Origin of the sequence: Nostoc spongiaeforme FACHB-130 (assembly GCF_014698475.1) — a bacterium.
GTDB classification, from domain to species: Bacteria; Cyanobacteriota; Cyanobacteriia; order Cyanobacteriales; family Nostocaceae; genus Nostoc_B; species Nostoc_B spongiaeforme.
Genome location: NZ_JACJTB010000054.1, coordinates 1 through 43,900, shown reverse-complemented (window position 1 = coordinate 43,900; position 43,900 = coordinate 1). Strand labels below are relative to the sequence as shown.

The window sequence follows — 43,900 nt, the reverse complement described above, 5'->3', positions numbered from 1 at the left end:
CACACTGATACATCCCGAACTCAGAGGTGAAACGCTGCTGCGGCTACGATAGTTGGAGGGTTGCCTCCTGCCACAATTGCTCGGCGCCAGGTCTCTTTTTCCTAAAAAGCTCCTTAGTTCTAACATTGTACTGAGGAGCTTTTTAGTATTTATCTCTCTACTTTTAATATTTGCACACAAGAAATATTGAACACAACACGACAAAGATATATCGCGCAGTAATTCAACATCAAAGTTCAAGGGGCGACAATCGCCACCAAATTTTGTATTTCGTCAGAAAAATGCTAACGCGCTTAAAATTCCCTGCTTGAAACAGTAATTTTTCGATTGCCAACTCACTAGAATTTCTGGCTGATACTCTTGACAAAATCCTAATCTGAGCGAATGAAACAGCCCTGCTTAAAAAGCTATGCGTTATATTACCCACATCTTTCTTTACAATTCTAAAAAACTTGTTTTCTAAGCATCTTAGAGACTGAAACTGATTCATACATTTATAGCTTGTTTGTGACACATACTCATTTAATTAAGGCTTATTTTCAATTTGTTTCTTGAATTTGTAGGCGGATAGTGTGATCAGTTGTTCCACTCAGTTGCAGTTCCATAATTTCTGTACCGAGGGGTTCAATAGAACTGAGAAGAGAGCGCAGGTTTGGTGTACTCGCACCTGTGTCTACATACAATCTATCGGCTAAACTGCTGATGCGTTTCCAAGTCATGTATAACTTGCCAATCAGTTGTTCCATTTGGGAAGCTTGATTGACTAAATCAGCCGCAACGCTTAAACAGCCAACTCTATGGGCTTCTTCTAAGGCGGTTTCTATATCTACATCTTCTTTAGCCAGTGCTTGGACTTGTGCCGCCGATTTGAGATACTTGGCTAATTGACGGGCTTCTGTAGTTACTTGCTTGATGGTGTCTACGTCAGGGTTGGCAATAATTTCTTTTTGAATAAATTTTTGGTGCTGTTCTGGTAACTTTTCCATTTCTTTTACCAGTGGGGCAATGTAGCGTGGTGGTAAGGAATTATCTGCGGCTTTTACTTTGACTGGTTCAGGGATTAAATCGGAAGACATCGCCATCCATTCATCGGTGAGTTGGCGGACTTCGCGGCGGGTGATGCGATCTCCTTTTTGGGCGGCTTCACTCACCATCTGTTGCACTTCTGGGGCAGATTTTGCCGTTTCGACAAAGGCGCGTTTGCTAAAGTTATTGACTGCGGCTGGCTCTAGCCGACCTTCTTCTAAAAGTGTATCGGCACTATTGGCTAGTTGAATCCAAGAATAAGCTTGACTCTTGCTAATTTCTCTTTCTTTGAGCCATTTGAGAAAGCCCGTACCTCTAGCATCCCCACCTTTTTTCTCCCTGTCACGTACAGCCCTTAAAATTCGCCCCCGCCAAATTTCTGTTTGCAGATCAAAGCGATCGCATACTTGCCAAGCTATATCTAACTGCTGTAAAAAATCAGACTCAGGAATCTGTTCATCTTCTGGGTCTGGTAGTTCAAAACTAAGATCAGTGGGCTGTTGTAGGGCAGCAGCAAGGTCATTAATAGCGTCGGTATCTTGCACGGTGGATAACTGACTAAGAATATGCGTCGGCTTATTATGACACAATCTTTAGGGAGTGGGAAATAAGATACAGACTGGCTAGTGCGAACCTGGTTTGGCGAAACTCGAAAATGTTACTTAGCTAATTTGCGTTGACGTTGCGATCGCTACATGACATCTTTGATGAAACATAAAGAGCGATCGTCGGGATTAGATGTGATTGAGCGTCAACTAACAAACTCTTTGTGACGGATGCTGATTATTGCGTATATTCAGCAACGCAAATATAATTTCGTTAAATAAATATGCCAAGATTTTTCAAGTTAATCATCAATATATTATGTTTGGCAGCATTGCTAATTTTATGCCAAAAAGTTTGGGCGCAAGAATGGCAACCTGTACGTGGTGGCATTCCCTTTGGTATTAGTGGTATAGCTTTGTTAGGGCAACAAAATAATTCTTTAGAATTTTTGATTGTCCATGATAATAAACAAAAAAACCAAAGTCGCCTAGCAACTATTAAGATTCAGGGTAAAAATGCACCTGAGTATTTACCTTTAAATTGGCAAAATAATCTAGCATTACCAATAGATTTAGAAGCTTTAACCTCAATTCCCAAAAGCAGCAATTCTTTTATTGCTTTTGCTAGTTCGGGAAAAGCCTATCATTTAAAATTACAGCCTACTAATAAAACTATTTCTGTAATTAAAGAATTTAGTCTTTCAAATATTCCTCCAGAAAGTAATTTTGAAGCATTTGCACTGCAAGATATCGATAACAAATTAGTTGCTGTTTGGGCGCATCGTGGCGAAGCAGAACAACCAGCAATTATTTATTGGGGAACATTAGATTTACAAAAATATCAAATAACTACTCTTGGTGCTGCTAATTTTACAGTTCCCTTTCCTTTAGGAAATGTGCGGCATATTTCTGATTTAAAAATAGACTCTGCTGGAATTGTCTATGTCACTTCAGCTAGTGATGCAGGAGATGATGGCCCATTTCAATCAGCAGTATATGTTGCAGGTTACGTGGGATGGAGTGGTAATAAATTAGTTTGGCGGCAAAGTTCACAATTAGTTCCACTCCACCGCAGTGATTATCACAAAATTGAAGGTATGGAACTAGTACCCGGTATTGCAGGTGGATTAATTGTGGGTACTGATGATGAAAATTTTGGTTCCTATGTGTATATGGTAGGCGGAAGTAATTAAGGCAAACTTTGGCGGATGTAATGGTATAAGGGTGAAGGTCTTTTATACCCTTACACCCATTCACCCTTACACCCTCATTAACCTACACATTAAATAGGAATAACATCACATCTCCTTCTTGTACGATGTACTCTTTGCCTTCACTTCTAACTAAGCCTTTTTCTTTGGCACTTTTCATCGAACCACTTGCTACCAAATCATCATAAGCAACGGTTTCGGCGCGAATAAATCCGCGCTCAAAGTCAGAGTGAATCACACCTGCGGCTTGGGGTGCAGACATACCAGCATTAATTGTCCAAGCGCGGCTTTCTTTGGGGCCGCTAGTGAAATAAGTCCGCAAACCTAACAAGGTGTAAGTCGCGCGAATCAAAGATTTTAACCCGCCTTCTTTCACACCTAAAGATTCTAAGAAATCTGCTTTGTCTTCTTCAGCTAATTCCACTAATTCTGCTTCTACTTGAGCAGAAACAATGACGACTTGAGCATTTTCTTGTGAGGCAATTTGTCGAACTTTTTCCACAAATTCATTACCTGTGGCTAAGTCATCTTCTGAAACATTGGCAGCGTAAATAATCGGTTTACTGGTGAGCAGTCCTAGACCTTGAATAATGGCTGCTTCTTCTTCATTTAAACTGACTTGACGGACAGATTTACCTTCGTTTAAGGCTGCTACTAATTTTTCAAGAACTGTAATTTCAAACTGAGCATCTTTGCTGGTGCGGGCTTGTTTGCGGGTACGTTCAATGCGGCGTTCAATTTGGGCTAAGTCGGATAAACCGAGTTCTAAATTGATAATTTCAATATCTCGCGCTGGATCAACAGAACCAGCAACGTGGATAATATCATCATTCTCAAAACAACGTACCACATGAACGATCGCATCAACTTCTCGAATGTGGGATAAAAATTGGTTCCCCAACCCTTCACCTTGACTCGCACCTTTGACCAAACCAGCAATATCCACAAACTCAACACGGGCGGGGATAATTTGTGCTGAACCAGAAATTTGCGAAAGCACGTTTAACCGCTCATCCGGTACTGAGACAACGCCGACATTCGGTTCAATCGTGCAGAAGGGAAAGTTAGCAGCCTCCGCTTTCGCATTGGCTACTAAGGCATTAAACAAAGTAGATTTTCCGACGTTGGGAAGTCCGACAATTCCGGCTCTTAGCATTTTGGATTTTAGATTTTAGATTTTGGCTCAAACTACTAAGATAATTCAAACAGGTTCAGGTATGGTTTGGGGAATTGTCCCAGGAACAGTTTGCGGAATTGGTGCGGGTACAGTTTCTGGTACAGGCCCCGGTATTGGTTGGGGAATTGGCGCAGGTACGGGTTCTGGTACTGGTTGGGGGATTTTTGGTTCGGGTGTTGGTAGGGGGTTTGGTTGCGGTGTCGGAATTTGGGGGTCGGGAATCGAAATAGCTTGAATATCAATCATGGGTAGTTTTTAAATTACCTGACTTCCTCAAGCTAGATGATTAGCCTTGATGCTGACATCTTCCTAAAAAATGGAAAAAAATCTGAAGTATGAAGTCTAAAGTATGAAATAGAGCTTCAGATCCCCGACTTCTCAAAAAAGTCGGGGATCTTTTGTCTGCTATCTACCCTTGCAAAGCAAAGAAATTTTCAAACTTCTGCGGGATGATATTCTTGTTGTCTTTCGACAAAAGTTTGCACACGATGACGGTAGTTGCGGATGGTGTCGTCTACCCAATCGCGATCGCTACTATTAGCAAACAAATGTACTAATGGCTCGCTGGCATCGGGTAAAACTAACAGCCAATTGTCATCGAATGGTTGACCAATTTTCACGCCATCGATGAGTTCCAGGTTTTGGGCTGGGTGGGTTTCTACTAAGTAGCGCATCAATGCACCTTTAGCAGTCCAAGGACAGCGAATTGTTTGGGTTCTGTGAATGACGCGGGGTAATTCGGAACGTGCAGTAGCCAGCGATCGCTCTTGAATTGTTAACATTTCAATGATCTTGGCAATGCAGAACATGGAATCAAAGCCCGGATGCAGTTGCGGAAAAATAAAACCAGTGTCGCCACTACCACCCAGAACCACATTAGAATTTTTTTGGCAAGCTTCCATTAAGGCGGTTGGGTTAGCCTTCGTCCGAATCACTCTTCCATCGTGGCGACGGGCGACTTGTTCCACCGCACTAGAGGCGTGAACTGGCACAACTACTGTACCTCTGGGGTTAGATGTTAATATCATGTCCACCATTAAGGCGGTTAACATTTCCCCACGAATGGGAAAGCCTGATTCATCAACTAAAATTAGCTGTTCACCATTTGCCGAGACTTGCACACCAAAGTTAGCTTTCAGGGCTTCCACCACATGACCTAACTGGGTTAATAAGGCTTCGCGGTCAGCCGTGGTGACAGCATGTTTGTTTAAGCTGGCGTTGAGTACCACTGCATCTGCGCCGAATTTATCCAGCATTTGCGGTAAAACTGCCCCAGACACAGCATAAACATAGTCAATGACGATTTTGGCGCGACTGTTGGTGAGGGTAGAAACGTGGAGTAATTTTTCAAAGGCGGTGCAGTAACGGTCAATGACTTGGCTGGGATACGCCACATCGCCAACTTCATGAATCAACGCCCGACGCATATCTTCTTTAAAATATGCCCCTTCAATTTTCTTTTCTTGGGCTTTGGAAATGTTAATCCCTTTAGCATCCATAAATTCAATTAGGATGTAGTCGGGGCGGTCGGGATGCACCCTGACATGAATACCGCCAGCTACCGACATTGTAGGAATCACAGTCCGGGCGATGGGGATAGCGGTAGCATCAAGGTTTTGAATATCAACGCCTACAGACATTAACCCGGCAATCAGCGATCGCGTCACCATTCGAGAAATATTCCGTTGGTCTCTCGATACTGTAACTTTAGAACCGGGTTTTAAAATCGAACCATAAGCCGAACCTAAGCGCACTGCAAATTCTGGGGTAATGTCGATATTCGCCAAACCTTGTACACCACGTTGACCAAACAAGTTTCTTTGGGCAGTATTCCCCCAAATTAAGTTGATGTTTAAAATCGCACCAGACTCAATTTTCTTACTTGGCCAAACACGCACACTAGTACTAATTTGGGCTTCTTCTCCGACCGTAGATAACGAACCCACCACGGCAGCTTCTAATACATGAGCGCGACGGTCTACACGGCTACCACGGGAAATGACACAGGCACTTAATTGGGCTTCTTCACCCACAAACGCCCCATTCCACACAATTGGACGCTTCAGATTAGCATCAGCCCCAACTGTAACGTTATCACCAATGACTGTTCCCGCTTCAATTTGAACTCTCGCCCCAATCCGGCAATTATCGCCAATCATGGCGGGAGTTTCAATTTTAGCTGTCGCATCAATAAAAGTATTCTCTCCTACCCAAACGCCAGGGGAAACTTCTTCATAAGCAAATTCCAGTTTTACCTTCCTGTCTAAAGCATCATATTGTGCTTCCCGATAAGCATCTAAATGGCCGACATCGCACCAATAACCTTGGGCAATATAGCCATACATCGGCTCATTTTTGGCTAAAAGTAACGGAAATAAATCTTTAGAAAAGTCGGTTTCGGTATTAGCTGGTAAATAATCTAAAACTTCGGGTTCAAGAATGTATGTCCCGGTGTTGACTGTATCGGAAAAAATTTCGCTTGTAGATGGTTTTTCTAAAAATCGTTTAATTTTACCTTCTTCATCGGTAATTACTACCCCAAATTCAATGGGGTTAGGAACCCTAGTTAAAATCAAAGTCGCTTTTGATTGTTTTTGTTTATGAAATTCAATTGCTGCTGTTAAATCAAAATCAGTGATGCTATCGCCACTAATTACTAAAAAAGTTTCATCTAGGAGTTCGGCAATATTTTTCACACAGCCTGCTGTCCCCAAAGGCTGATCCTCTTCCACAGCGTAGGTCATTTGTACGCCAAAATCGCTACCATCTTGAAAGTAGTCGCGCAAAACATCGGGTAAATAATGTAATGTGGCAATTACTTCGGTGATTTGATGTCTTTTGAGCAGATTGATAATATGTTCGGCAATGGGACGATTAAGAATCGGCACCATTGGTTTAGGTAAATCGCAAGTTAAAGGACGAAGCCTTGTCCCCGAACCGCCTGCCATCAGTACTGCACGCATAAGTCCTCCTAAATTATTTGCAGCTTCTGCTACTTGTAAAGCTATGAAAATATGTCGGTTTTATCTTTAGTGTCTTATAGATGTTCTGAGTTCAGGAACTTCCACAAGAGACATCTAATAAGTGTTAAGCATATTTACTCAACACAGTAGCCTATCTAGAAAAATGAAGAAATGTTTCTAAAAATCGAGTTTATTTATTATGCCAGTTTCCCATACTGTTGAGGTAGCAAGAAAGTAGAAAAAAGAACATAAAAATCTAGAATAGTATATTCTTTTTATCTTGATAATTTAGCTTCATGGTTAAATAGCAACAATGCTGGATGTTAATTTACACTGGAATCAGAGAATATGCGATCGCATCCTCAACTGGTCAGAAAATCAATACTAAATTCTAGTTTGTCCGTATAAATTAATGATTGTTGAGATATTTTGACAATTCTTAACTTAAATTGAGTTAGTAGTGAATGGAGTTTCTGAAAATGAGCAACTTAATCGTATTTGTTTTGATAGTAGGTTATGTCGGTTTAGGTTGGAAGTTTTGGAAGGGATTTACCAGGACTAACTTTACACCATCCTTACTCAATCGGATTGCTTTATCTTTGTTATGGCCTGTTTTATTTATCGCTAATCAATCCTATCGCCGCAATTTTAGAAAAGCTTTGAAAGGGTAGGTGTTAATTTTAAATTAACCAGTATCGACCTGTAGCGATCGCCTATATCTTAAAAAAGTTTAGTCAGTAGTTTCTTGAAATTCCAGAGTTTTAGACCCCCGACTTCTTTAAGAAGTCGGGGGTCTTGTACTTAGCCAATAGGTAAATTACCTGGGTTGACTGCGTGAATATATTCACTACCAGAATGTGGTCTACCGCGTTTATATCTGGCTTCTTCGGGATTACCCCATCCTAGCTGTAAAATCATCTCTAAAAAGTTAGGATTTTCCCACTTCCATAAACTTGTCCACTCAGTTCTGTGAGCAATTCTTTGGACATCATCTGTGGTAATTTGTTGATATTGCTTACTGTTATTAAAACTTAAGTATAAATCCATATCTATAGTTACTTCATACCAAAAATTCAATATCGAATCTTTGGCAGATTGTAATATGGCGATATCACTAGTCAACCCTACTAATTCGGTATCTACTTCTGGATAGCGCAAGGTTTTGCCTTTGACTGTCATTTCGCGCCAGACAATACCGGAAACATGATTTTCTCTTTGATAATCGTGAATAGACGCTTTAAAATCTTGATAGGCAGTGAACTTTTGGAACCCTTCGGTTCTGATAAACTGGTCTATTACAGGATTGCCAGAGACTGTTACCTCTAACTTCAGACGCTCTCCTTTTAGACAAGCTTGGCGTTCGGCTGCCAAAATTTGGATTAGCTCTTCGGTAGTGTAAACTTTTGACATCAGTTATTAGTCAAGGGTCAATAGTTTTGAACTTGAGACTATGAATTTGAGCTTTTGTGAAAATCGGTTATTTCAACATTATCCTTTGCTTGATTGGTGATGCAGTAGCCCACAGTACTAAAAATTAGGGTAGACCATCTCAGTCTACCCTGGCAGTTATTTGGCTAACTCACTGCTAAATTCATTAAAAGAACGGCGCTTTAATTCTACTGATTCAGAGCGGGGTAATAAATCAAACACTTCGCGGAATTTATCGTCTATTTCCTCAAAGGGTACTTGACCTTTTTTGTTTAACAATACTTTCCCTGATTGGTTAAACACGACAACTTGAGGCACACCCCCAGAATAGTAATATCCTGGTTCGGTGGGATCATATTTTTCTTTGACGGGAATTGTATCAACATCAATTGCAATGATTTCTGCGGCGCGTCCGTAAAATTCCTGGACACGAGAAATTACAATGGCATATTGTTTGCAATCCCTACTGTCGTCAACATAAAATGCTAAAAATGCAGGTTTATGTTCTGCTAAAGTCTGTGCGAGTGTTTGTCTGGGTGGAACTAAGGAACCATTGCCAGCATAAACGACAAACATATTGCCATCATAATTATCATCATTAATACCAGCATAAGCCGGTTGAATGCTGAACATCAGTAAACACACAAGCAGTAACAGGCATTTGGATACCAACCGTCGCCAGTCAGCCATACGTTCTTGTAAAAAAATCAACTTTGTAATATTCATCAAAAGGAACCTTGCAAGCTACGATTTGTCGTAAGTTTGTGCTGAATTCGGCAACCTGGGCTGGATAAGTAATTACACCCGCGCACTATTTTTTAAGATAACGTCTTACGGATGAAGTATGAACTCTGAAGTCTGAAATTTCTTTTTTAGACTTCCCACTTTCCTATCGCTGGCTTTTTGAGCCAGGATTCGCTAAACTCACAGGATTAAATTTGCAACTAGATTAATTAGCAAACACGAGCAGATTCAGGTAAAGAAGTGGGCAAGAAAATTAAACTGATAGATAGACTGCGCCTTGGTTTGGCGGTATCGGTGGCGAAAACTGTAACATTTGCGGTGCGATCGCTGCGCTTAGGTGCTGCTAGTGTATTACCAGGGTCAATTGCACGGCGGATTGAACCTCGACTGTTGCAATTATTGAGTCAGCAGGTAAAAAATGGCGTAATTATCATTGCAGGGACGAATGGTAAAACAACTACGTCGCTGCTGTTAAAAACTATTTTGGAACGTAAAGGCTACTACATCGCCCATAACTCCACAGGTGCAAACCTGGAAAATGGCTTGATGACAGCTTTACTAGAAAACACTAACTTGGTGGGGAAGCTGGCTGCTGACTACGCCATTTTGGAAGTAGATGAGAATATCGTCCCCAAGGTATTAACACCACTCCAGCCACGTATTATTCTGTGTTTAAACTTGTTCCGTGACCAACTCGACAGGTACGGCGAAGTAGATACCATCAGTAAACGCTGGACAAAGGTAATTTCCACACTTCCCAAGGAAACAGTAGTAATTCCCAATGCGGATGACCCGACTTTATCGCACCTCGGTCAGCAGTTACCGCAACGAGTGTTATTCTTTGGCTTGAATGAACCAGAACAGTATCTAGAATCAATTCAACACGCCGTAGATTCTATTTATTGTCCTAATTGTGGACATTCTTTAGATTATCAAGGTGTGTATTTGTCTCACTTGGGCGATTTTACTTGTCCCAGTTGCGGTTTTAGTAAGAGTAAACCAACTCTAGAAAGTAGCGAATGGGGACAAATTTTGGTTGGTTTGTATAACAAATACAATACTTTAGCAGCTGCCACTGCGGCTATTGAATTGGGTGTTGATGAAACCACAATTAGAGATACTATTAATAATTTCCAAGCTGCATTCGGTAGGGCGGAAGATTTAATTATTGATGGGAAAAAGGTGAGAATTTTATTATCAAAAAATCCTGTGGGGACAAACGAAACGATTCGGGTGGTGAATCAAAGTACCGATAAAACTACATTGATGGTGTTAAACGATCGCACCCCCGATGGTACTGATGTATCCTGGATTTGGGATGTGGATACAGAAAAATTAGTCGAACGCGGCGGAACTATTGTGGTGAGTGGCGATCGCGTTTATGATATGGCTTTACGTCTCCGCTATAGCGAAAAGTCTCTGGAGAGTAATTTAAACCTAATTGTCGAGGAAGATTTGAAGCAAGCGATCGCAACTGCCCTCAAGCATACACCAGAGAACGAAACCTTGCACATTCTCCCTACATATTCCGCCATGCTAGAAGTGCGTGAAGTTCTCACAGGCAGAAAAATTCTTTAGAAAATGGGGAATTGAGAAGCTTTTTGATCAAAATAGAATGCAGGAGTCAGAATTCAGAATTTACCTGAGTACCTTACTGGTGGATGAATGAGTAGTGAAACACCACATTAAATCTCCAATTTAGTAGTCTTTAATTAGTAGTAAGTTTAAATACCCTACTAATTACTTCTGACTCCTGAATTCTGACTTCTGAATTCCTTTTTCAAATCTTTCTCACCTACTAAACTAAATAACTGGTATTCGGGACAATAGGAAAGAAAGCATACTCATACCAAGCCGTCCAAATAAAACTTCTCAACCACCGTTGACGTTTTTCGGGAGTGAATTCATACTCAAATACCCCACGAGATGTATCAATCGAAGATAGGTGAGAATTGCAACCACAACCATGTTGATAAGTAAAGCCATATTTAGAAGCGATACTCTGCACCTTCATTTGCATCGCAAAAACCTTACCTGCGTGCAATATTGCATCCCAAGAACGCTTATGTTTGATATCTCGCTTATCAAATCTTAAAGCGCGTTCTTCAAATACATGATCGCGGTAAATTGGTGCTAGATGCACATGATAAAAACTTGCTGGTAGTTCATAGCCAAATTCTTGAAAAAGTTCTATTCCTATCCGTGCTACTTTTAATTCATTAGCAAACTCTTCGCCCTTTGATTCTAACTCTTCAAGCAGTGTCGCAAAATCAGGATAGCTAGTTTTTATAAAGTCATAACCGTAAAATTCTAGGGTTTCCCAAGCTAACTTGCCAAATAGTTGGGAGAATGATGATTTAAGATATTCTAATTCTGGACGTTCGTTAAATAAATCAACATCACCTTGTTCTAACTTATATTGAAATAACTGTGCCATCTCAACATAACTTTGGGGTTCAGAGATGCCTACATCTGCCAATCCGTTAGCAATATCTTGCCACACAGCAGGTAATTGAGACACAGGAACTGCATTTTCATACGCAATTACCGTCAAATTGGGAGCTTCAATCGCTTGCATATAATCTCCATTGAGATATTCACAATTTGTCGCTTAGTTAAACAAAGTTAACTTTTTGGGAAATTTGCACAAAAACAGTGTAACTGTTTACCCAAATATTTAGTAAATTTACAGTTACCTGTGGAGATTATGGCTGTCTGACAATTACAAAACTGTGACCTAAAATACTGAAGTCTGATAACAATTGCTATATGTCCATCTAAAAATTTTAACTACCAAACCCATTACCGAGGACAGATTTACGATATGCTGACCCCAGCCAGTATCTTTGGTTCTGGATACACACCTGATTCTGCAACTATAGAAAGAAAAAAGTTATAAATTATCAGTTATGAGTAAAGAGTTATGAGTTCTGAACAATTAGAATTAACAATTGGTTGGTTGTATCCCACCTTAATGAGTACTTATGGCGATCGCGGTAATGTGATCACTATAGAACGTCGCGCCCAATGGCGGGGATACAGCGTTAAAGTATTACCGTTAGACCAAAATTCCACCGCCGAAGATATTAAAGCTGTAGATGTCATTGTGGGTGGTGGCGCACAAGACCGTCAACAAGAAATTGTGATGCGTGATTTGCAAGGGGTGAAAGCTGACGCAATGCGCGAAAAAATTGCCAATGGTACGCCAGGGGTTTTTACTTGCGGTTCACCCCAACTCCTAGGACATTATTATGAACCAGGATTTGGGCAACGAATTGAAGGGTTAGGAATCCTCGATTTAGTATCTATTCATCCTGGGGAAAATACCAAACGTTGCATTGGTAACTTGGTAATTGAAGTTACAGCCTCCCGCCTCGCCAAAGAGTTAGAAGAGATGACTGGTAGTAAACCCTATCTTGTCGGGTTTGAAAATCATGGTGGACGTACCAAGTTAGGTAAAGTAGAAGCCTTGGGGCGTGTGGTGTATGGCTTAGGCAATAATGGCGAAGATGGTACAGAAGGTGCATTTTATCAGAATGCGATCGCTACTTATTCCCACGGCCCCCTGTTACCCAAAAATCCCTTTGTCGCTGACTGGTTAATTCAAACTGCGTTGCGGCTGAAGTATCAACAACCCATCACACTCAAACCCTTAGATGATGACCTCGCCATACAAGCGCGAGAAGCCATGATTAAACGCTTGAAAGTTGCAGTACCATCTTCTTGATTAAAAATTTCAATTTAGCATGATTATAATCGACTCCTAATTTTAGGTGTTGCAAGAAAGGCGATCGCAAACTCTGGCGTGATACCGCGTTTCACTTTAAGTTTGATACAAATAGACCGCAGGGGATCAAGGGGCAGAGGAAAAGAATAAAAAACCCATGAATTTGTATCACTTTTTTCGTGAAATGGTATGAGGGGCGATCGCCTTTCTCATGTCTTGTGCAAAGTATAAATTTATACAAATTAATGACTAAAGATAAAAATATTTATCACAAAAATATCCCCAATTTTCAGGAAAAATCGGGAAATTGACGACTAAGTTATTACTTATATTAATTAATACTTTAAAAAATAAATTAAAATAACTGCAACTTGGTATGAGAACAAAATTATGCCTTCCCCAAGCAGTATTGAGAAAGGCATCAAAAAAAAGTGAAATTATCAGTGTTTAATTTCTAAATTGAGGATGTAACATCCTATTTGGACTTTTTCTGCCCACAATTCATACTCTAGGCGCAAGTGTTCTGGGAATTGTTTACCAGTAAGTGTCAATGTTTTTGTAAAATTTCGTAAGCGAATCGGATTATTTGGTTGTAAAGATTCCGTAGGCAACCAATAACGGCTGACACCGTATATCCCTTTTTCCCAGAAGTGGCGGTAACTTACCTGACCATTGCCTTGCATAGTCATAATTACCCGATAGGGAGAAATTTCCAGCCACAAAACTCTGGGACTACTGGGAATGTAGGCAGTGTTGTTTCTGTGCGGCAAAATTTCCTCTGTACTGGGAGAAGTTTCTACTTCACAAGTAATGAGAGGCGGTGCAGTTAACAGTAAGTGAAATCGTTCCGTATCTTTCTGATACAATGTTCCGGCAGTTTCGACCACTGACCAGAACGGCAGGTCAGTGGAAATTAGTGATAAGCACACAGGCTTGCGATGATAGGTCAGCATGGGAGCAGTATGGGCTAACAGCTATTGAATAACAAGATGAAATTAATCCAGGGAGTCTAGCAGTCCAGAACCAGCAACTAAATAGTAAAACATGCTTAATCTTAACTGAATATGCTAATTTGGTAAGCTAAATATCTCAACATAAAAATAAGTAAAATCTCAATAGAAGTATTGCAAACCAAATTTTTTTTTGATAAAGGTAACTTTAAACACAGTGAATAAATACTTATATAGGAATCCGTTGGATTTTTGAAATTATCTGTAAAGGCTGGGAGTAGGGAGTAGGGATTAGGAAAGAGCATTTTTTGGGTGTACTGATTTTTTCAGCAATCAAATATTAGTCTGATAGTTTGATGAATGTTATGTTTTGCAACAAATGATGAAAATACTAGAGTCGTTTTGACCAGCCGCCAAATAAACATTTAAATTTATGATGCAACTATCTCAGTAAATTTAATATGACAAAATAACAATAGGACACTAAAGAAAAAGTACAGAAAGTAGAATCGAGAAGCGAAAAAGACCAGAAATATAGCAATCCTCAATGATTGGCAAACATTCTCCCTTGTCTGTTTTGTTCAAATATCAAATAAGGTTGCTATGTAGTTGAGGCTTGTAACTCTATCACCTGTCACCTGCTATAAAACAAATTTGTAGTTAATAGATTTTGATTATCACCTAAAAAATCACTCAGTTTGCCTTATGTGTACGGAATTTGGGCGGGAAATCTGCGGCAATCTCGACATCGCAGAAACACGGGAATGGTTAGTTACTAATGGCATCGGTGGTTATGCTTCTGGGACGGTGGCAGGGTTACTGACTCGGCGGTATCACGGCTTACTCATTGCAGCTTTACACCCGCCTTTAGGTCGTACTTTACTGTTGGCAAAACTAGATGAAACTGTATTGTATGGCGATCGCATTTATCCCTTACATACAAATCGCTGGGCAAATCAAACTGTGAGTCCCCAAGGTTATCGACACATTGAATCTTTTGCCTTGGAAGGGACAATTCCTCTGTGGCGGTTGGCGGTGGCTGATGCTTTGCTAGAAAAGCGCATCTGGATGCAGTTAGGCGCAAACACTACATATATCCAATACACTCTGCGGCGTGCCACCCAACCTTTGCAACTAACCCTCAAAGCAATGGTAAATTACCGCGATTATCACAGCGACACCCACAGCAACGGTTGGCAAATGTCGGTGGAAGCGGTGGAACAAGGAATTTGTGTGACGGCTAATCCCAGTGCTACACCATTTCATTTGTTGAGTGACAAAGCCAGTTCTACACCCGTTCACAACTGGTATTATGACTTTGACTTAGCAGTAGAGCGTTATCGCGGTTTAAACGACAAAGAAGATCATCTCCACGCTGCCACCTTCGCTGTGACTCTCCATCCTGGAGAAGCAGTTACTTTTGTCGCCAGCACAGAAAAACAAATTGATTTACATGGTGAAACAGCACTTAAATTACGCCGCACTCAAGAACAAAAACTGTTAGGACTGTGGCAGAGTAATCGACCCATCACAGCACAGGAGTCTCCCGCTTGGATTAAACATTTGGTACTGGCGGCTGATCAGTTTATTGTTGATCGTTCTGTACCAGAAGAATCTCACGGCAAAACCATCATCGCTGGTTATCCCTGGTTTAGTGATTGGGGAAGGGACACAATGATTAGTTTACCTGGGTTGACAATTGCCACTGGTCGCCCAGAAGTAGCACGGGCAATTCTCCGCACTTTTGCCAAGTATGTCAATCAAGGAATGCTACCCAATCGCTTTCCTGATGTTGGCGAGGAACCAGAATATAATACAGTCGATGCGACACTGTGGTATTTTGAGGCAATTCGCGCCTATGACAATGCCACCAACGACGATCATTTACTCAGTGAACTGTTTCCCGTACTGGCAGATATTATTTATTGGCACTGTCGCGGCACACGCTATGGTATCCACCTTGATCCCACCGATGGTTTACTTTATGCAGGGGTGACAGGTACCCAACTCACTTGGATGGATGCCAAAGTCGGAGATTGGGTAGTGACACCGCGAATTGGTAAACCAGTAGAAGTCAATGCCCTGTGGTATAACGCCTTACGCACAATGGCGAAATTTGCCCGTCAACTGGGTAAACCGCATCAAGAATATGAAGCAATGGCAGACCGCGCCTTAGCGAGATTTTCCCGCTTTTGGAATGAGGCGTTGGGTTACTGCTATGACGTGATTGATAGTCCTGATGGTGATGATGGGGCGTTGCGTCCAAATCAAATTTTTGCTGTATCGTTACCAGAAAGCCCCCTCACCCCTGCCCAACAAAAAGGTGTGGTAGAAGTTTGTGGCAGAATGTTGCTGACTTCTCATGGATTGCGATCACTCTCTCCCAGCCATCCCCAATATCAGGGAATATACGGTGGTAATCAGTATCGGCGTGACGGCGCTTACCATCAGGGAACAGTTTGGGGTTGGTTGTTGGGGCCATTCGTCCTCGCCCATTTGCGGGTTTACAAAAATCCACAACAGGCGCGGCAATTTTTAGAACCAATGGCAAATCATCTCACAGCATCCGGTGTTGGCAGTCTCAGCGAAATTTTTGATGGCGATGCACCAATGACTCCGCGCGGCTGTACTGCCCAGGCTTGGACGGTGGCGGAGGTTTTACGTGCTTGGTTGGCGACGGAGGGGTAGGGGATGTGGGAAGGGGGATGAGGTATGCTGTTAAGCATATAAAAAAGCACATTGAGGCCGCAGGGGGGCAGGGTGCAAGGGAGAGGGTTTGCAGCTTTCATTACCATTAACATGGTGTAATTTAAATGACGATTAGCTTAGACAACAGAAGGGGGAGATTGGGAATACTAGAATCAAGCTGTTTGCTGTTTATGCTTGTATAATCAGATACAGAGACAATGCTATAATGAATGCAGGCTGGAGGATTTGAGGAATCAATTCAGTAATTAGCGTTTCATCACCCTGACACCCCACGCACACCCCTAAAGAGAGATGAGCAATTTGCCACAAAATGGAACTCATAGCAGCGAGAATCAGCAATACGCTTCTTTGATCGAACAACTTGATTTGATGATTCGGGCGCGGTATCCCTTACTGTATGTGATTTCTGTGGAAGAAGAACCTGTAGAAGAAGTGCTGTTGCAAGTTGCAGCGCGTTCTGCGCCTCAGCGACAGGTGTTATTTTGGGATATTGTGCGGGGTTGGAGTGATAATGGTGCGGATAAAGGTTCTGTGATGGCGGCTTTATTACGCATTGCGAAAGCTGATTCGCAAACAGCAGCGATGTTTGTGCTGCGGGATTTGCATCCGTTTGTGAAAAATCCTACCACTGAGAAGAATGCACCGATTGTTAGGGAATTACGAAACTTAGCGCGGGAGTTAAAGCGATCGCGCAAAACTATCATCACCACCAGTCATACTTTAGAACTTCCCGATGAACTACTGCAAGAGGTGACAGTTGTTGATTTTCCCTTACCCAGCGTCAGCGAAATCGATTATTTAATTACCCAACTAGTCGTCCCAGATAAATTAAATATTGCTGGCTTGGCGCGTGAACAATTAATTAAAGCTTGTCAAGGTTTAAGCCGCACTCGCATTTCTAGGGTTTTGGCAAAAGCTTTAGCCGCCAAACAGCAGGTAAATGAGTCTGATATTGATGGTGTATTAGAAGAGAAAAAACAAGCAATTCGCCAAACCGGCATTTTAGAGTTTTTCACACCCCAAGAATCACTCAAGCGCGTCGGGGGATTAGATCAACTCAAACAATGGGTGTTGATGCGCCAAGATGCTTTTACCGAAGAAGCCAGACGCTACGGTATTCCTAACCCTAAAGGGATGTTGCTAGTAGGAATACAGGGAACGGGTAAATCTCTTTCAGCGAAAACTATTGCCCATGAATGGCGTTTACCGCTACTGAGGTTAGATTCGGGACGGTTATTTGGTGGAATTGTCGGTGAAAGCGAAAGCCGAGTCCGCCAAATGATTCAGATAACCGAAGCAATGGCCCCTTGTGTATTGTGGATTGATGAAATTGACAAAGCCTTTGGCAATATTACCAGTGGTGTTGATGGAGATTCGGGGACATCGCGGCGGGTTTTTGGCAGTTTAATAACTTGGATGCAGGAGAAAACCAGCCCAGTTTTTATTGTCGCCACTGCCAATAATGTGCAGATATTACCAGCCGAGTTGTTACGCAAAGGCAGATTTGATGAGATTTTCTTTTTGAATTTACCAACAGAAACAGAACGCCAAGAAATTTTTAAAGTGCATTTGCAAAGGTTACGTCCCAATCGCCTGCGAGAATTTAATTTAGCATCCTTGGCGAAACAAACACAAAACTTCAGTGGCGCAGAAATTGAGCAAGTAATTATTGATGCTATGCACCAAGCATTTTCCACAAGAATAGAAGGGCAAAGACGAGACTTCAATACAGAAGATATTTTACAGGCAATAGCGCAGACTGTACCCTTAGCTGCGATCGCCCGTAACCAAATTGAAGCCTTAAAGCAATGGGCAGCAGAAGCCGGTGCTAGGGCAGCTTCCAACGATATTCAATTAGTGGAGGAATTAAAACAATACTCAAACCAAAAAGGCATCGGCCCATTAGAGGTTGATTAAAATAGAAAAACTCTGCGTTCTCTGCGTCTTGGCGGTTCGTTTTTTCATCCAAAATCCCAAATCTAAAATCCAAAATTGGAATTATGTCTCATTTTACAACCATCAAAGTTCAAATCAAACGCGGTGAAGTTCTGCATGAAGTTTTGCAAGAATTAGGTTATCAAGTTGAGTGCAATACTAACGTCCGGGGATATGAAGGAAATACTACTCAAGCCGAGTATGTAATTCGCCAACAAAACGGTTATGATTTGGGCTTTCGCCGCAATGGGGAAAATTACGAAATAGTAGCCGACTTTTGGGGCGTAAAAATTAATCAACCACAATTTGTTAACTCCATCAGCCACAAATATGCTTATAAAACTTTGATGGCAACAGTCCAAGAACAAGGCTTTAATGTTGAAGACGAAGAAGTGTTACAAGATGGCACTGTGCGGGTAGTTGTTGGGCGTTGGGTTTAATTATATTCGTGATCATCAAGATCCCTGACTTCTTTAAGAAGTCGGGGATCTGAACCCTGAACAAATTCATCCGCGCCCATCTGCGGTTAATTATTTTTCCTCTCGTTGACTGTATTGAAAACTGCTATATATTCATCACAAAAACATGTCACACTTTACTAGCATCAAAACTCAAATTAAAAATTCAGCCGCATTAATTAAAGCCTTGGCAGATGTCGGGTTTAAAAATGTTGAACATCACAAGGTAGCACAGCCGTTATATGGTTATCAAGGTGATGTGCGTCCTGAAACTGCGGAAGTGATTATTCGCAAACAATATATTGGTTCTTTGAGTAATGATATCGGCTTTAAGCGCCAAGAAAATGGTCAGTTTCAAGCAATTATTTCTGAGTACGATCGCAGAAAATATAATCAGTCTTGGTTAAATACCTTGATGCAGCGTTATGGATATCACGCCTTGATGGCATCAGCTGAGGCGCAAGGCTTTACGATTGAAGCAGATGAAGTGATGGAAGATGGAACAGTTAGAGTAGTGGTAGCAAGATGGACATAATTAATTTGTGTTGAATTTACCCTGATATTCCCCAAATCTTGATAGTTTTATCAAGACTGGTGCTAACAAGAGTTTTGCCATCAGGACTCAAAGCCATAGACCAAACAATCCCTAAATGTCCTGCTAAATTGTGAATGGTTTCACCTGTTAGTAAATTCCAAATTCTAATCACACCATTCTTTAAACCACCAAACAAAGTCTTACCATCTTGGCTAACACATAATGAATGAATATCATTATCGGCTTCTATGGTAAGTGTATAAATTTTCTTGCTTGTTTCTATATCCCAAACATCAAGTTGAGTTTCTCCTCCACCAATAGCAATTTTGCCATCTGGACTAATAGCAATACAAGAGATTCCTGGTATAGAAATATTTAAACCAAATGTTTCATATCCTAGGGTTGTGAGTTGTTTTTTGCGTTTCCAGTCCCAAACTTTGATTGTCCTATCATTAGTACTGCCACTAATCAGAATTTGACCATCAGCACTCAGGGCAACCTTAACAATATTCATTCCCCAAACGTGACAAGGATGACTACCTAATTTATAGTATTTTCCCAAATGAGGCTGTTGCCAAACATGAATATTTTTATCTTGACTACCACTAATTAAAGTGCCATCAGGAGCAACCACAAGTGATAAAGTAGCGTCAGTATGACCTTTGAGTGTGCGAATTTGTTGCTGGTTTTCTAAATTCCAAATTTTGATTTCATGCCAATCGTTAGCATACAAAGTTTTGCCATCTGGACTAAATGCCAGTCCATAAGGTGCTGATAAACCTTCGCTTAATGTGCAGATTAATTGGCTTGTTTGAATATGCCATAATTTAATAGTTTTATCGTGGCTGCTACTCGCAATAGTTTCTCCATCGGGACTAAATGCGATTCCACATACATCTGATGTATGTCCACTAAAAGTAGTTAAGCATTCAAAAAATTGATAATGATATAAATTGAATTCGGCAATAATTTGTTCAGCACTAACTTTGTTTCTTTGATGTAATAACTTATATCCTACTGCTTTTAACTCTACTGATTCATGTTGCAAACTTTGAATGACTAATTCTACACCTACATCACCATAATCTATTGCTGGTGCGATCGCAGCGATTTTTGCTTCCAGATTATTACTTAACAGGCGATATTTAACACCTTCAATTCCGCCGAGAACTAACCCATTTACAGGAGGTGGTGTTTGTCCTCCCAGCACAACATCATATCCTCGCGGTTGCTGGAGATTTTCTGGCATTATTGTTTCCTTGACACTAATACCAGTGTTCCCAAATTTCAGATGATGTTACATCTGGCTAATTTCTCTGCAAGTGCAGATAAGGTTCTGCAACCTGTCCAAAAGTCACCTAAACCCCAACCGATAAATGCACCGCCACGGGGTAGATGTCCGACACTAGCATTTAAATCAAATTGCAAATCGTTCCAATAACGCCAACTACCTTGAGAAAACCATCCGACACCTTTACCAAAACGACACCAAGCTTCCCAGTCAGGGTTAGCTGTACCGCCAACTTTTTGCCAAATATAAGTTTGGACTGCAAAGCCAAAGCGGCCATTACTAGATTTTTGCCAGAGAGTTTCAATGATGTTTAAATCTGCACAGGGAAATTTTTCAATGTCTGTTGGATCTAAACATCCTTGTTGTGTGCGATCGCAAATTTGCAGCATCATAGCGGCAGTTTCTTGATCTGCATCTCGCCATTTTCCCGCAGTCAGTAATTTTTGTAAATTGCTGTAATTTATGCCAACCGCAGAGATTAAGGGAGGTTCGGTGTCTAAAGAGGATTGTAATTTTGCTAATGCTTGTTGTCCCAGCAGTGATGATATTGTTAATTGCAGTTTTTCAGATTCAGGATTGATAATTTCAAACACCAGCCTGATTCCCGCTTCACCATATTTTAACGCTTCCGCAACAGCCAGAACTTGCTCTTCTACAGATACAGCACTAGTCAAACGCCGTTTCACACCTGCAATACCACCTAAAACTACTCCATCTTTTGGCGGTGGTATTTTTCCACCCAGAACTGCATCATATTCTCGCGGTTGATTGAAATTTTCTGACATTGCGGTTGTTATTTAGAGAAGGCTTGCACTCTATCAATACAGCCCCGGCTTACTGCTTCTCGTAAAATATCTGTGATACCTCGTCGTTTAAAGTACAGTGCTGCATAGTTACGTTGTATCTGTGTACCGTTGAACAGGTAATGTCCGATTCTGTCTTTACCCTCATGAGTATCAACTAAGCCAAGTGTAAAGTCAATTAACTTGCAAGTGGCGCTATTGCGATCGTGTTCTAAATTATCCATTAGTGTATCGATATCAGACACGCCGCCAGCACGCGCCATCGCCACAAAAGCATCATATCTGTCAATTTTATGGCTATATTCTTGTAGTATTTCTTGCACTATAGGTTCTGGTCGAGAAGCAAGTAGGGAATAAGCTGCATAGCGGACTTTCCACAATCTATCTTCTAACGCCCAGATTACCAGTTCTAAACCTGCTTCGCCATACTTGAGGGCTTCTTCTAGTGCGGCAATTTTTTGTTCAACTACCGAATTTGCCAACCGTCTTTTAACACCTTCTAGTCCCCCTAAGACTACAGCACCAGGAGGGGCATTTTCTTGACCGCCAAGCACAGCATCATACACTCTGGGGCGATTATAATTTTCTTTCATCAAGTTTTTAGTATTGAGCCTACTACTTAGTATTCCCCATTACTAAGGTTAGGCGATCGCATCCCTCATTTTTTTCCAACTCGCTATTAAGATTATTTTTGAAACGAACCGCCGAGACGCAGAGGGCGCAGAGAGGGGATTATTTGAGTTTAGCGATCGCACCTCTATTTACTAACATTTTTCCCGTCAATAAATCCTTAACTGTTACTACTAAAACCCGTTGTTCGTTGACTTCAAATTGTGCTTGGATTCTGTCGATTCCGGTTTGTCCTGGTGGTTCAAGATAAGCGACACATACTTGTTGATGATGGGTTTCTAGGGAACGATAGCTATCTTGTTTGATTAAGTGAATACTCGTCATTCTGCCTTGTTCATCATAAGCAACTTCCGCTTGGGAAACTTCGGCAACTTCACCGATGTCAAGGCGAATTTCTCGCTGTCCTTCGGTGGCTACTTGCAATGTTAAAGCTTCAGAACGCGCCCCTGGATATTTTGCTCCTTTTTCAATTAAAGTCAAATAAGAATAAGTTTTACTGTGGGGTTCCCAAAGGCGAATCGCGTAACTGTGGCGGAGGTAATCATCAACTGCTACCATTTTGCTTAATGCTAATGCGCCATGTGCGACAGCTTCAAAGGGTTTATCTAACTTGACTTTTTGTCTACCAAAATAAGAAATTACTAATTGTTGAATGGCGGGGATTTGACAAGTACCGCCGACAAGTAACACTTGTTCTATAGATGATTTACTGATACCTTTAGTAAGTGCGATCGCTAATACTTCATCAATAGCTTGTCTTAACTGTTCTAATAATTGTTGATTTTCTAAAATTTCGCCTAACTCGTCCCGATGTAACTGCAATTCATGGGACATGAAATTTTCATCATCAAACCAAGCTTCCTTAGCTAAATCTGTTGTAGAAAGTTGAATTTTTACCTTCTCTGCTACTTCCAATAAATTCATAAAACCGATTTCCCCGACTTCCTCACGGGAAGAACCGATTTTGTGTAAATAATGTTCGACAATCCAAATATCAATATCGACACCGCCAATAAAAGCATCAGACTTGGCGATAACTTCAGCGCGTATTGCTTGCTGTTCGGCTGCTACACTCACAGTCCGCACTAAACTTAAATCCAGAGTTCCGCCACCAAAGTCCACCACCAAAACCACACTACCAGGACGCTTGACGGCATAACCAAGGGCGGCGGCTGTTGATTCATCCACAATTTGCACTGTGGGCATATTGAGTTTATCGCCCAAGTCCCGAAACCAATCAAGATACCTTTCAAACGCACCTACAGGAACGGTAAAAATAACGTGACTTGGCTGCAACTGCTGTTCAACTTGCTGCCAAATCTCCTTCAAAAACAATTCTGAAATAATCTCTGCACTATAACTACTACCATCCAACAGTCGCGGAGGTGGGACAAAATCCGCCGCTAAATCCCGTTTAAAAGCCCGAAAACAGCGTTCCGGCTGGACAAACCCCAAGCGTTTAGCGCGTACCGCTTCACCAAACAAAATGCTATTTTGTCCCTCAACAAACACCAAACTTGGTACAACACTTACCTGTTCCGTCCCCACCTCAAACCGCCGCGACATCCCCTCAAATCGCAAAGTCCGCGGCCTTTGGGTAATCAAATCCGTGGTACAAACAACAGTATTACTCGTACCAAAGTCAATTATTACTGTAGTCATTAGTTATTAGTCATTTGTCATTGGTCATTGTTACAGACTTATCCCCCTCCTCTCCCTTGTCTCCCTTGTCTCCCTCACCCCCTCACCCCCCTTCCTTCACCTCCCCCCCGGCAAAGTCCGACTCACCTTAGCAGGGCAAAGAATTCTCCCTTGATGCTGATAGCCGACAAATCGGATGTAAACTAATTCACCTTCAGTAATATCAGCTTTGTCTGGTTGATGAAGTTGGGAATTATAAGGTACTTGTTCCCAAGGTTTACCAATGAGTTCGTAACCCCATTTACCAAGGAGGTTATCTAGAGGGGTAAACATGGAAAGCAGATTTTTTGCAGGTAATTCAGGTTTCACACTCACCATTTGATGAATGCTGGGATAGTTGGTTAGTAATGTCTGCAATTGTTCAAAGGTGGTAACGCGCAATTCTTCGGTGAGTTGAAGTTGCTGCTGTTGCAATTCTTGATGCAGTCGCAAGCCTTCTTGGTGTAGTGCTTCTTTTTCAGCAGTAATTTGGGCTAGTTTTTGGGCTAAGTCTGAGTATTTTTCTTGCCAGGTAAGGATTTCTGCTTCTAGGAGTTGAATTTGAGATTGTTTGTTGAGTCGCAAGATTTTCGCACCATTGATCATTAGAATTATCAACAGTGGGGAAAAAGTTGCGATCGCCATCACAACCAAGCTTTCTACAGAAAACATTCCGATATCTTGGATATCTGATAAGATATCTGCAATCATTTCTGCCCCTCCTATTTTTGCTTGAGAGACTGTTGTTCTGTTCCTGTAACGTTTTCTTCTCCTTCGTAATATTCAGGAAGCAGTTCTTGGCTTTCCACTTCTCCTAAAGCACCCTCAATTCCCGATGTTGCATTGGTACAACTTACACCAGATCCATTAATCACAGTCTCAGTAATTTTGCCGTCTTTACCAATGCGATACTCAATTTTTTGATACTCTGCCATAACTAAAATATTGATATTTTCTAGGTTTTGCAGCACTACGCAGCTACTTCGTTGTATCACTTTTGCCAGTAAACGGCAATTGTTAACCAGCACAAGCACAAATCAATTATACTAAAACAAATGTACTACTTTAAATAAGATTGCACAATTCTCAAGAACAGTATGTCCAGCATATAAATGTATAGGCAGAACAAGGCGATGGAGATTGAATACCTACACCCTTAAACCCCTACACCCTTACACCCAGTCCCAATAAATAGACAAACTTTGTATACAAACCCTAATAAAACTCAACAGGTGAAGCAAGATGACTAACAATCAAAATCAACCCCAGGATTATGATGCTGTATTAGGAGGACAATCACCACCGCCTATAGATGGGGTTGTGCTGGGAGGAATTGAGGGAATTAAGCGTTGTTTATCAAACCCTGTGGTTAATGTGCGAATGGCAGCACTTAGCGAAGCCTTGAAATATGGTGACGCTGGGTTGGATGTTTTAATTCAAAGTTTACAAGATGAATCAAGATTAGTAGAACGTTTTGCTTATCGACTATTAAAGCCAAGAACAGAATCGCAAGTTAAACAAGCTTTGCAAACATATAAACCTTGGAACTTAGAAGAAAGATTTGATGGGTATCAAGGGTATAAAGGAAATAACGCTACTCAATTTGCTAATCGGCAAGTTGTAGAACTTGATGCAGATGTAAGTATTTCTGAACCTACAAAAAAAGCCTATGCCCTTAGATGCGAGCATTATGAATATGATAATAACTTACCTAGTAAAATAAGTAAACTTCAACAACAACATAACGTCCACAAATTAGAAGCTTTAGTTTTGGGTTTATGGGCAGAAGCATCTGAAAATGTAGATTTGAGTAACGTTATAGCAGCTTTAGTTAATGCAAGAGAATATTTAACAAATCTCAAAGCTGTTTTTATTGGTGATATTGTTTCTGATGAATTCGAGATTTCTTGGATTCAACAAAGTGATATCAGCCCTGTTTTACGGGCTTATCCTCAACTCGAAATTTTACAAGTTCGTGGCGGTGAAGGATTACAATTTAGCCCACCAATTAAAAACAATAATCTCAAAGCATTAATTGTAGAAACTGGGGGATTAAGTAGGGATACCGTCGCACAGATTTGTAATATGAATCTGCCAGCATTAGAACATTTAGAATTATGGTTTGGCTGTGAAGATTACGGTGGAGACTGTTGGGTTGAAGATACACACCCAATTATTTTTGCAGATAAGTTTCCTAAATTAACTTATTTAGGGTTACGTAACAGTCAATTTAGCGATGAAATAGCTAGTGCTATTGTGAGTTCCCCAATTCTTAACTCTATCAGCATCCTTGACCTTTCACTGGGAACTTTGAGTGATGCAGGTGCGGAAGAGTTACTGAATTGTGAAGCGATTAATTATCTAGATATTCTCAATGTGTCAGAAAACTTTTTATCTGAGGAAATGATTGAGAAATTATCAGGTTTGGATGTGCGTGTCATAGCAACTGATCAGAAAGAAGAAGAGGATGATAGCTATATTCACAGCCGCTATTGTTCTGTTGCTGAGTAATGTATTAAGGGTGCATTATGTCCACTTTTAAATATCAGAAGTTTAGAGGTAAAGTTCTCTTTATCAGTTTAGCGATCGCTATTACTCAGTCTGGGAATAAACTATACCTCAAAATAGTACAAAAATACAGAAGTCATACATAGGTTTGATGCGTCGCAGATATTTTAAAAATCAGTAAAACCCAAGATGAATAACAATCCAAATCAACCCAGAGAATTTGATGCAGTGCTTGGTGGAGAATTACCGCCTCCTGTTAGTGGCGTAGTTTTAGGAGGACTTGAGGGGGTGCAGAATCGGTTGCAAAGTGGGGTAGTTGAGGCGCAAATTTCTGCGCTTTCTGAGGCGTTGAATTATGGCGATGTAGGTTTAGAGATAGTGATTCAAGCCTTAAAAAATAAGTCGGGACAGGTGAAATTATCAGCTTATAATATTTTGCGTAGGCGTAGCCAGTCGCAGACATCGCGTGCTGAACCATCCGTCAAAAAAGCACTGCAAGAATTTAATATTTATGAGTTTTTTCACTGCGATTTGACATTACAAGCATATTATCCACAAGTTCATTCTTTAGCTATTAGCCCAGATAGTAAAACCTTGGTATGTGGTGCAGGTGATAACCGTCATCAAAGTATCAATTCCCCAAAAGTCTGGAATTTAGAAACAGGAGAAGAAAAATTTGATTTGCGCTTCAATCATCATCACGCTGGAGATATTAATTGGATAGTTATCAGTCCTGATGGACAAAAGATGGTTAGTGCTGGTGCAGATAAAGCTATCATGCTTTGGGATATAAGTAAGGGTAAATATCTAGGTAAATTAAGCAAACATTCCAATGTAATTTATGCTTTAGCAATACATCCTAACGGAGAAAGCTTTTTTAGTGCAGATGGCAATGGATGTATTAAAATGTGGCAGTGGAATTGGGGTGAGGAAATTGCTACTTTAGAAGGGCATTCTCGCTCAATTTATGCTCTTTGTATATCTCCTGATGGCAAATTGTTAATCAGTGGAGGTGAAGATAAAAACATTAGAATTTGGGACATAAATTCTAGACGTGAAGTTTGGAAAATTCAAGGACATTCTCAGTCAATTCGTTCCCTAGCAATTAGTCCCAATGGGCGTTATTTGGTTAGTGGTAGTGACCAAAGAATCAAAATTTGGGATATGCAAACCGGAAAACAATTATTTTCTTTTTATGGTCATGCTGACTGGGTGCGTTCTATCGTATTTAGTCCCAACAGCCGAACTTTTTTAACTACTGGCGACCAAAATATTAAAGTTTGGGATATAAATTCAGGTAAGAAAATATTTTCATTTCCAGCACATACAGGCGCGATTCGTTCATTAGCATTTAGTTCCGATGGGCAAACATTGGTAAGCGGTGGTGTAGATCATAAAGTCAAGATATGGAGGTTTTAATGTCAGATACTTCTAATCAATTTTTTATTCAACTAGAAAACTGGAAATATCAAGAATTTAATCCTCAAATTGGTATTACCGAGCCTAAAAATTATGCGTATGCAATTCAGTTTCAAACAGAAAATCGCAATCGAAGTCTAAATTTAGAACATTTCAATAGGCTATTACAAGATACGCAAATTAGTCAACTTCAAGCCTTGATTTGTCACATAAGATATAGTTACTCTAATGAAAATACCTCATTTGGAATTGTCTTAGAAGCCATCTGTGATGCTTGTGAACAACTGCCAAATCTGCAAGCATTATTTATCGGAGATACAGAACAACATGAATATCGCAAATCTAAACTCGCAGTTTTTGATATTCGCCCAATTTTAGAAGCATTTCCTAACCTGCAACTACTCAAAGTAAGAGGTCAATTTTATCAGTACCTCTTAGAATGCGAATCTTGCAAGCATGAAAATCTCAAAACACTGATTATAGAAACAGCAGATATTAATTCTGACAATTTTGCTCAAATTTGTGCTTTAGAATTACCAAATTTAGAATACCTAGAATTATGGTTTGGTAGACAGCTACCTCACTCAACATTTGTCATGGATGTATTAGCACCAATTTTAAGTGGTACAAAATTCCCTAACTTGGCTTATTTGGGACTGCGTAGCAGTGAATTTTCTGACTTGCTTGCAGAGGAAATAGTGCAGTCACCAATTATTGAACGCCTCTTAGTACTTGATTTATCAATGGGTAATTTAAGCAGCGCACAAGCTTTATTAAACTGTCCAGCAATCAATCAGCTTCATACCCTAAATATTTCTAATAACTGCTTATCAGAAGGTATGGTTCAACGATTGTTACAACTTAACTGTCAGGTAATTGCAGATGAACAGGAAATTGAGGTAGACAGAGGATGTGGTGCATCAAGATACTCTGCTTTGCATGAGTAATATAGGAATCTGAATTGATTTTTAATTACTACAAATTAACACTAGTCAATATGAATAATCATCCAAAACAACCGCGAGAATTTGATGCAGTAATTGGGGGCGATGCACCTGATAATCGTGCAGTATTAGGAGGGATTGCAGGAGTCAAAAGCCGCCTAGAAAGTGGAGTTTTTGAAGTGCAGGTTGCAGCACTGACTGATGCACTGAATTATGGAAATGCGGGTTTAGATTTAATAATTGAAGCATTGCAAGATTCCTCCCCCAAAATTCATAAAATTGCAGTTGAACTATTGCGAGAAATAGAAGGTAAAGGAAAGCAAGCAGTTTTAGGATGTCAGCCTGGGTTATTTTTTACAACTTTGGAGGATTGGAAAGCAGAAAAATTTAATCCTAATACTGGAATCGCTAATCCATCGGAGACAGCCTACATAGTAAATATCGAACAACTAAAGTTATTATTGCAAGACCCCCAGGTTAATCAAGTTGAAGCTTTAATTTGTCATTTATCTGGGTACGATTGTTATTACGAAGTTAGCCCTGATTTTTATAGTTATGTTGATACCCTTTATGAAGCACGTCAGCATTTAACTAATCTGAAAGCTTTATTTATTGGTGATAGTCGAGACAATCAATACAAAAAATCATATATAGGTGTAGGAGATATAAGTTTAATATTGCAAGATTATCCTAACCTAGAGGTACTACATATTCGTGCTTGCTGCAATGAACTAGAATGTGAAAAACTACAACATCAAAGTTTAAAAACTTTAATTGTTGAAACAGCAAATCTCAGTGATGTAGCAATTTATCGTCTTTGTTCTCTCGATTTACCAGCCTTAGAGTATTTTGAATTATGGATGGGTAGAACTTCTGAAAATAGTTGTGATGATACGATTGATAGTCTCAGACCAATTCTTTTTAGTGAGTCATTTCCAAATTTACAATATTTAGGTTTGCATAGCGATTATGCTGATGCAATAGCTGATGCGATCGCACAATCTTCTTTCATGGCTGAATCTCCCCTTCTCGCAACCCTTGATGTACTAGATTTATCAATGGGAAATTTGACAGACAAAGGTTTGAACGCTTTGAGTGAATCCGAGGCGATTATTAATTTACATACTCTCAATATTGCTCACAACTACGTATCAGAAGAGTTTATTCAGGAGATAAAAGAATCATCCCTGATTGATTGTTTATTAATTACTCATTCTCAAGAAAAAAGAAGTTACGGACATATACCTTCTCGTTATTCGGCGTTATACGAATAAAAAATAATCAGAAAATGCTAAACTTTATCCTCATCGCCAACCCTGAAAATCGCCGTGTCGGTTTCCTCCAACAAGCACTAACTTATTTCAAATTACCACCAGCTACCGTAATAGATTACGCAGACTTAATTTCCGGTAAACAAACCCTCGCACAATTCAACACACCCAACACCATTATCCGCTTCGATTCTCCTGAAAAAAACTTTGATATTGATAAAGCCATCATCGCCGCAGGTTTCAACGTATCGGATAACGGACAACATCAACGCATCAGTCCCGGCGAAGCTATGAAATTAGAATTCGACAAAGGACGCATCCTCTACCCGCGACAGTGGTATTTAGGCTGGCGATATCTCCTGCAAAAATGGGAAACACTCTTTACTCCCCTCCTCGCTTGCGGAGAGAAGTTGCGTGCGGGGGTTCCCCCCGTTGAGCAAACTTCGGGGGAGGGGTTGGGGGTGGGGTACTTCATGAACCATCCCCAAGACATCGCAGTGATGTTTGACAAACTAGCTTGTCACGAAAGATTCAGCCTTCACAATATCCCCGTTCCTCGTTCTCTAGGTAAAATTCACAATTACGAACACTTGCGCGAACAAATGCAAACCCAAGGAATAGAACGAGTATTTGTCAAACTTTCCCACGGTTCCGCCGCGTCTGGAGTCATTGCTTATCGTGTAAATTCCCGTTTTGAATCAGCTATTACCACCGTCGAAAGAGTTCGAGAAAATGGGGAAACTCTACTTTACAACTCCCGAAAAATTAGCCACTATACTCGCCGCGAAGAAATCGCCGATATCATCAACATTTTGACAGCAGAAGGCGTACAAGTTGAAGAATGGTTACCCAAAGCACATTTACAAGGATGCGGTTTTGATGTGCGTGTGGTGGTTATCAACGGTGAAGCACAACATATAGTTGTTCGTCTTGGTAAAAGTCCCATGACAAATTTGCATTTGGGGAATGAACGGGGAGATACTGAGGAATTTTTAGCAAAAGTTGGTGCAGAAAATTGGGAGATGATGAAGCGAACTTGTGAACAAGCAGCAGCGTTATTTCCTGATAGTTTATATTGTGGTGTTGATTTACTAATTTTACCAGATTGGAAAACTCACGCGATTTTAGAGATTAATGCCTTCGGCGATTTATTACCGGGGATTTTGTGGAATGGGATGGATACTTATACGAGTGAAATTAAGGCGATTTTGGAAAAGTAAATGTAGGCTGTATTATGCCGCAGGCTAACGCACTTTAATTGTTGATCGTCCCGGAATTTTGTTAATAACACATCCTCATGTAGGTTTATTAATTAATATTAACGAAAATGAATAATAATTCAAATCAACCAAGAGAATTTGACGCATTACTTGGTGGAAACGCACCACCTCCTGTTAATGATGTGGTGTTAGGCGGAATTGGCGGGGTAAAAAGTAGCTTTAAAAGTTCAGTCTTAACAGAGTCTTTAGACAGGATATTAAAAGCCTTAGAAGAAAAAGATCCAGAAATGGCTTCATGTTTACAACCAGGCTTAACCTGTAAAGAGATTGATGAAATAACTAAAGATTTACCTTTTAAGTTACCAGAAGAACTATATGAGCTATATCAATGGCGAAATGGTCTATGTAATTATATAGTATTTGGTTGGGGTAAATGGAATGGTATTCAACTAATATTTAGACCCTTGGTAGAAGCAGTAAATGATTTTCATAAGTTAAAAAAACGTGGTTCCCCATCTAACTTATTTCGTATTTTTTTATTAATTCATCAATTAGGAGGTGATTATTTTGCTGTACTCTTAGGTGACGAAACAAATCCTATAATTCATTTCGATGACAATAGTGAAATTTTTATTGATCAAAGAAATTATTCTAAAAAATCAGCATTTTTCTCAAGTTTGACAACCCTAATGTATGCGATTGCAGAATGTTTTAAAGATGCAATATATACTGAAACCGACTCTAATGGTTATATATCTTGGGAATTTGACGAGGATAAAGTCAAAGCGATTCTCCATAAATACAATACAGGTAACTTTAAAATTTATCGAGCATAATTTTTCATAGCTATGTTTAATATGAATCTAATCGTGGGAACTCACGATATCCTGTTTATCACCCTAGACACACTGCGTTACGATGTAGCTAAAAATTTACTCATACAAGGACGCACGCCTAATTTAGAAAAAGTTATAAACACAGGTTGGGAAGAACGTCATTCACCAGGAAATTTCACTTACGCGGCGCATCATGCTTTTTTCGCTGGCTTTTTACCCACACCCATAACACCAGGAATTCACCCCCGAATTTTTGCATTAGGATTTGAAGGAAGTACCACTACAACTGATAAAACTTGTGTGTTAGATGGTTCAAATATTGTTAGCGGATTAGCTGCTAAGGGATATCATACAGTTTGCATTGGTGGTGTAGGTTTTTTTAACAAACGCAATCCTTTAGGTAATGTAATTCCTTCGATGTTTGCTGAAAGTTACTGGAGTCCAGAGTTAGGTGTTACTCACCCCAAATCTACAGAAAATCAGGTAAATCTGGCGCGAGAGATTTTAGAAAAAACGCCAAATAATCAACGCCTATTTTTATTTATAAATATTTCAGCTTTGCATCAGCCAAATTATTTTTACCTTCCCAATGCCAAGGATAAAATCGACACTATTGAATCTCACGCCGCAGCTTTGGAATATGTAGATAGTCAATTAGCTAAACTCTGGAATATTATACGCCAAAGACATTCTACATTTTGCATTCTCTGTTCCGACCACGGGACGACTTATGGTGAAGATGGTTACACTGGACATCGACTCAGCCATCCCGTTGTTTGGACTGTTCCATATACAGAGTTTATTTTATGAAAACCTTAAAAATTTATGATTAAAACTCAAAATCCTCAATCTAAAATCCAAAATCTAAAATCCAAAATTGCCCAGTCTCCCTATCAAGCATACGTTTATTCTTATCCCCACAAAACAGCTTATCGTCCTTTAACTCCGCCGATATATCTCCCCGAACTTTGGACGCAGCAAGATAGACAAGCGTTATTTCTCTATATACATATACCGTTTTGTGAAATGCGTTGTGGTTTCTGCAATTTGTTTACCACAGTCAGCCACAATGAAGATTTTATCAGTCAATATGTCCGCACATTACAGCGACAGGCGCAACGGATGAAAGCGGTGTTGGGTGATGCGTCATTTGCAAGGTTCGCTATTGGTGGGGGAACTCCGACTCAGTTACCCATTCAGCATCTCGCAACTGTTCTTGATATTGCTGAAAATACGATGGGTGCAAAGTTACAGGAAATTCCCATTTCTGTGGAAGTTTCACCAGAAACCGCAACTGAAGAAAAGTTAAAGTTGTTGCGATCGCACTTTGTTGACCGTGTTAGTATTGGTGTCCAAAGTTTCATAGAGTCGGAAGTCTTAGCAACCCAGCGTCGTCAATCTAATACTCAAGTAGAAGCAGCATTGACAAGGATAAAACAAGCCGGATTTCCCACTTTGAATATTGACTTGATTTACGGTTTACCCGGTCAAACTGTCGATACTTGGTTGCAATCAATACATACTGCCTTGCGCTTTCAACCAGAGGAAATTTATCTATATCCTTTGTATGTACGGCCGTTAACAGGTTTGGGACGCACGGATAAAGAATGGGACGATATTCGTTTAGCTTGTTACCGCGAAGGGCGATCGCTCCTGTTGTCTGAAGGGTATACTCAAGTATCTATGCGGATGTTTCGACAAGGTGGACAAGGTAGCAATTTTTCTCCCCCCTCTCCCCACACTCCCCACACTCCCCCCTCTCCCCACACCCCCCACACTCCCCACACTCCCCACACTTTCCCCTCCCCCTCCCCCGTCTACTGCTGTCAAGCCGACGGTATGGTTGGTTTAGGTTGTGGCGCACGTTCCTACACCAATACTTTGCACTACTCCAACGAATATGCAGTGGGAGCAAAGGGAATCAGCGAGATTTTACAAGCATATATTCAAACACCCGATGAGTTATTTGAATACGCGCACTATGGCTTTCAACTAGATGCAGAAGAACAACGTCGGCGATATATTTTATTATCTTTACTTTGCGATGAAGGATTAAATTTGGTTAGTTATCGCCAGCGATTTGCTAGTGAAGTAGACGCTGATTTTCCACAACTTTCAGAATTGCTGACTTTAAATTTGGCGATAAAAGATGAAGATAGTTTGCAGTTAACTGAATTTGGCATTGAACGTTCTGATACTATCGGCGCGTGGTTATTTTCTGAGAAAGTTCAAGAATTAATGCAAGGTTATGATTTGAAATAGTAGAGTTGAAACCAGATTTTTAGAGAAGCGATGAATTACTTTTCTACAGAAAATTACATAATTGACCGGGGATAAAATATGACAAACAATCAAAATGAACCGAGAGAATTTGATGCTGTAATTGGAGGAAAAACACCACCTATTTATGATGCTGTATTAGGTGGTATCGAAGGGATTAAGAGACGTTTATCAAGTCAATTTATAGAAGACAGAGAAGAAGCACTTGGTGATGCGCTTCAATATGGTGAATCAGGTCTAGATTTGATAATTCAAGCTTTACAAGATAAATCAGGAAGGCTACGAAGATATGCTTGTGTTTTACTAAGTGAAAGAAATGAACCTCAAGCTATAGCAGCTTTGCAAAGTTATAAACCTTGGTTTTTAAAAGAACGCTGGGAGCTAGAGAAACGTATAGGATCGACTATCATAAGATGGCACTCTAAAAAATTTGCAAATCGTAAAGTAGAGGAGTATAGTCCACAGGTTGGTATAACTGACCCTGTAGGAACTGCATACGCTTTCCGAACTGATCGAGATGGAGACGATTTTATTGCAGATAAGCTTGCATTACTTTTAGAAGATCCACAGGTTTGCAAGGTAGAAGCTTTAGTTTTTGGAATGTGGCATTCAGATGTTTTTGAAAGTGATTCATCACAAAATATTGTGAATTTTCTTGTGAAATCTCAGGATAAATTAACTAATCTCAAGGCTGTATTCATAGGCGATGTTACAGATAATGAGTGGATGATTTCTCAAATGAGCCATAACTATATCAGTCCAGTATTAGAAGCTTACCCTAATTTAGAAATATTAAAGATTCGTGGTGGTAATACTCATAGGATGTTCAATCCAATACGACATGAGAAATTAAAAGCTTTGATTATAGAAACAGGAGGACTACGGCAAGAATCTCTATTACAATTGTACTCTCTTCAATTACCAGTATTAGAACATCTGGAAATATGGTTGGGTAGCCTTAACTATGGATGCACTTGTTCTGTCGAAGATTTAATTCCTCTTCTTTATGAGGATTTATTCCCTAATCTTATATATTTAGGGCTACGCAATAGTGAATATACTAACGAGATAGTTCATGAAATAGTTCAAACACCAGTCTTACAAAAAATTCAAGTGTTAGACATTTCTCTCGGAAATTTAAACGATGAAGGAGCAGAAATCTTACTCAATTCTCCTGTAATCAATCAATTAGATATGCTCAATATATCAGAAACTTATGTAACTGATGAAATGCTTGAATTGCTTTGGCAAATGGATGTTCGTGTTATTGCAGAAGGTAGTCGATTTTATGAATATGAAGGCGATCGCTACTGCACAGTAGCCGAATAATTTAAAAATTCAAAATGGGTATTTTCATCTTTCAACTAATATGCACCTCACTATTCTTTATCGCGGCTCTTTAATCAGTTGCAACTACGGCTGTGAATATTGCCCCTTTGCTAAACGCCAACAAACAGCCGCAGAATTAGCAATTGATAAACAATCTTTAGAAAAGTTTGTCAATTGGATTTCCCAACATCCCCAACATCAATTTTCAATTCTATTCACACCTTGGGGAGAAGGCTTAATCCATTCTTGGTATCAGCAAGCCTTGGTAAAATTAACCCATTTACCCAACGTTAATAAAGCTGCAATCCAAACTAATCTCTCCTGTCAAATAGATTGGGTAGAGGAATGTAATCTAGATAAATTGGCACTTTGGGCTACTTTTCACTCAGAATGGGTATCACGCGATCGCTTTTTATCCAAATGTCTTCAATTAAACCACCAAAATGTTAAATTTAGCGTCGGAGTTGTGGGCTTCCCCAAGTTTAAATCAGAAATAGCCGCTTTACGTCAAGAATTACCAAATCAAATTTATCTGTGGATTAATGCTGTCAAAGCTGAAATCCCCAATTTATCACCAGCAGACAGAGAGTTTTTCCAATCTATCGACCCATTATATGAATTAAATACCAAACATTATCCTAGCTTTGGTCATTCTTGTCGGGCTGGAAAATCCGTAATTTCTGTTGATGGCGACGGGACAATCCGCCGTTGTCATTTTATTAAATCACCAATTGGTAATATTTACAATTCTGATTGGGAAACAGCTTTATCTGATCAACCTTGTACCAACCAGACTTGTCATTGTCACATTGGTTATGTCCATCTTGATTACTTAAATATGAATCAAGTTTTTGGTTCTGGACTTTTAGAAAGGATTCCTGATAATTGGGCTATCCACAAATCATAAAACAGTTGGTGCAAGATGTAGCGATCGCACTAATTTTTCCTGCACCTCTGCATTCTAAAAGACACGATATCACTAATTGACATACTCCCCGCCTTAAAAGTGCGAAGATTCTGGTTTTAAATATTAATTGGCATTTTTGTAAGGTAGGTCAATTCTCGCTGTACCTACAGGAATCTCTCCTTCTAAACCAGTTCGTTTAGCTGTGACTCCATAGAGTAATATTCTCCCATCTAAAATTTTTGTTTGTACACCTGTCAACTGCACTTCTACAGATGTACCAGAAACTATTGGTTGATCAAAAATAATTGACAAACGCTCTTTGGTGATTTCTGTTTTTGCTGCAATTTCTTTACCCGAATCATCTACCACCCGAACATTAGTAAAACGTTCCATTTGGTTGGGTAGAGAAATCATTAAGTCTTGTACAGACATTCCCAGTACTGCAACTTTAATGAAATGTGTATCATTTCTAACTCCAGAGTTGGTAATACTCGGAACATTAACTGTATACGCAACTTGAGACGATGATGCAGAATCTAGCTGTTGAGATTTAGTTGGGGTAGCTATAGCCGTAGAGGCTGTAGTGACTATTAAAGCAGACAAACTACCAAATATTAAAGCTTTCATAATCAAACCTCACTTTGGGGTGAAATAATATCTTGGTGTTGTGCAATCCATCTACATTAATACATTAGTTTATTAATATGAAAAAAGGCTGAATAAGAAATTAAATTTTATAAAGAGTCCGCTTTAATTTCCGCACAAAAAATAATCGCTAAAGCTCACAATGCTTGCAAAACAAGGATTGCATACCATACATACACTAACTTTTGTTGGCTCTATACAGATTTTTAAACACCCGTTAATAGAGGGTGTTTTAGAAATTTAATCCCTACTTAAGAACGGGAGAAATCCAATAATTTATGTATTGATAATAGAATAATGCCAAATCGTTCTGAATAAGCTTTCAGCAAAAGCTTTAACTCTATTCAGGAAAAACTCATCTTTCTCAAAGAAACATCGATTAAATTTGAACTATGGAAAGTGCAAGATGTAAATCTACCTTATTTCCCTTATCTGCCTAGTCTACCTTATCTATTTTGTTCATATATCAAGATATGCCAATAAATTTTGGGGAAAGTTTTAAAAGAAAATTAGCTGAATTTTTTGTCGCTAGAATTGACACGGCCTCACTGCATTTTCGGTTGACTGTTGGCATTATCTTAATTGTGATTCTGGGACTAAGTAGTTTTACACTCTGGGTTGGATGGGAAATTAAACAATGTTTGATGGTTGATAATTATCAACTGTTAACTGTGATTCAAAGTTTGGGAATGATGAGTATTATTTCCCTGACTATCACCACAGTTTTGACTACTTTATTTATTAAGCGATCGCTCTTACCATTACAACAGATTAACCAATGGGCAGAAACCTGCACAACTGAACTGACTCCCCAGCAGTTAGGCTTAAATCAAACACCAAGTGAAATTCAAGAATTAGCCCAGACATGGATAGAATTTTTAACCAAACTTTCTGAAGCCAAAGAACAACAACGCCAGTTATTCAGTGATTTAGCCCACGAGTTACGCACACCTTTGAGTGTGGTTTATGGATATCTGCAAAGAAGTCTCCAACGTAGCCATAATTTAGCCGCTTCCCAAAAAGAAACGCTCGAAATGGCTGTTTCTGATGCAGAAAGAATGAATCATATCCTCCAAGACTTACTGGACTTAGCACGGGCGGATAACAGCGCCATTCCCTGTCCCCGCGAAACTGAACCACTCTTACTTAATGATGTAGTTGTAGCTGTCGCCGAAATGACAGAAAAGTTTCATCATCGGGAAATTCAGTTAGAAATCGCTCCTTTTCCTGTCCAAGTCAAAGCAGAGCGTCAACAGCTAATGCAGATATTAAACAATTTGATTACCAATGCGGTGAAATATTCCGCTACTGGTGAGCCAATTATTTTACATCTCACCCAAACGGAAGATGTAGCAATGATTCAAGTCAGCGACAAAGGTTGTGGTATTCCTTTATTAGAACAGTCCCGCATTTTTGAACCATTTTATCGCCTAGATTCTTCTCGCACCCGTGCTACAGGCGGGACTGGTATGGGTTTATGTATCGTCAAACGCCTTGTAGAGTGCATTGGCGGTACAATTGAACTCCGCTCGGAACTTGGGAATGGTAGTAGTTTTATTTTGAAATTACCTGCATTAGAAGTAAAAGGAGGAAAACCAGAAAATCTCATTCCCTACCTTCACGAATAAGTTCAGAAATCAAATTTGATTGCTATATGAAAATTAACTTTAAACCAGGAGCAAATAATGATATTGAAACACTTTTAGTTTTAATCCAAGAATTTTATCAACTCGATGGTTATCTCTCCTTTAATGCAGTTATTGTGCGTCATGCGTTGAATCAACTGCTGAATGAAGAGTCTATAGGCCGCATCTGGTTAATTCAACACCAAAATCAAGCAATTGGTTATGTCATTCTCTCATTTGGTTATAGTTTGGAATACGGAGGACGAGATGCTTTTATTGATGAAATATATATTAATCCAGCTTATCAAGGTCAAGGCATTGGCAAGCAAACAATTAAGTTTTTAGAGGAGGTGTGTATTTCCCTGAATATTCAAGCGTTACATTTAGAAGTTGAAAAAGAAAATACATCTGCCCAAAATTTTTATCATCGAGTGGGATTTAAAGATAGCGATCGCTATCTCATGAGCAAAAAACTAAATCAATCATAAAAGGAGTTCATACAATCATGTCAAATAGCAACTTGACACTTTCTCGCAACCTAGTACGCAACTTGTCCATCATCACTTTGAGTTTCATCCTCTTGTATGGTGCATCGCGTGTACTATTTCCCACTCCCGCCAGTGATATTTCCACCACTACACCTCAAACAAAGCAAGTAGCCGTTTTTGGTGGTGGCTGCTTTTGGGGAATGGAAGCAGTATTTGAGCATCTCAATGGTGTGTCTGATGTGGTTTCTGGCTTTTCTGGCGGCGATGCAATAACCGCAGACTACTCACTTGTTAGTTCTGGATTTACCAATCACGCAGAATCAGTGAAAATTACTTATGATCCCTCCAAAATTTCTTACGAACAATTATTAAAAGTTTACTTTTTAGTAGCCCATGACCCGACACAATTAAATCGTCAAGGGCCGGATTCTGGTAGACAATATCGTTCAGTGATATTTTTTGCTAACAATGAACAAAAGCAAGAAGCACAACAATATATTGATAAACTTAACCAGCAGAAAATATTTGATCAAAATATTGTCACCGAAATTAGTCCACTAAAAGGTTTTTATCAAGCAGAAGAATACCATCAAAACTATATAACCCGTAATCCAGATAGTCGCTATGTCGTAGCCCATGACTTACCAAAATTGGCTAAACTTCAAGCCACATTTCCTGAAATTTATACTAAATAGGACTAGTACAAAAAGGCAAAAGTAAAAAGAAATAATAACGATACCAGAAGCCTTTTAGTAATTTCTTATGGTCTGTTTATTTACGCCGTATTGTACTAGCTGAAAGCTTGATCTGTGCGGGTGTTCAGATTCCCGACTTTTTCAAAAAGTCGGGAATCTATAACCTCTCTACAACAACTCAGACAGCCTTAAAATATTGACTTCAACGCGAGAAATGCCGTAATCCACAAAATTAAACTTATGGGTGCGCCGACGAGGATTCCCGCGATCGCCCAACCACGTTGATGTTCTTTAAAATGTTCAATACTGCGCCATTGTCTACTTCTCCAAGCCCATTCATTGCCTTTCGCCCCCATTGCGATCGCCATAAACCAACCAATCTGCGGTACAAAACAAAATAAGCCACACCATACCTGATTAGTCCATAACCATAACCAAGGTAATAAAAAAGCCCCCCAATTCCATCCCAAAATCTCCTCTGGTACTGGTTCTGTAGAATTAATCCCACACCCAGAATTATTAACTATCTTATTGCTTACAGGTTTGACAGCCAGATTAGATTTTAAAGCCTCAATTGCTTGGCGGGCATTACTAAAGCGTTGTTCCGGCGCAGGTTCAGTCATCTTTTGTAACCAGCGCATAAAACTAGAACTCACGTTAACTCTATCAGCAAATTGCAACCGCAAATCTTGTTGCGGTAAATCACCAGGGGGAATACCCGTTAATAAATGAATTAACGATGCGCCCAAAGCATACAAATCAGATGCAGGAACAGCCCTACCACCAAATTGTTCCATCGGCGCATAACCATAAGTCCCAACCACCGTAAAAGTCACGCCTTCTTTAGCAGCTTTATCTTGGACTGCACCAAAATCTACCAAATATATCTGATTATCTTCACCCCAAATTAAATTACTGGGCTTGATATCCCGATGCAACACACCAGGATTCAACTCATGCAGATATACCAGAATTTTTAAAACCTCAGTCGCAATTTTCCGGGCGTGCTTTTCTGTACAGCGTTTACCAATTGCTAGTTTTTCTTTGAGTGACTCCCCAGGAATATATTCTTGGACTAAGCCAAACCATAATGTCCGGTCATCAACACAAAAATAATCAATGTATTGCGGAATGCGCGGATGTTTTAACTGTTTGAGAATTTGTGCTTCTCGCTCAAACAACTTCAAATCATCCCACTGTACAGTTCCGCCGAAAGCCAAAAGTTTGACCACAACTAATGATTCTCCTCCATCAGCAGCTTGTAAATCTTTGGCCAGCCAAGTTTGGCGAATGCCATTATTACCGATTTGCCGTTGGATTTGATAACGGTGGTGTATTATCTGTTCTATTTGCAGCATCAAACACCTGCTGGCAATTTACGCTAAGGTGATTCCCCTACTATTCCAGGATAGACATTACACAGAGATTTTGGGGGCAGATGTTTACCAAAAACCATGCAAAAGTCCCACTCATCTTGATTTCAGAACTTAAACTTGGCTTTGTGCTTCTGTCCTGCGTATAGGACTCATATTTGATTTATGAAAAAAATCAGTACACCCAAATCAGCCGTCTTTCCTACTCCCTACTCCCCATTCCCTACTCCCTACCTACACAACTAGATTCAGAAATCAAATCGGATTCCTATATATCATTCACGTTAGTTAAATTATTAATTAACTCAATTTCTCGGCTGCTTGTCTAAGCAGCCAATCGTCGTCAGACCTGTATGGCAACCCCAAAATGACTAACGAAGAACTGCTGCAAATTATTGCACAAGCCGCAAAGGAAAACGCGACAGAATTAGACCTTTCCCACAGTGATTTAACAAAACTGCCACCGGAAATAGGACAACTTGTCAACCTGCAATCTCTCGACCTCAGTTTTAATCAACTTAGTAGTTTTCCAACGGAAATAGGAGAATTGGTCAACCTGCAATCCCTCAACCTCGTTGGTAATCACATTCGTAGTTTGCCGCCGGAAATCGGAAAACTGATCAATCTGCGATCGCTCAACCTCAGTTTTAATCAACTTAGTAGTTTTCCAACGGAAATAGGAGAATTGGTCAACCTGCAATCCCTCAACCTCGTTGGTAATCACATTCGTAGTTTGCCGCCGGAAATCGGAAAACTGATCAATCTGCGATCGCTCAACCTCAGTTTTAATCAACTTAGTAGTTTTCCAACGGAAATAGGAGAATTGGTCAACCTGCAATCCCTCAACCTCGTTGGTAATCACATTCGTAGTTTGCCGCCGGAAATCGGAAAACTGATCAATCTGCGATCGCTCGACCTCGCTCATACTCGACTGAGAAATCTGCCACCAGAAATCGGACAACTGATCAATCTGCAATCCCTCGAACTCACTCATGCTCGACTGAGGAATCTGCCACCGGAAATAGGACAACTGATCAATCTGCAATCTCTCAACCTAGCTCATGCTCGGCTGAGGAATCTACCACCGGAAATAGGAGAATTGGTCAACCTGCAATCCCTCAACCTCTTGAGTAATCGCCTGAGCAGTTTGCCACCGGAATTTGGACAATTAGTCAACCTGCAATCCCTAAACCTCGCTGATGCTCGACTGAGTAGCCTGCCACCGGAATTTGGACAACTAATCAACCTACAATCCCTCGACCTCTGTGATAATCAACTGAGTAGTCTGCCACCAGAATTTGGACAATTGGTCAATCTACAATCCCTCAACCTCTTCGGGAGTAAACTGAGTAGCTTACCGCCAGAATTTGGACAACTAATCAACCTAAAATCCCTCGACCTCTGTGAGAATCAACTGAGTAGCCTACCACCGAAATTTGGACAATTGGTCAATCTACAATCCCTCAACCTCTGTGAGAATCAACTAAGTAGTCTGCCATCGAAATTTGAACAACTGGTCAAATTGCGATCGCTCTCTCTTGGTGGTAATCCACTGAGTAGTCTACCATCGGAGATAATACAACTGGTCAAACTGCGATCGCTCTCTCTTGGTGATAATCAACTAAGTAGTCTGCCACCGGAAATAGGAAAACTGGTTAACCTGCGATCGCTCTTTCTTGGTGATAATCAACTGAGTAGTTTGCCATCGGAAATAGGAAAACTGGTTAACCTGCGATCGCTCTTTCTTGGTGGTAATCAACTGAGTAGTTTACCATCGGAAATAGGACAATTGGTCAACCTGCGATCTATCGACCTCCGAGAAAATCAACTCAGCAGTCTGCCACCAGAATTTGGACAACTCACAAAACTAGAAATTCTGAATCTTGAAAATAATGAATTGATCAATTTGCCTTCAGAAATACAGCAACTAACTAAACTCAGAAAGCTAGATTTAAGAGGCCAAACCAATACTCAGTTGCAAATTCCGCCGGAAATCTTAGGCGAGGAATGGGTCAGTTTAGGCGAACCAGCCACAATTCTTAGCTATTATTTCTCTCTGCAAGCCGGACAAGAAAAATGATATTTGCCAATACAGCATTTAGCAATGCTCAAGAATATTGGTTGTATTTAATTTACGTACTGATACCAATTCACAATTCGCAAGTCGCAATGACGCTCGCAGGCTCGCTACCGCTTCGCTAACGCAATTAAAAAACTTAGATACAGTAAACCTTTCAGGGTTTACATCTGTATCAGATTTTTCGTGAAATGGTATGAGACGAGAAATCAAGAGTTTGGGCGAGGGCGAAGGGGCAGAACAAGTCAAAAATTCTCTGACTTGTGAATTTTGACTTCCCCGTAGGGGTGTAAATACTGCAAAACCTATACACCCTTTCACCCATTCTCATCAAACAACCGTTGTCTTATATATTTATACGCCTTATGTGAATGAAGCCAGAGGATGCTGTTCAAAAGTAAGCACATCAATACCAAAACGCTGACGCAGAAAAAGGCGTAGAGTATGACTGGTGATTTTAGCGGCAACATG

At 40.1% G+C, this 43,900-nt stretch carries 38 protein-coding genes and 1 pseudogene; 22 read left to right on the top strand and 17 right to left on the bottom strand.

The annotated features are described in order from the left end of the window. Positions 1-539 precede the first annotated feature (539 nt). Positions 540-1,571: a hypothetical protein gene (locus tag H6G74_RS26960; protein WP_190970568.1), complete on the bottom strand. Its 1,032-nt coding sequence runs from the start codon at positions 1,569-1,571 to the stop codon at positions 540-542. Between the two features lie 284 nt (positions 1,572-1,855). On the opposite strand from H6G74_RS26960, the gene H6G74_RS26955 reads away from it, so the two are divergent. After that, complete coding sequence (locus H6G74_RS26955) at positions 1,856-2,764, top strand: hypothetical protein (protein ID WP_190970567.1); 909 nt, start codon at positions 1,856-1,858, stop codon at positions 2,762-2,764. 82 nt (positions 2,765-2,846) lie between these two features. Here H6G74_RS26955 and ychF read toward each other — a convergent pair whose 3' ends face one another. From ychF to H6G74_RS26940, 3 genes are all read right to left on the bottom strand, one after another. Further along, a complete protein-coding gene (gene ychF / locus H6G74_RS26950; RefSeq protein ID WP_190970566.1) occupies positions 2,847-3,938 on the bottom strand; it encodes a redox-regulated ATPase YchF in 1,092 nt (363 codons plus the stop codon). A 45-nt stretch (positions 3,939-3,983) separates the two neighbouring features. Further along, positions 3,984-4,205: a hypothetical protein gene (locus tag H6G74_RS26945; RefSeq protein ID WP_190970565.1), complete on the bottom strand. Its 222-nt coding sequence runs from the start codon at positions 4,203-4,205 to the stop codon at positions 3,984-3,986. Between the two features lie 188 nt (positions 4,206-4,393). After that, complete coding sequence (locus H6G74_RS26940; RefSeq protein WP_190970564.1) at positions 4,394-6,922, bottom strand: mannose-1-phosphate guanyltransferase; 2,529 nt, start codon at positions 6,920-6,922, stop codon at positions 4,394-4,396. Between the two features lie 479 nt (positions 6,923-7,401). On the opposite strand from H6G74_RS26940, the gene H6G74_RS26935 reads away from it, so the two are divergent. Further along, entirely contained in the window at positions 7,402-7,593 is a 192-nt protein-coding gene (locus tag H6G74_RS26935) for a hypothetical protein (protein ID WP_190970563.1), read from the top strand. A gap of 130 nt (positions 7,594-7,723) precedes the next feature. Here H6G74_RS26935 and H6G74_RS26930 read toward each other — a convergent pair whose 3' ends face one another. Together H6G74_RS26930 and H6G74_RS26925 are read right to left on the bottom strand one after the other, a co-directional pair. After that, positions 7,724-8,332, bottom strand: coding sequence for a hypothetical protein (locus H6G74_RS26930; protein WP_190970562.1), 609 nt, complete (start codon positions 8,330-8,332; stop codon positions 7,724-7,726). A gap of 156 nt (positions 8,333-8,488) precedes the next feature. After that, positions 8,489-9,076, bottom strand: coding sequence for a thylakoid membrane photosystem I accumulation factor (locus H6G74_RS26925; RefSeq protein ID WP_190970561.1), 588 nt, complete (start codon positions 9,074-9,076; stop codon positions 8,489-8,491). Positions 9,077-9,334: 258 nt separating this feature from the next. On the opposite strand from H6G74_RS26925, the gene H6G74_RS26920 reads away from it, so the two are divergent. Then, positions 9,335-10,672 carry a MurT ligase domain-containing protein gene (locus tag H6G74_RS26920; protein ID WP_190970560.1) on the top strand — a complete coding sequence of 446 codons (1,338 nt, stop codon included), beginning with the start codon at positions 9,335-9,337 and terminating at the stop codon, positions 10,670-10,672. 220 nt (positions 10,673-10,892) lie between these two features. On the opposite strand, the gene H6G74_RS26915 is transcribed toward H6G74_RS26920, so the two are convergent. Further along, positions 10,893-11,672 carry a hypothetical protein gene (locus H6G74_RS26915; RefSeq protein ID WP_190970559.1) on the bottom strand — a complete coding sequence of 260 codons (780 nt, stop codon included), beginning with the start codon at positions 11,670-11,672 and terminating at the stop codon, positions 10,893-10,895. Between the two features lie 345 nt (positions 11,673-12,017). Between H6G74_RS26915 and H6G74_RS26910 the strand changes: the two genes are divergently transcribed. Further along, positions 12,018-12,821 carry a type 1 glutamine amidotransferase gene (locus tag H6G74_RS26910; RefSeq protein ID WP_190970558.1) on the top strand — a complete coding sequence of 268 codons (804 nt, stop codon included), beginning with the start codon at positions 12,018-12,020 and terminating at the stop codon, positions 12,819-12,821. Between the two features lie 440 nt (positions 12,822-13,261). Here the strand turns inward: H6G74_RS26910 and H6G74_RS26905 are convergent, their stop codons facing one another. Then, positions 13,262-13,774 carry a hypothetical protein gene (locus H6G74_RS26905; RefSeq protein WP_190970557.1) on the bottom strand — a complete coding sequence of 171 codons (513 nt, stop codon included), beginning with the start codon at positions 13,772-13,774 and terminating at the stop codon, positions 13,262-13,264. A 702-nt stretch (positions 13,775-14,476) separates the two neighbouring features. Between H6G74_RS26905 and H6G74_RS26900 the strand changes: the two genes are divergently transcribed. From H6G74_RS26900 to H6G74_RS26885, 4 genes are all read left to right on the top strand, one after another. Beyond that, positions 14,477-16,459, top strand: a complete 1,983-nt coding sequence (locus H6G74_RS26900; RefSeq protein WP_190970556.1) for an amylo-alpha-1,6-glucosidase — start codon at positions 14,477-14,479, stop codon at positions 16,457-16,459. A gap of 312 nt (positions 16,460-16,771) precedes the next feature. After that, the gene (locus H6G74_RS26895; RefSeq protein ID WP_190970555.1) at positions 16,772-18,397 is read left to right on the top strand and encodes an AAA family ATPase; all 1,626 of its coding nucleotides are present in this window, start codon (positions 16,772-16,774) and stop codon (positions 18,395-18,397) included. An 83-nt stretch (positions 18,398-18,480) separates the two neighbouring features. Then, positions 18,481-18,855: a DUF1257 domain-containing protein gene (locus tag H6G74_RS26890; RefSeq protein WP_190970554.1), complete on the top strand. Its 375-nt coding sequence runs from the start codon at positions 18,481-18,483 to the stop codon at positions 18,853-18,855. Positions 18,856-19,000: 145 nt separating this feature from the next. Further along, positions 19,001-19,408 carry a DUF1257 domain-containing protein gene (locus H6G74_RS26885; protein ID WP_190970553.1) on the top strand — a complete coding sequence of 136 codons (408 nt, stop codon included), beginning with the start codon at positions 19,001-19,003 and terminating at the stop codon, positions 19,406-19,408. A 16-nt stretch (positions 19,409-19,424) separates the two neighbouring features. Here the strand turns inward: H6G74_RS26885 and H6G74_RS26880 are convergent, their stop codons facing one another. From H6G74_RS26880 to H6G74_RS26855, 6 genes are all read right to left on the bottom strand, one after another. Next, the gene (locus tag H6G74_RS26880; protein ID WP_190970552.1) at positions 19,425-20,657 is read right to left on the bottom strand and encodes a WD40 repeat domain-containing protein; all 1,233 of its coding nucleotides are present in this window, start codon (positions 20,655-20,657) and stop codon (positions 19,425-19,427) included. A gap of 38 nt (positions 20,658-20,695) precedes the next feature. Further along, positions 20,696-21,484 (bottom strand): GUN4 domain-containing protein, encoded by a 789-nt coding sequence (locus H6G74_RS26875; RefSeq protein WP_190970551.1) that lies wholly within the window; start codon positions 21,482-21,484, stop codon positions 20,696-20,698. A gap of 8 nt (positions 21,485-21,492) precedes the next feature. Next, positions 21,493-22,095, bottom strand: a complete 603-nt coding sequence (locus H6G74_RS26870) for a hypothetical protein (RefSeq protein ID WP_190970550.1) — start codon at positions 22,093-22,095, stop codon at positions 21,493-21,495. Positions 22,096-22,234: 139 nt separating this feature from the next. Then, positions 22,235-23,794, bottom strand: a complete 1,560-nt coding sequence (locus H6G74_RS26865) for an Hsp70 family protein (RefSeq protein ID WP_190970549.1) — start codon at positions 23,792-23,794, stop codon at positions 22,235-22,237. Between the two features lie 96 nt (positions 23,795-23,890). Further along, positions 23,891-24,523 (bottom strand): hypothetical protein, encoded by a 633-nt coding sequence (locus tag H6G74_RS26860; protein ID WP_242051361.1) that lies wholly within the window; start codon positions 24,521-24,523, stop codon positions 23,891-23,893. An 11-nt stretch (positions 24,524-24,534) separates the two neighbouring features. Continuing rightward, the gene (locus H6G74_RS26855) at positions 24,535-24,840 is read right to left on the bottom strand and encodes a DUF2997 domain-containing protein (protein ID WP_313888518.1); all 306 of its coding nucleotides are present in this window, start codon (positions 24,838-24,840) and stop codon (positions 24,535-24,537) included. Positions 24,841-25,054: 214 nt separating this feature from the next. On the opposite strand from H6G74_RS26855, the gene H6G74_RS26850 reads away from it, so the two are divergent. The 10 genes from H6G74_RS26850 to H6G74_RS26805 all read left to right on the top strand — a co-directional run bounded on the left by H6G74_RS26850 (position 25,055) and on the right by H6G74_RS26805 (position 36,526). Further along, the gene (locus H6G74_RS26850) at positions 25,055-26,323 is read left to right on the top strand and encodes an STM4015 family protein (protein WP_190970548.1); all 1,269 of its coding nucleotides are present in this window, start codon (positions 25,055-25,057) and stop codon (positions 26,321-26,323) included. 186 nt (positions 26,324-26,509) lie between these two features. Further along, entirely contained in the window at positions 26,510-27,739 is a 1,230-nt protein-coding gene (locus tag H6G74_RS26845) for a WD40 repeat domain-containing protein (protein WP_190970547.1), read from the top strand. Continuing rightward, positions 27,739-28,686, top strand: a complete 948-nt coding sequence (locus tag H6G74_RS26840; protein WP_190970546.1) for a HEAT repeat domain-containing protein — start codon at positions 27,739-27,741, stop codon at positions 28,684-28,686. The genes H6G74_RS26845 and H6G74_RS26840 overlap by 1 nt, the downstream gene beginning before the upstream one ends. Before the next feature lie 50 nt (positions 28,687-28,736). Then, positions 28,737-29,957, top strand: coding sequence for a HEAT repeat domain-containing protein (locus H6G74_RS26835; RefSeq protein WP_190970545.1), 1,221 nt, complete (start codon positions 28,737-28,739; stop codon positions 29,955-29,957). Between the two features lie 14 nt (positions 29,958-29,971). Next, positions 29,972-31,174, top strand: a complete 1,203-nt coding sequence (locus H6G74_RS26830) for an STM4014 family protein (protein WP_190970544.1) — start codon at positions 29,972-29,974, stop codon at positions 31,172-31,174. Between the two features lie 107 nt (positions 31,175-31,281). After that, positions 31,282-32,010, top strand: a complete 729-nt coding sequence (locus tag H6G74_RS26825) for an SMI1/KNR4 family protein (protein WP_190970543.1) — start codon at positions 31,282-31,284, stop codon at positions 32,008-32,010. 21 nt (positions 32,011-32,031) lie between these two features. Beyond that, positions 32,032-32,820 carry an STM4013/SEN3800 family hydrolase gene (locus H6G74_RS26820; protein ID WP_242051360.1) on the top strand — a complete coding sequence of 263 codons (789 nt, stop codon included), beginning with the start codon at positions 32,032-32,034 and terminating at the stop codon, positions 32,818-32,820. A gap of 15 nt (positions 32,821-32,835) precedes the next feature. Further along, the gene (locus H6G74_RS26815) at positions 32,836-34,272 is read left to right on the top strand and encodes an STM4012 family radical SAM protein (protein WP_190970541.1); all 1,437 of its coding nucleotides are present in this window, start codon (positions 32,836-32,838) and stop codon (positions 34,270-34,272) included. A 78-nt stretch (positions 34,273-34,350) separates the two neighbouring features. Further along, positions 34,351-35,619 carry a HEAT repeat domain-containing protein gene (locus H6G74_RS26810; protein ID WP_190970540.1) on the top strand — a complete coding sequence of 423 codons (1,269 nt, stop codon included), beginning with the start codon at positions 34,351-34,353 and terminating at the stop codon, positions 35,617-35,619. Positions 35,620-35,659: 40 nt separating this feature from the next. Continuing rightward, positions 35,660-36,526, top strand: coding sequence for an STM4011 family radical SAM protein (locus tag H6G74_RS26805; protein WP_190970539.1), 867 nt, complete (start codon positions 35,660-35,662; stop codon positions 36,524-36,526). A gap of 123 nt (positions 36,527-36,649) precedes the next feature. Here H6G74_RS26805 and H6G74_RS26800 read toward each other — a convergent pair whose 3' ends face one another. Next, entirely contained in the window at positions 36,650-37,153 is a 504-nt protein-coding gene (locus tag H6G74_RS26800) for a hypothetical protein (protein ID WP_190970538.1), read from the bottom strand. Between the two features lie 491 nt (positions 37,154-37,644). Between H6G74_RS26800 and H6G74_RS26795 the strand changes: the two genes are divergently transcribed. From H6G74_RS26795 to msrA, 3 genes are read left to right on the top strand one after another with little or no spacing between them, the layout of a single operon-like run. Then, a complete protein-coding gene (locus H6G74_RS26795) occupies positions 37,645-38,799 on the top strand; it encodes a sensor histidine kinase (RefSeq protein WP_199341136.1) in 1,155 nt (384 codons plus the stop codon). 26 nt (positions 38,800-38,825) lie between these two features. Then, a complete protein-coding gene (locus H6G74_RS26790; protein ID WP_190970537.1) occupies positions 38,826-39,284 on the top strand; it encodes a GNAT family N-acetyltransferase in 459 nt (152 codons plus the stop codon). A 17-nt stretch (positions 39,285-39,301) separates the two neighbouring features. Beyond that, complete coding sequence (gene msrA / locus H6G74_RS26785; RefSeq protein ID WP_190970536.1) at positions 39,302-39,979, top strand: peptide-methionine (S)-S-oxide reductase MsrA; 678 nt, start codon at positions 39,302-39,304, stop codon at positions 39,977-39,979. Positions 39,980-40,167: 188 nt separating this feature from the next. Here msrA and H6G74_RS26780 read toward each other — a convergent pair whose 3' ends face one another. Further along, positions 40,168-41,337 (bottom strand): serine/threonine protein kinase, encoded by a 1,170-nt coding sequence (locus tag H6G74_RS26780; protein ID WP_190970535.1) that lies wholly within the window; start codon positions 41,335-41,337, stop codon positions 40,168-40,170. Positions 41,338-41,719: 382 nt separating this feature from the next. Between H6G74_RS26780 and H6G74_RS26775 the strand changes: the two genes are divergently transcribed. After that, the gene (locus tag H6G74_RS26775; protein ID WP_190970534.1) at positions 41,720-43,432 is read left to right on the top strand and encodes a leucine-rich repeat domain-containing protein; all 1,713 of its coding nucleotides are present in this window, start codon (positions 41,720-41,722) and stop codon (positions 43,430-43,432) included. 360 nt (positions 43,433-43,792) lie between these two features. On the opposite strand, the pseudogene H6G74_RS31955 reads toward H6G74_RS26775, so the two are convergent. Then, positions 43,793-43,900: pseudogene (locus H6G74_RS31955) on the bottom strand (IS982 family transposase); the annotation flags it as partial.

Excerpts from the sequence above, each read along its gene's own strand:
- H6G74_RS26875 (WP_190970551.1), bottom strand. The coding sequence starts at position 21,484 with ATGTCAGAAAATTTCAATCAACCGCGAGAATATGATGCAGTTCTGGGT.
- H6G74_RS26935 (WP_190970563.1), top strand. The coding sequence starts at position 7,402 with ATGAGCAACTTAATCGTATTTGTTTTGATAGTAGGTTATGTCGGTTTA.
- msrA (WP_190970536.1), top strand. The coding sequence starts at position 39,302 with ATGTCAAATAGCAACTTGACACTTTCTCGCAACCTAGTACGCAACTTG.
- H6G74_RS26955 (WP_190970567.1), top strand. The coding sequence starts at position 1,856 with ATGCCAAGATTTTTCAAGTTAATCATCAATATATTATGTTTGGCAGCA.
- H6G74_RS26925 (WP_190970561.1), bottom strand. The coding sequence starts at position 9,076 with ATGAATATTACAAAGTTGATTTTTTTACAAGAACGTATGGCTGACTGG.
- H6G74_RS26940 (WP_190970564.1), bottom strand. The coding sequence starts at position 6,922 with ATGCGTGCAGTACTGATGGCAGGCGGTTCGGGGACAAGGCTTCGTCCT.
- H6G74_RS26790 (WP_190970537.1), top strand. The coding sequence starts at position 38,826 with ATGAAAATTAACTTTAAACCAGGAGCAAATAATGATATTGAAACACTT.
- H6G74_RS26890 (WP_190970554.1), top strand. The coding sequence starts at position 18,481 with ATGTCTCATTTTACAACCATCAAAGTTCAAATCAAACGCGGTGAAGTT.
- H6G74_RS26780 (WP_190970535.1), bottom strand. The coding sequence starts at position 41,337 with ATGCTGCAAATAGAACAGATAATACACCACCGTTATCAAATCCAACGG.
- H6G74_RS26825 (WP_190970543.1), top strand. The coding sequence starts at position 31,282 with ATGAATAATAATTCAAATCAACCAAGAGAATTTGACGCATTACTTGGT.
- H6G74_RS26805 (WP_190970539.1), top strand. The coding sequence starts at position 35,660 with ATGCACCTCACTATTCTTTATCGCGGCTCTTTAATCAGTTGCAACTAC.
- ychF (WP_190970566.1), bottom strand. The coding sequence starts at position 3,938 with ATGCTAAGAGCCGGAATTGTCGGACTTCCCAACGTCGGAAAATCTACT.
- H6G74_RS26865 (WP_190970549.1), bottom strand. The coding sequence starts at position 23,794 with ATGACTACAGTAATAATTGACTTTGGTACGAGTAATACTGTTGTTTGT.
- H6G74_RS26820 (WP_242051360.1), top strand. The coding sequence starts at position 32,032 with ATGAATCTAATCGTGGGAACTCACGATATCCTGTTTATCACCCTAGAC.
- H6G74_RS26880 (WP_190970552.1), bottom strand. The coding sequence starts at position 20,657 with ATGCCAGAAAATCTCCAGCAACCGCGAGGATATGATGTTGTGCTGGGA.
- H6G74_RS26905 (WP_190970557.1), bottom strand. The coding sequence starts at position 13,774 with ATGCTGACCTATCATCGCAAGCCTGTGTGCTTATCACTAATTTCCACT.
- H6G74_RS26945 (WP_190970565.1), bottom strand. The coding sequence starts at position 4,205 with ATGATTGATATTCAAGCTATTTCGATTCCCGACCCCCAAATTCCGACA.
- H6G74_RS26810 (WP_190970540.1), top strand. The coding sequence starts at position 34,351 with ATGACAAACAATCAAAATGAACCGAGAGAATTTGATGCTGTAATTGGA.
- H6G74_RS26775 (WP_190970534.1), top strand. The coding sequence starts at position 41,720 with ATGACTAACGAAGAACTGCTGCAAATTATTGCACAAGCCGCAAAGGAA.
- H6G74_RS26915 (WP_190970559.1), bottom strand. The coding sequence starts at position 11,672 with ATGCAAGCGATTGAAGCTCCCAATTTGACGGTAATTGCGTATGAAAAT.
- H6G74_RS26800 (WP_190970538.1), bottom strand. The coding sequence starts at position 37,153 with ATGAAAGCTTTAATATTTGGTAGTTTGTCTGCTTTAATAGTCACTACA.
- H6G74_RS26850 (WP_190970548.1), top strand. The coding sequence starts at position 25,055 with ATGACTAACAATCAAAATCAACCCCAGGATTATGATGCTGTATTAGGA.
- H6G74_RS26795 (WP_199341136.1), top strand. The coding sequence starts at position 37,645 with ATGCCAATAAATTTTGGGGAAAGTTTTAAAAGAAAATTAGCTGAATTT.
- H6G74_RS26830 (WP_190970544.1), top strand. The coding sequence starts at position 29,972 with ATGCTAAACTTTATCCTCATCGCCAACCCTGAAAATCGCCGTGTCGGT.
- H6G74_RS26860 (WP_242051361.1), bottom strand. The coding sequence starts at position 24,523 with ATGATTGCAGATATCTTATCAGATATCCAAGATATCGGAATGTTTTCT.
- H6G74_RS26840 (WP_190970546.1), top strand. The coding sequence starts at position 27,739 with ATGTCAGATACTTCTAATCAATTTTTTATTCAACTAGAAAACTGGAAA.
- H6G74_RS26900 (WP_190970556.1), top strand. The coding sequence starts at position 14,477 with ATGTGTACGGAATTTGGGCGGGAAATCTGCGGCAATCTCGACATCGCA.
- H6G74_RS26885 (WP_190970553.1), top strand. The coding sequence starts at position 19,001 with ATGTCACACTTTACTAGCATCAAAACTCAAATTAAAAATTCAGCCGCA.
- H6G74_RS26835 (WP_190970545.1), top strand. The coding sequence starts at position 28,737 with ATGAATAATCATCCAAAACAACCGCGAGAATTTGATGCAGTAATTGGG.
- H6G74_RS26845 (WP_190970547.1), top strand. The coding sequence starts at position 26,510 with ATGAATAACAATCCAAATCAACCCAGAGAATTTGATGCAGTGCTTGGT.
- H6G74_RS26815 (WP_190970541.1), top strand. The coding sequence starts at position 32,836 with ATGATTAAAACTCAAAATCCTCAATCTAAAATCCAAAATCTAAAATCC.
- H6G74_RS26910 (WP_190970558.1), top strand. The coding sequence starts at position 12,018 with ATGAGTTCTGAACAATTAGAATTAACAATTGGTTGGTTGTATCCCACC.
- H6G74_RS26895 (WP_190970555.1), top strand. The coding sequence starts at position 16,772 with ATGAGCAATTTGCCACAAAATGGAACTCATAGCAGCGAGAATCAGCAA.
- H6G74_RS26930 (WP_190970562.1), bottom strand. The coding sequence starts at position 8,332 with ATGTCAAAAGTTTACACTACCGAAGAGCTAATCCAAATTTTGGCAGCC.
- H6G74_RS26870 (WP_190970550.1), bottom strand. The coding sequence starts at position 22,095 with ATGAAAGAAAATTATAATCGCCCCAGAGTGTATGATGCTGTGCTTGGC.